The 55,138-nt window shown below is 66.4% G+C and carries 50 protein-coding genes, 2 pseudogenes and 1 riboswitch (1 of these 53 only partly in view); of the genes and pseudogenes, 21 read left to right on the plus strand and 31 right to left on the minus strand.

Going from position 1 to position 55,138, the window contains the following annotated elements; genetic code table 11:
- On the plus strand, window positions 1-930 hold the 3' portion of the coding sequence (locus tag AC6CH3_RS11215) for an MFS transporter (RefSeq protein ID WP_498132560.1). Its footprint begins 342 nt before the window's first position; only the last 930 of its 1,272 coding nucleotides appear in the window; its start codon lies beyond the left edge, outside the window; it ends in the stop codon at window positions 928-930.
- Between the two features lie 20 nt (window positions 931-950).
- Here the strand turns inward: AC6CH3_RS11215 and AC6CH3_RS11220 are convergent, their stop codons facing one another.
- Together AC6CH3_RS11220 and AC6CH3_RS11225 are read right to left on the minus strand one after the other, a co-directional pair.
- Window positions 951-2,240: an MFS transporter gene (locus AC6CH3_RS11220; RefSeq protein WP_498132508.1), complete on the minus strand. Its 1,290-nt coding sequence runs from the start codon at window positions 2,238-2,240 to the stop codon at window positions 951-953.
- Window positions 2,241-2,263: 23 nt separating this feature from the next.
- Window positions 2,264-3,556, minus strand: a complete 1,293-nt coding sequence (locus AC6CH3_RS11225; protein ID WP_498132509.1) for a M20 metallopeptidase family protein — start codon at window positions 3,554-3,556, stop codon at window positions 2,264-2,266.
- A gap of 113 nt (window positions 3,557-3,669) precedes the next feature.
- On the opposite strand from AC6CH3_RS11225, the gene AC6CH3_RS11230 reads away from it, so the two are divergent.
- From AC6CH3_RS11230 to AC6CH3_RS11240, 3 genes are all read left to right on the plus strand, one after another.
- Window positions 3,670-4,725 (plus strand): Lrp/AsnC family transcriptional regulator, encoded by a 1,056-nt coding sequence (locus AC6CH3_RS11230; RefSeq protein WP_498132510.1) that lies wholly within the window; start codon window positions 3,670-3,672, stop codon window positions 4,723-4,725.
- Between the two features lie 99 nt (window positions 4,726-4,824).
- Window positions 4,825-6,186: an MFS transporter gene (locus tag AC6CH3_RS11235; RefSeq protein WP_498132511.1), complete on the plus strand. Its 1,362-nt coding sequence runs from the start codon at window positions 4,825-4,827 to the stop codon at window positions 6,184-6,186.
- A gap of 179 nt (window positions 6,187-6,365) precedes the next feature.
- Window positions 6,366-6,968 carry a ferritin gene (locus AC6CH3_RS11240; protein ID WP_498132512.1) on the plus strand — a complete coding sequence of 201 codons (603 nt, stop codon included), beginning with the start codon at window positions 6,366-6,368 and terminating at the stop codon, window positions 6,966-6,968.
- Between the two features lie 65 nt (window positions 6,969-7,033).
- On the opposite strand, the gene AC6CH3_RS11245 is transcribed toward AC6CH3_RS11240, so the two are convergent.
- The 6 genes from AC6CH3_RS11245 to AC6CH3_RS11270 all read right to left on the minus strand — a co-directional run bounded on the left by AC6CH3_RS11245 (window position 7,034) and on the right by AC6CH3_RS11270 (window position 12,306).
- The gene (locus AC6CH3_RS11245) at window positions 7,034-7,612 is read right to left on the minus strand and encodes a flavin reductase family protein (RefSeq protein WP_498132513.1); all 579 of its coding nucleotides are present in this window, start codon (window positions 7,610-7,612) and stop codon (window positions 7,034-7,036) included.
- Between the two features lie 329 nt (window positions 7,613-7,941).
- The gene (locus AC6CH3_RS11250) at window positions 7,942-8,664 is read right to left on the minus strand and encodes an SAM-dependent methyltransferase (protein WP_498132514.1); all 723 of its coding nucleotides are present in this window, start codon (window positions 8,662-8,664) and stop codon (window positions 7,942-7,944) included.
- Window positions 8,665-8,667: 3 nt separating this feature from the next.
- Window positions 8,668-9,063 carry a DUF1801 domain-containing protein gene (locus AC6CH3_RS11255; protein WP_498132515.1) on the minus strand — a complete coding sequence of 132 codons (396 nt, stop codon included), beginning with the start codon at window positions 9,061-9,063 and terminating at the stop codon, window positions 8,668-8,670.
- 50 nt (window positions 9,064-9,113) lie between these two features.
- Window positions 9,114-9,449, minus strand: a complete 336-nt coding sequence (locus AC6CH3_RS11260) for a Rieske (2Fe-2S) protein (RefSeq protein WP_498132516.1) — start codon at window positions 9,447-9,449, stop codon at window positions 9,114-9,116.
- Window positions 9,446-11,959 carry a nitrite reductase large subunit NirB gene (nirB, locus tag AC6CH3_RS11265; protein WP_498132517.1) on the minus strand — a complete coding sequence of 838 codons (2,514 nt, stop codon included), beginning with the start codon at window positions 11,957-11,959 and terminating at the stop codon, window positions 9,446-9,448. Before nirB ends, AC6CH3_RS11260 begins: the two co-directional genes overlap by 4 nt.
- Entirely contained in the window at window positions 11,959-12,306 is a 348-nt protein-coding gene (locus AC6CH3_RS11270) for a molybdopterin oxidoreductase (RefSeq protein WP_498132518.1), read from the minus strand. Before AC6CH3_RS11270 ends, nirB begins: the two co-directional genes overlap by 1 nt.
- Window positions 12,307-12,806: 500 nt before the next feature.
- Between AC6CH3_RS11270 and AC6CH3_RS11275 the strand changes: the two genes are divergently transcribed.
- Window positions 12,807-14,693: a DEAD/DEAH box helicase gene (locus tag AC6CH3_RS11275; protein ID WP_498132519.1), complete on the plus strand. Its 1,887-nt coding sequence runs from the start codon at window positions 12,807-12,809 to the stop codon at window positions 14,691-14,693.
- A 106-nt stretch (window positions 14,694-14,799) separates the two neighbouring features.
- On the opposite strand, the gene AC6CH3_RS11280 is transcribed toward AC6CH3_RS11275, so the two are convergent.
- The 6 genes from AC6CH3_RS11280 to AC6CH3_RS11305 all read right to left on the minus strand — a co-directional run bounded on the left by AC6CH3_RS11280 (window position 14,800) and on the right by AC6CH3_RS11305 (window position 18,886).
- A complete protein-coding gene (locus tag AC6CH3_RS11280) occupies window positions 14,800-15,450 on the minus strand; it encodes an MBL fold metallo-hydrolase (protein ID WP_498132520.1) in 651 nt (216 codons plus the stop codon).
- A gap of 144 nt (window positions 15,451-15,594) precedes the next feature.
- Entirely contained in the window at window positions 15,595-16,614 is a 1,020-nt protein-coding gene (locus AC6CH3_RS11285; protein WP_498132521.1) for an aldo/keto reductase, read from the minus strand.
- A 137-nt stretch (window positions 16,615-16,751) separates the two neighbouring features.
- The gene (locus tag AC6CH3_RS11290) at window positions 16,752-17,141 is read right to left on the minus strand and encodes a DMT family transporter (protein WP_498132522.1); all 390 of its coding nucleotides are present in this window, start codon (window positions 17,139-17,141) and stop codon (window positions 16,752-16,754) included.
- Window positions 17,141-17,464 (minus strand): DMT family transporter, encoded by a 324-nt coding sequence (locus tag AC6CH3_RS11295; protein ID WP_498132523.1) that lies wholly within the window; start codon window positions 17,462-17,464, stop codon window positions 17,141-17,143. The genes AC6CH3_RS11290 and AC6CH3_RS11295 overlap by 1 nt, the downstream gene beginning before the upstream one ends.
- A gap of 10 nt (window positions 17,465-17,474) precedes the next feature.
- A riboswitch (guanidine-III (ykkC-III) riboswitch) is annotated at window positions 17,475-17,540 on the minus strand.
- Between the two features lie 85 nt (window positions 17,541-17,625).
- Window positions 17,626-18,156 (minus strand): ferritin, encoded by a 531-nt coding sequence (locus AC6CH3_RS11300; RefSeq protein WP_498132524.1) that lies wholly within the window; start codon window positions 18,154-18,156, stop codon window positions 17,626-17,628.
- A 76-nt stretch (window positions 18,157-18,232) separates the two neighbouring features.
- On the minus strand, window positions 18,233-18,886 hold the full coding sequence (locus AC6CH3_RS11305) for a HutD/Ves family protein (RefSeq protein ID WP_498132525.1): 654 nt from the start codon (window positions 18,884-18,886) through the stop codon (window positions 18,233-18,235).
- 202 nt (window positions 18,887-19,088) lie between these two features.
- On the opposite strand from AC6CH3_RS11305, the gene AC6CH3_RS11310 reads away from it, so the two are divergent.
- Together AC6CH3_RS11310 and AC6CH3_RS11315 are read left to right on the plus strand one after the other, a co-directional pair.
- Entirely contained in the window at window positions 19,089-19,685 is a 597-nt protein-coding gene (locus AC6CH3_RS11310; protein ID WP_498132526.1) for a phosphoribosylanthranilate isomerase, read from the plus strand.
- 63 nt (window positions 19,686-19,748) lie between these two features.
- Window positions 19,749-20,150 carry a YccF domain-containing protein gene (locus AC6CH3_RS11315; RefSeq protein WP_498132527.1) on the plus strand — a complete coding sequence of 134 codons (402 nt, stop codon included), beginning with the start codon at window positions 19,749-19,751 and terminating at the stop codon, window positions 20,148-20,150.
- A gap of 3 nt (window positions 20,151-20,153) precedes the next feature.
- Here AC6CH3_RS11315 and AC6CH3_RS11320 read toward each other — a convergent pair.
- The 4 genes and pseudogenes from AC6CH3_RS11320 to AC6CH3_RS11335 all read right to left on the minus strand — a co-directional run bounded on the left by AC6CH3_RS11320 (window position 20,154) and on the right by AC6CH3_RS11335 (window position 24,025).
- A pseudogene (locus AC6CH3_RS11320) lies at window positions 20,154-21,034 on the minus strand (DUF4031 domain-containing protein).
- A 47-nt stretch (window positions 21,035-21,081) separates the two neighbouring features.
- Window positions 21,082-22,158, minus strand: a complete 1,077-nt coding sequence (locus AC6CH3_RS11325) for a hypothetical protein (RefSeq protein WP_498132528.1) — start codon at window positions 22,156-22,158, stop codon at window positions 21,082-21,084.
- Between the two features lie 72 nt (window positions 22,159-22,230).
- Window positions 22,231-23,229 carry a glycosyltransferase gene (locus AC6CH3_RS11330; RefSeq protein WP_498132529.1) on the minus strand — a complete coding sequence of 333 codons (999 nt, stop codon included), beginning with the start codon at window positions 23,227-23,229 and terminating at the stop codon, window positions 22,231-22,233.
- A 1-nt stretch (window position 23,230) separates the two neighbouring features.
- Window positions 23,231-24,025 (minus strand): glycosyltransferase family 2 protein, encoded by a 795-nt coding sequence (locus AC6CH3_RS11335; RefSeq protein ID WP_498132530.1) that lies wholly within the window; start codon window positions 24,023-24,025, stop codon window positions 23,231-23,233.
- A 306-nt stretch (window positions 24,026-24,331) separates the two neighbouring features.
- Here AC6CH3_RS11335 and AC6CH3_RS11340 point away from each other — a divergent pair, with 306 nt between their 5' ends.
- From AC6CH3_RS11340 to AC6CH3_RS11365, 6 genes are all read left to right on the plus strand, one after another.
- Window positions 24,332-25,216, plus strand: a complete 885-nt coding sequence (locus AC6CH3_RS11340; protein WP_498132531.1) for a family 16 glycosylhydrolase — start codon at window positions 24,332-24,334, stop codon at window positions 25,214-25,216.
- Between the two features lie 79 nt (window positions 25,217-25,295).
- Complete coding sequence (locus AC6CH3_RS11345; RefSeq protein ID WP_498132561.1) at window positions 25,296-25,706, plus strand: TOBE domain-containing protein; 411 nt, start codon at window positions 25,296-25,298, stop codon at window positions 25,704-25,706.
- Window positions 25,703-26,527, plus strand: a complete 825-nt coding sequence (gene modA, locus AC6CH3_RS11350; protein ID WP_498132532.1) for a molybdate ABC transporter substrate-binding protein — start codon at window positions 25,703-25,705, stop codon at window positions 26,525-26,527. Before AC6CH3_RS11345 ends, modA begins: the two co-directional genes overlap by 4 nt.
- A gap of 26 nt (window positions 26,528-26,553) precedes the next feature.
- Window positions 26,554-27,432 carry an ABC transporter permease gene (locus AC6CH3_RS11355; protein WP_498132533.1) on the plus strand — a complete coding sequence of 293 codons (879 nt, stop codon included), beginning with the start codon at window positions 26,554-26,556 and terminating at the stop codon, window positions 27,430-27,432.
- Window positions 27,429-28,547, plus strand: coding sequence for a sulfate/molybdate ABC transporter ATP-binding protein (locus AC6CH3_RS11360; RefSeq protein ID WP_498132534.1), 1,119 nt, complete (start codon window positions 27,429-27,431; stop codon window positions 28,545-28,547). The genes AC6CH3_RS11355 and AC6CH3_RS11360 overlap by 4 nt, the downstream gene beginning before the upstream one ends.
- A gap of 61 nt (window positions 28,548-28,608) precedes the next feature.
- Window positions 28,609-29,391: a S1 family peptidase gene (locus AC6CH3_RS11365; RefSeq protein WP_498132535.1), complete on the plus strand. Its 783-nt coding sequence runs from the start codon at window positions 28,609-28,611 to the stop codon at window positions 29,389-29,391.
- 21 nt (window positions 29,392-29,412) lie between these two features.
- Here AC6CH3_RS11365 and AC6CH3_RS11370 read toward each other — a convergent pair whose 3' ends face one another.
- On the minus strand, window positions 29,413-29,748 hold the full coding sequence (locus AC6CH3_RS11370; protein WP_498132536.1) for a hypothetical protein: 336 nt from the start codon (window positions 29,746-29,748) through the stop codon (window positions 29,413-29,415).
- Window positions 29,749-29,974: 226 nt separating this feature from the next.
- On the opposite strand from AC6CH3_RS11370, the gene clpB reads away from it, so the two are divergent.
- Window positions 29,975-32,632 carry an ATP-dependent chaperone ClpB gene (clpB, locus tag AC6CH3_RS11375; protein WP_498132537.1) on the plus strand — a complete coding sequence of 886 codons (2,658 nt, stop codon included), beginning with the start codon at window positions 29,975-29,977 and terminating at the stop codon, window positions 32,630-32,632.
- 25 nt (window positions 32,633-32,657) lie between these two features.
- Here the strand turns inward: clpB and AC6CH3_RS11380 are convergent, their stop codons facing one another.
- Window positions 32,658-33,173: a septum formation family protein gene (locus AC6CH3_RS11380; RefSeq protein WP_498132538.1), complete on the minus strand. Its 516-nt coding sequence runs from the start codon at window positions 33,171-33,173 to the stop codon at window positions 32,658-32,660.
- Between the two features lie 562 nt (window positions 33,174-33,735).
- Between AC6CH3_RS11380 and AC6CH3_RS11385 the strand changes: the two genes are divergently transcribed.
- Both AC6CH3_RS11385 and AC6CH3_RS11390 read left to right on the plus strand, forming a co-directional pair.
- Window positions 33,736-33,969 carry a DUF3073 domain-containing protein gene (locus AC6CH3_RS11385; RefSeq protein WP_205652002.1) on the plus strand — a complete coding sequence of 78 codons (234 nt, stop codon included), beginning with the start codon at window positions 33,736-33,738 and terminating at the stop codon, window positions 33,967-33,969.
- Window positions 33,970-34,264: 295 nt separating this feature from the next.
- Window positions 34,265-35,092, plus strand: a complete 828-nt coding sequence (locus AC6CH3_RS11390) for a VOC family protein (protein WP_498132539.1) — start codon at window positions 34,265-34,267, stop codon at window positions 35,090-35,092.
- A 5-nt stretch (window positions 35,093-35,097) separates the two neighbouring features.
- Here AC6CH3_RS11390 and purM read toward each other — a convergent pair whose 3' ends face one another.
- Genes purM through uraD form a run of 6 tightly spaced genes read right to left on the minus strand, consistent with a single transcriptional unit; the run spans window position 35,098 to window position 40,192 of the window.
- Complete coding sequence (gene purM / locus AC6CH3_RS11395; RefSeq protein ID WP_498132540.1) at window positions 35,098-36,291, minus strand: phosphoribosylformylglycinamidine cyclo-ligase; 1,194 nt, start codon at window positions 36,289-36,291, stop codon at window positions 35,098-35,100.
- On the minus strand, window positions 36,288-37,988 hold the full coding sequence (gene purF, locus AC6CH3_RS11400; RefSeq protein WP_498132541.1) for an amidophosphoribosyltransferase: 1,701 nt from the start codon (window positions 37,986-37,988) through the stop codon (window positions 36,288-36,290). Before purF ends, purM begins: the two co-directional genes overlap by 4 nt.
- A gap of 47 nt (window positions 37,989-38,035) precedes the next feature.
- Entirely contained in the window at window positions 38,036-38,464 is a 429-nt protein-coding gene (locus tag AC6CH3_RS11405) for a hypothetical protein (protein WP_498132542.1), read from the minus strand.
- Between the two features lie 27 nt (window positions 38,465-38,491).
- Window positions 38,492-39,349, minus strand: coding sequence for a fumarylacetoacetate hydrolase family protein (locus AC6CH3_RS11410; protein ID WP_498132543.1), 858 nt, complete (start codon window positions 39,347-39,349; stop codon window positions 38,492-38,494).
- A 10-nt stretch (window positions 39,350-39,359) separates the two neighbouring features.
- Window positions 39,360-39,698 (minus strand): hydroxyisourate hydrolase, encoded by a 339-nt coding sequence (gene uraH, locus AC6CH3_RS11415; RefSeq protein ID WP_498132544.1) that lies wholly within the window; start codon window positions 39,696-39,698, stop codon window positions 39,360-39,362.
- On the minus strand, window positions 39,695-40,192 hold the full coding sequence (uraD, locus tag AC6CH3_RS11420) for a 2-oxo-4-hydroxy-4-carboxy-5-ureidoimidazoline decarboxylase (protein WP_498132545.1): 498 nt from the start codon (window positions 40,190-40,192) through the stop codon (window positions 39,695-39,697). Before uraD ends, uraH begins: the two co-directional genes overlap by 4 nt.
- A gap of 571 nt (window positions 40,193-40,763) precedes the next feature.
- On the opposite strand from uraD, the gene AC6CH3_RS11425 reads away from it, so the two are divergent.
- The 4 genes from AC6CH3_RS11425 (at window position 40,764) to AC6CH3_RS11440 (ending at window position 47,373) form a co-directional block, all read left to right on the plus strand.
- Window positions 40,764-42,041 carry a glycosyltransferase family 2 protein gene (locus tag AC6CH3_RS11425; protein WP_498132546.1) on the plus strand — a complete coding sequence of 426 codons (1,278 nt, stop codon included), beginning with the start codon at window positions 40,764-40,766 and terminating at the stop codon, window positions 42,039-42,041.
- A 98-nt stretch (window positions 42,042-42,139) separates the two neighbouring features.
- The gene (locus tag AC6CH3_RS11430; protein WP_498132547.1) at window positions 42,140-44,398 is read left to right on the plus strand and encodes a hypothetical protein; all 2,259 of its coding nucleotides are present in this window, start codon (window positions 42,140-42,142) and stop codon (window positions 44,396-44,398) included.
- A 37-nt stretch (window positions 44,399-44,435) separates the two neighbouring features.
- Window positions 44,436-46,370, plus strand: coding sequence for a hypothetical protein (locus tag AC6CH3_RS11435; RefSeq protein ID WP_498132548.1), 1,935 nt, complete (start codon window positions 44,436-44,438; stop codon window positions 46,368-46,370).
- Window positions 46,357-47,373, plus strand: a complete 1,017-nt coding sequence (locus AC6CH3_RS11440) for an aminoglycoside phosphotransferase family protein (protein WP_498132549.1) — start codon at window positions 46,357-46,359, stop codon at window positions 47,371-47,373. Before AC6CH3_RS11435 ends, AC6CH3_RS11440 begins: the two co-directional genes overlap by 14 nt.
- A gap of 15 nt (window positions 47,374-47,388) precedes the next feature.
- On the opposite strand, the gene AC6CH3_RS11445 is transcribed toward AC6CH3_RS11440, so the two are convergent.
- From AC6CH3_RS11445 to AC6CH3_RS11455, 3 genes and pseudogenes are all read right to left on the minus strand, one after another.
- Window positions 47,389-48,849 carry a lipopolysaccharide biosynthesis protein gene (locus AC6CH3_RS11445; protein ID WP_498132550.1) on the minus strand — a complete coding sequence of 487 codons (1,461 nt, stop codon included), beginning with the start codon at window positions 48,847-48,849 and terminating at the stop codon, window positions 47,389-47,391.
- The gene (locus AC6CH3_RS11450; RefSeq protein ID WP_498132551.1) at window positions 48,846-49,661 is read right to left on the minus strand and encodes a glycosyltransferase family 4 protein; all 816 of its coding nucleotides are present in this window, start codon (window positions 49,659-49,661) and stop codon (window positions 48,846-48,848) included. The genes AC6CH3_RS11445 and AC6CH3_RS11450 overlap by 4 nt, the downstream gene beginning before the upstream one ends.
- Before the next feature lie 606 nt (window positions 49,662-50,267).
- Window positions 50,268-51,703 (minus strand): annotated as a pseudogene (locus tag AC6CH3_RS11455) (HNH endonuclease).
- Between the two features lie 77 nt (window positions 51,704-51,780).
- On the opposite strand from AC6CH3_RS11455, the gene AC6CH3_RS11460 reads away from it, so the two are divergent.
- Entirely contained in the window at window positions 51,781-52,458 is a 678-nt protein-coding gene (locus AC6CH3_RS11460; protein ID WP_498132552.1) for an alpha/beta fold hydrolase, read from the plus strand.
- 59 nt (window positions 52,459-52,517) lie between these two features.
- On the opposite strand, the gene AC6CH3_RS11465 is transcribed toward AC6CH3_RS11460, so the two are convergent.
- Together AC6CH3_RS11465 and AC6CH3_RS11470 are read right to left on the minus strand one after the other, a co-directional pair.
- Entirely contained in the window at window positions 52,518-53,321 is an 804-nt protein-coding gene (locus AC6CH3_RS11465; RefSeq protein ID WP_498132553.1) for an IclR family transcriptional regulator, read from the minus strand.
- 91 nt (window positions 53,322-53,412) lie between these two features.
- A complete protein-coding gene (locus tag AC6CH3_RS11470) occupies window positions 53,413-54,669 on the minus strand; it encodes an aminopeptidase P family protein (protein ID WP_498132554.1) in 1,257 nt (418 codons plus the stop codon).
- Window positions 54,670-55,138: the final 469 nt, after the last annotated feature.

Genomic DNA, 55,138 nt, shown 5'->3' on the forward strand with positions numbered 1-55,138 from the left:
GTGCTGACGGCCGGGCTGCTGGCCAGGCCCGCCGATGTTCCGGGCGCGGGGCACCTGCCCGCCCTGCTCGCAGGCACGGCGGCGTGCGGAGCGGCGATTGCGCTGTGCAACGTGCTGCTGCCCGGGCTGGTGAAGCGCGACTTCCCGCACCGGCTCGGCCTGATGGGCGGGCTCTACACCACGGCCATCTGTGCGTCAGCTGCGCTGGGGGCTGGTTTCACCTATCCGGTTTTCAGCGCTACCGGTCAATGGACCGCGGCGCTGTGGTTCTGGGCGGTGCCGGCCGCCGTCGTCCTTCTTCTTTTCCTTCCGGTCGCGATCCGTCAACGCCACGGCCAGCACAACGCCGTGCACGACGGCGTGAATGTGTGGCGCTCCGCGATCGCCTGGCAGGTCACCATCTTCATGGTGCTGCAGTCCATGATGTCGTTCAGTGTCTTCGCCTGGCTGGCGCCGATCCTGCGGGATCGCGGCATCGACGGCGGAACGGCGGGGCTGGTGGTGTCCGCCTCGATCGTCCTGCAGATGCTCGGCTCGCTGTTCGCCCCGGCGCTGGCAGCGAGGCTGCGCGATCAGCGGGCCATCAACACGGTCGTGGCGCTCATGACCGGGGGCGGCTTCGCCCTGAGCATCTTCGGCCCGCTGGAGCTGATCTGGGTGTGGACCGGACTCCTGGGCCTGGGCCAGGGCAGCCTCACCGCGGTGGCCCTGACCATGATCATGCTCCGCACCCGGGACGGGCATGCCGCAGCCCACCTCTCCGGCATGATGCAGGGGGTGGGCTACGGACTCGGCTCCACAGGGACGCTCCTGGTGGGCCAGCTGCACCAGAGCACCGGCTCGTTTGCGGCGGCCGGAGTGCTGTTCCTCGCGGTGGGTCTGCTTGCGGCCGTCTTCGGCTACCGGGCAGGCCGCAACCGTTTCATCTGACCCGCCGGTTGGGCCTGTATCTAGTGCGCCAGGTCCTTGCCCTTGGTCTCCGGGAGTGTGAAGACGAACGCCGCGCTGACGAATAGCAGCACCACCGCATACACATTGAACAGGTCGGGCATACGCAGCGACGTGCCGAGCCACTGCTGCAGGTAAGGGGCTGTTCCGCCGAACAGTGCCACGCAGATGGAGTAGGGCACGCCCACGCCCACGGTCCGGATGCTGGTGGGGAACAGCTCGGCGTAAACGGCCGGCACAATGGCGGCGCTCGCGGCGATGAAGATGAGCATCACGGACATGCCGACGGCGAGCTGCCACGCCGAATCCTTCAGCAGCCAGGTCATCGGGAAGTGCATCACGGCCGAGCCGATGGCGCCGGACCACAGCACCTTCTTGCGGCCGATCCGGTCGGAAAGCTTGCCCCAGAATGGCAGGGCGGCGATGAACACGATGTTGCCGATGACGCCTGCCCACAACGCCTCGCCGCGGTCGATCTTCAGGGCCGTAGTCGCGTAGCTAGGCGCCACAACGCCCCAGATGTAGTAGATCACCGTGAGTCCGACCGTCAGGCCGATGACCTGCAGGGCCTGCTTGCGGTGCCGGACGATCTGCGGCCAGATCGGGGCGCGCTTCTCGGCGACAGTCTCGCCCTCGAAGACGTCCGTCTCGTGCAGCCTGGCGCGCATGATCAGCGCGTACAGGCCCATCGCGGCGCCGATGAGGAAGGGGAGCCGCCAGCCCCAGGCGTTCATCACTTCGGTGCTCAGCACCATGTTCAGGACCGCCCCCAGCAGCGTCCCGAACAGGATGCCGACGGTGCCCGAGGTATAGATCAGGGTGGCCCAGAAGCCGCGGTGTTCCTTGGGTGCCATCTCGGAAAGATAGGTCTGCGACGACGGCAGCTCACCTCCGTGCGCCAGGCCCTGGACCAGCCGGGCCACCAGCAGCATCAGTGACGCCCACGCGCCCACGGCTGCGAACGTCGGCGCGATGCCGATCATCAGGCTGCCCAGGGATGCGAGCCCGACGGCGAGCGTCATGGAGGCCTTGCGGCCCACCCTGTCGCCGATCCAGCCGAAGAGGAACCCGCCGAACGGCCGGGCCACGAAGCCGACGGCGAAGATCGCCAGGGTGGACAGCACCGCCGAGGCCGGGTCCGACTTGCTGAACAGCTGGCTCGCGATGAACGGCGTGAAGGTGGCGTAAATGGCCCAGTCGTACCATTCGACGGCGTTGCCGATGCCGGTGCCGACCACAGTCTTTCGCGTGGACGCCCGGTCTGCTCGCTGCTGGTTGATGGTGGTGGTCATGGTTTCTCCTGGTGGGGCTGGGCTTAGGAAGCTGAGGAGGCGGAAAGGGCTGCCGGTGCCGCCGCAGGGGCGGCAGCCAGCGTGGCCAGCCGCGAGATGGCGAGTTCCGCATAGAGGGCGGCCCCGTCAGCGAGGACGCCGTCGTCGAACGTTGCGTACGGTGAGTGGTTGAACGGGGACGTGGCCGGGTCTGTGTCCCGGGGCACCGCGCTCAGTCCGATGAAGGTGCCGGGCACCTCGGCGAGGACGCGGGAGAAGTCCTCGGAACCACTGAGCGGGGTGGCCCAGCGCGAAAGCCTGGAGTCGCCGAAGAGTCCCGTGATGACCCTTTCAGCGGTGTGCGTTTCATCCTCGTCCGTGATGGTGAGGGGGTATTCCTGCTGGTAGTCCACGTCCACGCCGAGGCCGTGCGCTGCTGCGATTCCCTTGAGCAGCCGGGGCACGGCGTCCATCATCTTTTGCCGGGACTCTTCCGAGAACGTGCGGATGGTTGCCTCGATGCGGGCCGTTTCCGGGATGACGTTGCGCTTGGTGCCGGCGTGGAGCACCCCCACGGACAGGACCACGGGGTCGAACATGTTGAACTGGCGGGTGACCATGACCTGCAGGGCCGTCACCATCTCGGCCGCGGCCGTCACCGGGTCCTTGGCCGAGTGCGGGGCGGAGCCGTGGCCGCCGGCGCCGAGCACCGTGACCACCAGCCCGTCGGAAGCGCTGAGCATGACGCCCGGTTTGGTGCAGAACGTGCCGTGGGGTTCGAGGGAGGAGAACACGTGCATGCCGTAGGCGGCGTCCACCCGGCGGCCCGGCGCGTCCAGCACACCCTCGCGGATCATGTAGCTGGCGCCGTCGAAGCCTTCCTCGCCCGGCTGGAACATCAGCACGACGTCGCCGGGCAGCTGGTGCTGCCGTTCGGCCAGCAGCGTGGCGGCCCCGGCGAGCATGGACGTGTGGAGGTCATGGCCGCAGGCGTGCATGGCGCCGTCGATTCTGGAGGTGTAGTCAACGCCGGTCTTCTCCTGGACGGGCAGCCCGTCCATGTCCGCGCGGAGGAGAACTGCCGGGCGCCGGGCCGCAGCACCGTCGCCCACCATAGCCCCATCGCCGCCTCCAACGTGGGCTCCGCCGCGCAGGACCGCCGTGACCGACGTCGTGTCCCGGCCCAGGGTGATCTCGAAGGGCAAGCCGTCGAGGGCCTTGAGGATCTTTTCCTGCGTCCGCGGCAGCTCGAGGCCGATTTCCGGCTCCCGGTGCAAGTTGTGGCGGAGCCTGGCGAGGTCTTCCTGCATGTCCCTGGCGTCTGCGGCAATCGGCACGTGTACTCCCTTTGACTTCGGCTTACTCGGTCTCGGTCTATTCTGAGGTGACCTGCTTCACAGCCCGTCAAAGTGCTGTAAAAATGCATGAGAAGCGAATAATTGCAGGAATCATGCAACACGAAGGAGCTGCCGTGGAGCTCAGCGAGGAAGACCTGGCCCTTATCAACGCCCTGCAGATCGCGCCGCGCCTCAGCTGGTCGGACGCTTCGGGCATTCTCGGCGTCCACGCCACGACGCTTGCCGCCCGCTGGGACAGGCTGCGGGCGGCCGGCGCCTCGTGGACCACGGCGCACCTGATCGGAGACCCGAAGCAGATGTGCCTCGCCTTTGTGGCTGTGGACTGCGAAATGGACCGGCGGCAACAGGTCACGGCCAGTCTTGCTGCGCTGCCGGAGGTGGTCACCGTGGAGGAGGCGGCCAGCAACCGCGATCTGATGCTGACCGTCGTCACCCGGTCCCTGGAGGATTTCAGCACGAAAGTGGTGTCCCGGCTGAAGGAAACAGAGGGCTTGGTGAAGTACCAGACTGCCCTGTGCACACGGCTTCACACCGGCGCTGACACCTGGCGGCTGAACGTCCTGAGCCGTACGCAGCAGGCTGCCCTCCAGGCGTTCACCCGACCCGCATCTTCGCAGCCGGACCAGACTGGCGCTGCGCGGGAGCCGCTGCCGGCAAGCCATCTGGACCTGCTGCCCTATCTGGCCAGGGACGGACGGGCCACGGCGGCGGACATTGCCCGGGCCCTGGGCCGCAATCCTGCCACCGTCCAGCGTCAGCTGAACCGGGTGCTGGCCAGCGGCATCCTGTCCCTGCGGTGTGAGGTCGCGCAGCGTTACTCGTCGTTTCCGGTGACCTGCCAGTGGTTCGTCAACGTGCCTGCGGGCCAGCATGAAGCCGCCGCCGCGAGCATTCGGTCCATCCGGAATGTGCGGCTCAGCGCCTCGACGACGGGCCCCACCAACTTCGTGATCATCATGTGGCTGCAGTCCCTGGCCGACGTCATGGACGCCGAGCTTGCCCTGCAGCAAAAGGTGCCCGGCATCGAACTGGTGGAGAGCGTCGTCATGCTGTCCACGGTTAAACGGGTGGGCTGGATGCTGAACGAGGACTCCACGGCGAGCGGGGCCGTCGTCGTGGATGCCCACGGCCTGGAGCTCGCAGACTAGCCGGCTTGCTCCACCCGGCTTGCTCCACGCGGCTTCCTCCACAATGGCGCCGTCCTGTGGCAAGCTACCCCGTACCAACCGACTACCGATCAGGCTGCCGTGCACGAATCCGCCCCGCCGCTCTCCGCCGCCCCTGCCGCGGGGATACTCCGGCGCCCGTATCTTCTGGTGACCGTGGGATCGTGCGCCCTTGTGTTCCTTGCCGCCTTCGAATCACTGGCGGTCACCACCATCATGCCGCTCGTGAGCCGCGAGCTCGACGGCGCCAGCCTCTACGCCCTCGCGTTCGCCGGGCCGCTTGCCACGGGGGTGATCGGCATGGTGGGCGCAGGCAACTGGTCCGACCGGCGGGGCCCCCTCGCCCCGCTCTATGTGTCGGTGGCGGTGTTCGTACTCGGCCTGCTGATTGCCGGCACCGCCGGCAGCATGGCGGTTCTCGTGGCGGGCCGGCTGGTCCAGGGGTTCGGCGGCGGGGCCATCACGGTGGCCCTCTACGTGGTGGTGGCCCGGGCCTATCCACCCGGGCTGCACGCCAAAATCTTCGCTGCCTTCTCCGCAGCATGGGTCATCCCCTCCCTGGTGGGGCCCTTCGCTGCGGGCCTCGTGGCGCAGCTGGCCGGGTGGCAGTGGGTGTTCCTGGGCGTGGTGGGCCTGGTCATCCCGGCCCTGGCCATGCTCGTCCCTGCCCTGCGGGGCGTGCGCTCGGGGCCGGAAGACCAGCCGGTGCCCTGGGCATTCGGGAGGCTTGCCTGGGCTGCGCTCGCGGCGTTGGCCGTGCTGGGCCTAAACCTGTCCTCCGCCGTTCCGGTGGTCGGGGCGCTCGTGGCGGGCGCCGCCGTCGTCGTCGCGCTGCTGGCCGTCAGGCCGCTGGTGCCGCGCGGCACGCTGGTTGCCCGGCGGGGCCTGCCGAGCGTGATCCTCACCCGCGGTTTGGCGTCGGCCGGGTTTTTTGGCGCCGAGGTTTACCTGCCGTACCTGCTGGTGGAGCGCTACGCCTTCGCGCCGACGTTTGCCGGCCTCACCCTGACCGGCGGCGCGCTCGCGTGGGCAGCGGCCTCGGGCATTCAGGGCCGGCTGGGAAACCGGCTCGGCAGCCCCGTCTCGGTGCGGATCGGTTCCGTGCTGGTGCTGTCCGCCATCGTCCTCGCCCTGGTGACCACAGCGTTTGGCTGGCCGGCCGCCGTCGCGATTTCCGGGTGGATTCTGGCCGGCGGCGGCATGGGCCTGATGTATCCGCGGCTGAGCGTCATGACACTCGCCCTGTCTGCGCCGGACACGGAAGGCTTCAACAGCTCGGCGATGTCCATCGCGGACTCCCTCGGCGGTGCCCTGGCGCTCGCCGCCACAGGCATCGTGTTCACCGCATTCACGACGACGGCGGTTTCTTTCACCGGAGTTTTCGCCCTGATGGCGCTGATCGCCGCCGCCGCGGTGGCCACAGCGCCCCGCGTCGCCAACTGATTCCGGACCGCTGACCCACGAAGGAACCGCTGCTGGAACCGGGTAATGGAGACGTATTGACCCCGGGCTGGCGGCGGAGGATTCTCATTGCAGGGGCCCCGCCTGCAGCCCCGGCCCGGGTGCTGGACAGCGTTTCCAACACCGACCCAGCCTTTCAACATCGACCCGAGGAGACTCCGATGCGTAACGCTAAATTCAATGATCTGCTGGCCCACCAGGTCGGCAACGAGTTCGCCGCTTCCCAGCAGTACATCGCCATTGCCGTCTGGTTTCACGGGCAGGACCTGCCCCAGCTGGCCAAACATTTCTACCGTCAATCACTGGAAGAACGAAACCACGCCATGATGATGGTTCACTACATCCTGGACCGCGGGCTGAAGATCCCCATCCCCGGCGTGGAACCGGTCCGCAATGACTTCAACAAAGTAGAGGAGCCACTGGCCCTTGCCCTCGCCCAGGAACAGGAAGTCACCGAGAACATCAAAGAACTGTTTGCAGCCGCACGGGCGGAAAACGACGCCCTCGGAGAACAGTTCATGCTCTGGTTCCTCAAGGAACAGGTCGAGGAAGTGGCCTCGATGACGACGCTGCTGAACATCGCCCGGCGCGCGGACAACCTCTTCGACATCGAAAACTTCCTCGCCCGCGAACGCGTCGGCGATCACGGGCGCCCCGGCGGCCATCATGGCGGTCATCACGGCGGTCATCACGGACACCACGGCGGGCACGGTGGAGGAGGCCACGACTCCGGAACACCGGAAGCCGCCGGGGGGACGCTCTGACAGCCGTCCCCGCGGCAGCAGCTGGCCGGCTCGTGAGTCGCCGGCCGGCCGGGGGCAGCGGAGTCTTAAGTGACCATGGAATCAGCGCTGAGTGAGTGCCAGGAACGGTGGTGGTACACGAGCGGCCGGGACGGCCCGGCAACCCCGTCCCCAGCGGATCGGACGTTGACCTGCAGCACGCGCATCGCGACCACCACGGAGTCACCGGCATGCATTTCGTTGACAATGCTTCCCCGCAGCCAGGCATCGGCCGTGGGCAGAACGGGCTCTCCGGTGACCAGGCGGGACCAGGCGGATGTGTCCTCAAAGCGGTCGATGCCGCCGGTGGCAAAAGTTTTCGCCAGGCCAATCTGGTCTGCGCCGAGCAGATGCACGACGAGGGTCCTGGCCTTGCGGATTGCGTGCGCGGACGATGACTGCGCGGAGAGTGAAAATGCCAGGAGCGGCGGATTGACCGAGACGGAAAAGACCGAACTGGCCGTCAGCCCCACCGGCCCGCTGGCGCCCTGGGCGGTGATGATGGCAACGCCGGCAGGATGGTTGCCGAAAGCGGTCTTGAAGTCATCGATGCTGGGCATGTCGGAAGAGAGGCTCGTGGCCCCATGACGCGGCCGGGAGGCTGCGAGGGCGTACTGGATTGCCATAAAAAGGTCCTTGGGGTTTGGCGGACGAAAGCGGTGCGTCTCCACTGCTCGACCGCGGTGAAGGCCCACCCCTGGCACAACACCGCTTGAGACTGGGTGTTTTCATCGCACCGCTTCCCAACTACGATCAGGAGGAAGGCGCTTAGGTAAGGCTTACCTTGCCTCCTTGGGAAGACTGTATCAAGATCTTTGAAATGCGTGACAAACGCATACGTAATAGAAGGTTGGGGACCGGAACGGATCACTGAAGAAGGCAGGGATCAGATGCGGGGATTCAATGCATAGGATCTGGGCGGACCATCGGCCCGGCCGGCCGCCGGATGTGGCGCTTACTGCAGCGGCAGACGGGTGGCGCGCACGACGGCGTCGGCGAGGATGGCCATCTGCCCGTCCGGGCCCGTCACTTCCCGTTCCCGGCTTTCGGCCACCGCCACGTCCCATTCCGGCGGCGCGATGCCGAGTTCCGCCACGAGTTGCCCGGGTGTGAAGTACCGCCCCGTCCCGTGGCCGCCTTTCGCCTGGCCGCCCGGCGCGTCGCCGCCGTGGCTGCTGTTGCGGTGGCTCGCCCAGGGCGGCAGCCCGTCCGGGTGGTGACCCACGACGAGCAGGGTCCCGCCTGGCCGCACGGCGTCCGCCGCGAGCCGGTGCGAGCGCTGCCAGGGCATTTCCGTGGAGTGCAGGAACTGCGCGGAGACCAGGTCAAACTGCATGTCCGGAGCCCACGTTTCCAGGTCCCGCTGCAGCCAGGTGACGCGGTGGCCCGCCTCGGATTCCGCTGCGCGTCCGGCCGCACGTTCAAGCGCGACGGCGGATACATCCACCGCGGTCACCGTCCAGCCCCGCTCGGCGAGCCAGAGTGCATCGGCCCCTTCTCCGCAGCCGAGGTCCAGGGCCGCTCCAGGCGCGAGCCCGGCCGCTTCCACGACCAGCTGCGGATTCGGCCGGCCGCTCCAGACGCGGGCGCGGCTGCGGTACATCTCGTCCCAAAGGCGGGCGGCGCCGTCGTCCGTTGGTTCTGCCTGCCCGCCGGGGGAGTGCTGCTGATCGCTCATCGGTTACTGGCCCTTCTGGATCCGGCGCCAGCCGCCGGCACGGTTGTTGGCGATGATCGACCTGAACATCTCGAGCAGGGCCGGCGCGTTGATCGCTTCCCCCTCGTAGAAGGCCACCGTCCGGCCGGTCTTGTTCCCCTGCCCGCCGGTGATGAGGTGTTCCGGGTCCGGCGTCAGCCCGCCGTCGTACAGGAACACGTTCACGTGGTCCTTGGCCGCCAGCAGGGCGCAGACATTCCCCTGCAGCTCGAAGTACGGCTGGCGCGTGCGCTTGATGGTTTCGGTGATCTCCGGATCGGCGGCATGGACCAGCTCCCTGACCTGCCGGCACACTGCCTGCTGCCACTCCGGCAGGGCATCGATGTAGGCGTCCACGCGCGGATCGGCGGTGTAGTGCATGCGTATCACCCTGCCATAGAACCCCGCGCCCAACTAGGTGCCAGGGGGCGTCAGGGGAGCTGCAGGACGATGTTGCCCGCGCCGTCCTCTCCTACCGAATAGCTCCGCAGTGGCCCGGCGCCGGTGGTGGAGCAGCCAGTATCCAGTTCGAAGGAGTGTTGGTGCAGCGGGCATATCACCACGGACCGGTCAATGGTGCCGTCGGCGATCGGACCGCCTTTGTGCGGGCATACGGCTGACACCGCCCGGAGGGAGCCGTCCCGGAGCCGGAACACCGCCACCTGCTCACCGGCCACCCCGAAGGCGCGTCCCTCACCAACGGGTACCTGCTTCAGCGGGCCGAGGACGTGCACGGCGCCTGGCACAGGACCAGCCCCGGCGTTCATCGGACCGGCACCTGGGGGAGGACGGTGAGGGGAAGCGAGGTGCGGAACTGGCCCGGGGTGAGGGGGCGGTCCCGCTCGGCCCAGGGGTCCACGTAGGCGTCGACGGACTGCTGCATGGCGGCGTCCAGTTCCGGGCCGATTCCTTCTGAATCCTCCACGATCACCGAGCGGAGGTGCTCGATCCCGACCCGCGGCACAAAGGCGTAGGTCCGTTCCAGCCAGTTGGCCCGCTCGCGGTAGTACTGCATGAAGCGGCCCGTCAGCAGCTTGACCCTCTCGGGATCGTCCACGGTGGCGAGCAGGTCACCCTTGCGGATGTGTGCTCCGGCGGCGCCGCCCACATAGATCTCCCAGCGCCCGCCCTCCACGGCTACCACGCCCACGTCCTTCACCAGCGATTCGGCACAGTTCCTTGGGCAGCCGGACACGGCCAGCTTCAGCTTCGCCGGCGACTCGATGCCCTGGAACCGCGACTCGATCTCGACGCCCAGCTTCGTGGAGTCACCGGTTCCGAAGCGGCAGAACTCCTGCCCCACGCAGGTTTTCACCGTGCGGAAGCTCTTGCCGTAGGCGTAGCCGGACGGCATGTCGAGATCGGCCCAGACCTTGGGCAGGTCCTCCTTGGGGACGCCCAGCAGGTCGATCCGCTGCCCGCCCGTCAGCTTCACCATCGGAACCTTGTATTTGTCCGCGACGTCGGCGATCCGGCGGAGCTGCTCCGGCGATGTGACTCCGCCTTTCATTTGCGGCACCACGGAGAACGTGCCGTCGCGCTGGATATTGGCGTGGACGCGGTCATTCACGAACCGTGCGTCCCGCTCATCGATGTACTCGCCGGCCCACATCATCTTCAGCAGCGACGCCAGGCCCATCTTGGACTTGGCGTCCTCGGCGCCTCCTGGAGCAAGGGCCGCGAAGACCGCCGACACGGACCGCAGCCCCTGTTCGCGGATGGCCTTCATCAGGTCCGCTTTCTCCAGCGGAACGCCCGGCACGTAGTACGTGGCGGCCGGATCCTCCCCGACCGCGCCGTCCGCGGCCCACTCCACCACCTGCCGGACCAGCAGCTTGCAGGAGCCGCAGCCCTTGCCCGCCCGGGTCGCGTCCATGACTCCGGCCAGCGTGCTGCAGCCGCCCTTCACCGTATCCACCAGCGCCTGCTTGCTGACCCCGTTGCAGTTGCAGACCTGCGCGTCGCCGGCGAGTTCAGCGACGCCCGCCTCCTCAGCCGGCCCGCCGACGTCGAACAGCAATGAGACGCGCTCCTCCGGAAGCGGGAGGCCGCGATCGAACGCCTGCGTTAGAAATGCCACCTTGCGGCTGTCCCCGAGCAGTGTGGCGCCCACGATCTTGCCGTCCCGGATCACGATCGACTTGAAGACGCCGCGGCTGGGTTCGGAAAACACCACGTGTTCGTCCGTCTCCCGTTCCGGAGCCTGCAGCCCCATGGACGCGACATCGACGCCGGCCACCTTGAGCTTCGTGGCGGTCCGGGTCCCCAGGTACGCCGCTTTGGGATTGGCCCCCGTCACGTGGTCCGCCAGCACGGCGGCCTGCTCCCACAGCGGTGCCACCAGGCCGTACACCTCGCCGCGGTGCTGGACGCATTCCCCCACCGCATAGATGTCTTCCTCGTCCGGGACGCGCATGTGGTCGTCAACAACAATGGCGCGCTCCACGGACAGGCCGCTGGTGACCGCCACTTCCACGTTGGGGCGGATGCCGGCCGCCACCACCACCATGTCGCAGGCGATGTCCGGCCTGTCCCGCAGCCGGACGCTGCGAACCTTGTCCCCGCCCAGGATTGCCGTGGTGCGGCTGCCCGTGTGGACCCTGATGCCGAGGGCCTCCACGCTGCGGCGCAGGACCGCACCGCCGTCGGGTCCCATCTGCGCGTTCATGAGGTGGCCGCCGGAGTGCACCACGTCGACGTCGATGCCGTGGCTTTGCAGCCCGCGCGCGGCTTCCAGCCCCAGCAGTCCGCCGCCGATCACCACCGCGCGGCGGTGGTGGTCCTGCTGCGCGTAGGCGACCATGTTGCGCGTGTCGTCGATGGTGCGGAAGGCGAATATCCCGGGCAGCAGGCGGCCGCCGGGCGTGTACATGCCGTCCATCGGCGGCAGGTGGGAGCGGCTGCCGGTGGCGATCACCAGGACGTCGTACGGGGTGGCCCTGCCGTCGTCGGAAAATACCAGCCTGGCGAACCGGTCGATCCGCTCCACCCGGACGCCAGCGTGCAGCGTGATGTCATTTTCCTGGTACCAGGCCAGGGAGTTGAGAAAGATGTTGCCGGTCTCCTCCTCGCCGGACAGAACGTGGCTGAGCATGATCCGGTTGTAGTTGCCGTACGGTTCGTCGCCGAACATGGTGATCCTGTACTGCACACCGCCGCCGCGGCCCAGGATTTCCTCCACGGCCCGCGCCCCGGCCATGCCGTTGCCGATCACCACGAGCCGACGGCGGGAGTCAACGGTTTTCGTCCGGGCGGCCCGGCTCGCCAGCGTGGTCATCAGTGCTCCACCATGCCGAGGTCCACCACCACGGAACCGCTGACGCCGGTATCCGCCAGCAGCCTGAGCTCGATCAGCGAGCCGCCCTCGATGTCCTCCACTACCCGCAGCGGAACGTGGACGTCGCTCCTGGCCCCGATGGGGAAGTAGCGCATGGGGATGCCGTCCCGCATCAGGACCACAGTGATCAGTTCCCCGGAGGAGTTGCCTCCCCGGAAGTAGAGCGTCTGGTTGATCACGCCGTCCGGTACGTAGCGGGAAAGCTGGCTGTGGATGGGAACGGGTTTTTCCAGCCCGGCTCCGTTGAACGGGAAGATGCCTTGGAGGAAGAGATTCTTCAGAACCATGGTCAGACCCTTTCGGCAAGTGGTGCACTTATCCCCGCATAGGGCCATCCTGCGCCCGCCGTGTTACAGCCCCCTGCGGGCTGTGTAATTTCCGCTTAACACCTTTCTCACCACTCGCGGTTCTCACCTCACGGCCTAACGTACGGGCAGTTGCGATCCGTCCCCCGCCACCGGTTGCGGAGCCGCCTTGTCGGGGCTGCGTGCTGCCGGATGCTAAGCTGGTGGAACTTGATGTGCAGTGATGCCCACTTTGGTCTTGATCGACCGGTTCCGGTTCATCAACCGGTTCCCCGAAGGATTTATCCGGCAGGGAGTGGGTTTTTTCATGTGAGAGGCACATCCTGCGTCGATGAACGCGTTCTATTTGGTCCCGACTGCCGCAATGCATCACTGGCAGCAGCCCGGTTGATCACCTGACTTTTCTTCGGCGAACCCCCTGTGCCAACCGGCGTCGGGGGCCGATATCCGCATGGATACCGCCTGAAAGACCTTTGAAACACATGACTACTTTCGCTGCCCTCGGCACGCCCAAAGCACTTGCCGACACTCTGACAGCACAGGGGATCGAGACCCCGTTCCCCATCCAGGTCAAGACCCTGCCGGACACCCTGGCCGGACGCGACGTCCTGGGCCGCGGCCGCACCGGCTCCGGCAAGACCATCGCCTTCGCCATCCCGCTGGTGGCCCGCCTCGCCGAGCGCGAAGCCAAGCACTTCCGCAAGCCCGGCCGCCCGATGGGCCTGGTCCTTGCACCCACCCGTGAGCTGGCCACCCAGATCAACGCCACGATCGAGCCGCTGGCCAAGGCTGCCGGCCTGAACACCACCGTGATCTACGGCGGCATTTCCCAGGCGCGCCAGGAGAAGGCCCTGCGCGCGGGCGTCGACATTGTCATCGCCTGCCCGGGACGTCTGGAGGACCTGATCCGCCAGCGCATCCTGACCCTCGAGGCTGTGGAGATCACCGTCCTGGACGAGGCCGACCACATGGCCGACCTCGGCTTCCTGCCGGTCGTGAAGAAGCTCATGGACATGACCCCCAGCCAGGGCCAGCGCCTGCTCTTCTCCGCCACCTTGGACAACGGCGTGGACAAGATCGTCCAGCGCTACCTGTCCAACCCGCTCACCCACTCGGTGGACGATCCGCAGGCCGCGGTCACCACCATGGAGCACCACGTGCTGGTGGTCAACGACCAGACGGTCAAGAAGCAGCTGATCGTCGAGCTCGCCTCGGGTGCCGGCCGCCGCGTGCTCTTCATGCGCACCAAGCACCACGCCCGCAAGCTGGCCAAGACCCTGACCGACGCCGGGATCCCCGCCGTCGACCTGCACGGCAACCTGTCGCAGAACGCCCGCGACCGCAACCTGGCCGAGTTCTCCTCCGGTGAGGTCCGCGTCCTGGTGGCCACCGACGTCGCCGCCCGCGGCGTCCACGTGGACGACGTCGAGCTTGTCATCCACGTTGACCCGCCCACCGAGCACAAGGCGTACCTGCACCGCTCTGGCCGTACGGCCCGCGCCGGTTCCGACGGAACTGTGGTCACGCTGACCCTGCCCGAGCAGCAGTCTGACGTCAAGAAGCTGATGAAGGCCGCCGGCGTCGAGGTTAACTTCGAGCGCGTCACCGCCAACTCACCCCTGGTTGCTGAACTGGTGGGCGAAATGGCCGACAAGATTGACCCCCGCACCCGCGCGGCACTGCTCGCTGCCAAGGCGCAGCAGGGCGGTGGCTCCTCCACGGGGGCCAACGCCGAGCGCAAGCGGGCCCGCCGCCAGGCCGCACCCACGGCCGGTGGCCGCGGCGGACGTGGCGGACGCGGTCGCGTTTCCGCAGAGCCGGCCCGATCCGATGCTCCCCGTGCCGAGCGCCGCGCAGCAGCTTTCGAAGGCCGCACCGAAGCCCGCGCGGCGTTCGACCGTGTAGCGGAGCAGAACGAGGACCGCGCTATTGCAGCTGCTGCTGCACGCCGCAACGCCCGCGGCCGCGGCACTGCCTCGACGCACCGCAACGACGTCCCCGCAGCAGGTGGCCGTTCCTCGGCCGGCCGCGGTTCGGACGGACGTTCTGAATCCCGCATCACCCGCAGCGATGCTCCCCGCGGCGGCACGGGCCGCCCGCCCGCATCCGGCGGCCAGCGCGGCGGACGTCCGGCCACGGGCCAGCGCGCCGCGGCAGCCGGTGCACGCACTGGTGCTACGGGCGGTGAGCGCGCTGCAACCGGCGGCAAGTCGGGCGGAAGCGCCCCGGTCTGGTCCTCCAACACCGGTGGCACCTCGGGCGGCTCCTACGCCGGCGGCGGAAATGGCCGTTCCGGCGGCGGCCGGCCGGCCCGCAGCGGCCCCCGCCGCGCCTCGGCTCCGGCGTCGAACGAGCGCCGCGGCCGCTAGGGTTACTGTTTTGCGCTAGCCAAAAAGCCGGACGCTACGGGAATTCCGCAGCGTCCGGCTTTTTCCGCAGCGACAGTCACTTTGCGCAGCGACAGTGGCAGCGGCCTCACCAGCCGCGGGCGCGCCACTCCGCCAGGTGCGGACGCTCCGCGCCAAGGGTGGTGGGCTTGCCATGGCCGGGGTGCACCACGGTGTCGTCCGGGTAGACATCGAACAGCCGTTCGCTGACGTCCGCGATGAGCTGGTTGAACCTTGCGGGATCCTTCTGGGTGTTGCCCACGCCGCCCGGAAATAGCGAATCCCCCGAAAAGATGTGGGCCGGGCCCTCCGGATCCTGGTAGACGAGTGCCACCGAACCGGGGGTGTGTCCGCGCAGATGCACGGCCGTCACGTCGAAGCCGTCGAAGGTGCCGACGTCGCCGTTGTCCAGCAGCACGTCCACTGCCACCGGCAACGCCGCGGCATCATCCGTGCCCGCCGCCGTCTTTGCCCCGGTGGCTTCCACAAGCTCCTGAAGTGCGCGGACGTGGTCCCAATGCTGGTGCGTGGTGGCGATCAAGGCCAGCTTGGGCGCGGCCGCGGTGTCGGCGGCAGCGTCCGCGAGCAGGCCCTGGATTGCTGGCAGGTCATCCGCGGCATCGATCAGCAGCTGTGCGCCTGACTCCTTCGCGGTCAGCAGGTACACGTTGTTGTCCATCTCGCTGACGGAAATACGGCGGATGGTGATGTCCCGGAGTGAATGAATGAGCGTGTCCATGCGCCTCAGTCTACGAAGGTTGAGCGCTGACGCTCCTGCAGAAGCCGCCGCGCCGTCCGCGGATTCCAGAATCGGAATGCGGAGGGCGCGGCGTTTCTGTATTCAGTGCGCGGTTCAGTGAGCAGCACACGCGCCGGGAGTTGCTTACTCGCGGCCCAGAGACACCCACTGCGGATCAGCGGACCGGGAACCGACGACGGCGTCCGCGGCGGCGTCGAGCGCTTCCAGTTGCGCCGGGGTCAGCTCCACAGCCAGTGCGCCCAGGTTTTCGTCGATGCGGTGCGCTTTGCGCGTGCCGGGAATCGGGACCACGGGCAGGCCAAGCCGCCGGCCGGTGGCCAGCAGCCAAGCCAGCGCCACCTGCGCCGGCGTAGCGTCCAGCACGGTGGCCACGAGCTGCACGGCCGCCACCACCGCCCGGTTGGCATCCGCTGCATCCTCGGCGAACCGCGGGATCTTGCGCCGGAAGTCGTCGTCGCCGAGCTGCGCCGCGTCGACGGTTCCGGTGAGGAATCCCCGGCCCAGGGGAGAGTACGGCACGAAGCCCACGCCCAGCTCCGCCGCGGCCGGAACCACGTTGCGTTCCACATCCCGGCTCCAGATGGACCACTCGCTCTGTACCGCCGCAATGGGGTGGACACTGCTGGCCTCGCGGAGTTCACTGGCGGTCACTTCGGACAGTCCGAGATGCCGGACCTTGCCCTCGCGGACCAGTTCGGCCATGGCCCCCACGGTTTCTGAGATCGGAACCCGGACGTCCCGGCGGTGCATGTAGTACAGGTCGATGACGTCCGTCCCCAGCCGCTGCAGGCTGCGGTCGACGGCTGCCTTCACGTACGGCGCGTCCCCGCGGACTTCTCCGTGACCGGCATGCGGGTTGCCGACGATGGCGAATTTCGTAGCCAGCTGGACGTCGTCGCGCCGGCCCTTGAGCAGGCGGCCGATCAGCTCCTCATTGCTGCCACCGCCGTATATGTCAGCGGTGTCGATGAAGCTCATCCCGGCGTCCACCGCGTGATGGAGGGTCCGGAGGGCCTGGCCAGGGTCCACCCCGCCGTACACGGGGGTGAGGGCCATGCCGCCGAAGCCGAGGGGGCTGACGTGGAGGCCGTCGCCCAGATGCACTGATGCTGCCTGAACCGATGTTGCCGCGTTGTCCGTCATCTTAATCTCCGTCTCGTCGTCAGCAGTATCTTGGTCAACAGTCTGTTGGTAAACAGCTTTCCCAGCCAAGAACCCTGGCGGCGATCCGCATATTCCGCCCCGCATATTCCGCCCGCATATTCCGCCCGGCTACCCAGCTACCCGGGCGGTGTCTGCCGCGCCCCGCCCGCAGTCCCGGCGGGGAGCAGCTTCAGGCCCGCCGCGCAGCCCACGATCCCGGCAATGAACAGCAGCTTGAGCACGCTGAAGGGCTCGACACCGGTTGCCATGGCCCAGCCGACCGTCAGCGCCGCGCCGATCCCCACCCAAACGGCGTAGGCCGTGCCGAGCGGGATGCGCTTCACCGCCAGGCCGAGGCCCCACATGCTCAGCACCGCGGCCACGACAAACACCAGGGACGGCACCTGGCGGGTCAGGCCGTCGGACAGTCCCAAGGCGGTGGCCCATACTGCCTCAAGGACTGCGGAGGCCAGCAGCATGAACCAGGCCGCGCGGTGCTTTTTCGAGGACATCTGGTTCGCAGTCATCACGCCACCACCTTCAGGCCGACCACGCAGGCGGCGATCCCGCCGAGCAGCAGCAGCCGCACCGCCGTCGGCCGTTCCACCTTGGTGACTATCGCGTAGCCGGAGGTCAGAACGACGCCGACGCCGACCCACACGGCGTAGGCCGTGCCGGTGGGGATGGACTGCATCGCAAGGGCCAGGCCGCCCGTGCTGGCCACGACGGAGGCCAGGAAGAGCGCGGCGGGTGCGATCCGCCGCCGGCCGGTGGACTGGGAGGCACGGTGCAGCGCGGCCGCCCACACCGCCTCGAGGGCACCGGAGAGAAGGAGAATGAACCACGACATGACTGCTCCTTGTGGCCAGTCTTGTCGCGTGCCGGGTACTGAACCCTCGTCCGGAGGTCCGGGAAAAGGACCTTGGTTTTCACCCTAGCAACGCCCGACGGCGGGTGCCACCGTTGGTGGTTAACCTCACCGCGGCACGTGTCCCGCCACGGCAGCAGCTTCTAGAGTGTGCCTCCGGCGGCCACCGGTGCAGCTGCGTCATGCCCGCTGTCGCCGATGCTTTCCCGGGCGACGAAGTTCTCGATGTCGAAGAGGTTCTCCGCCCGCTCGGCGATATTGAGGAGAGTGCTCATCGAGGCGACTTCCTCGACCTGTTCCTTGAGGAACCAGAGCATGAACTGCTCGCCCAGTGCGTCATCCTCCGCACGGGCAGCCCTGAACAGGCTTTCGATGCTCCTGGTGACTTCCTTTTCCTGCTGCAGCGCCAGGGCCAGCGGCTCGGTCACGGAGGCGAAGTCGTTCCGGACGTTGGGCACACCGGGAATGGAGACGGGAAGGTTCCGGTCCAGCATGTACTGCACCATCATCATGGCGTGGTTGCGTTCCTCCACGGACTGCCGGTAGAAGTATTTGGCCAGCTGGGGGAGGTCCTGGTTGGCGAACCAGACGGCCACCGCAATGTACTGCTGCGAGGCTGAGAACTCGTTGCCGACCTGGAGCGAGAGGAGATCATTGAACTTTGATTTCGTCATGGCTCCGAGTCTAGGTCCGCCGGTCCCGCCTAACCAGTGTGGCAATGCTGGGCTAAGGAAGCGCAGCCTTCCCTGTTCAGGGTCCGGCCGGGACCGTGTCGATGGACACCACAGCCAGGAACCCGCGGCCCAAAATTTCCGGTGACCGGGAGCGGGAACCGACCACGGCGTCGTAGCGGCCGAGCGGTTCAGGAGCGCCCGGGCCGGCTTTCCCACCGGTGCCCGCTTCGTCAGCGGAGGCCTCCGGGTCGTCAGCGGTTGCCTCAAGGTCGGCGCCGGGGGTCGCCGTCGCGTCGCCCTGGAGCAGGATGCCCAGCTGCCCCTCGAACAGCGGGTGGGCCCGCTTCTTGGAAAGCTCGACGATCGAGGCGAACCCTTTGTACGCGCCGTCGCGGGTGATGACATTGAGGGCGCGGATGTCGCCTGTGGGCAGGGCGGCGGAGCAGTCCGCATCCCCGGAACAGCGGAACGCCCGGTACTTCTCCAGAGGGTGTTCGCCACCGTCGACGCTCAGGAGCAGGAGCTCGCCCTCGATCACCGTCAGTACCCGTTCCATGCCGGGGAAGGGAGAAAAATCGCCGGACTTCGTGATGTCCGCGATGCTGACCCGCCAGTCCCAGGCGCCGTCCTGCGCCGAGGCGGCCAGGGGATGGCTCACCAGCTCCCTGGTCACGCCGCCTCCATTGCGCCACGGCTGCGGTCTGAGGTCTGCGAAGCGAATGATCTCCATCCGCCCAGCCTAGCTGTATTCACCTGAGAGGTCGGCGACGCGGAGCGCCGCCGCAAGCACCTGCCGCAAGCCCCCGCCCCAATCAGCTGCTGGGCGCGGGAGGCTTGGTTACCCGGCCTCGTTGCCCCCGCCATTCCGCCCGCGTAAAGTCAGCGCAGGATGACTTCGTTCGTCGGAGACACATCAACCCTAGGAGCCGTGAATGTTCGTCAAAGTGTGCGGGCTGAGTACGCCTGAATCGATCCGCGAGGCGGTGGATGCCGGAGCCGACGCCGTGGGCTTCATACTGACGGCCAGCCCCCGGGTGGTCTCCCCGGCGCAGGTCACCCAGTTGCTCAGGAGCGTTCCCGACGGCGTCGCCGCCGTCGGCGTTTTCCGCCACGAGCCGGCCGCGGACGCTGTGGCGATAGCCCGCGCGGCGGGCCTGGAGTGGATTCAGCTGCACGGCGCCCGCACCCCGGACGACGTCAAAACCGCGCACGACGCCGGCATGAAAGTCATCCGGGCCGTCACCAAGGGCGCCGCACCGGACGACTTCGCGAACTGGGGCGAAGAGTTGCTGCTCGTTGACGCCGCCGTCCCCGGGTCGGGGGAGAGCTGGGACTACGGCTCCATGCGCGCCAAGGGCCTCGAAGGACGCAACTGGATCCTCGCCGGAGGGCTGGACGCCGGAAACGTTGCAGAGGCGGCGCTTGCTGCCGGCGCCTGGGGTGTCGACGTCTCCTCCGGAGTGGAGCAGTCCCGGGGCGTCAAGGATCTGGCGAAGATCCGTGCCTTCGTGGCGGCCGCGAAAGCCTGATTCAGGGTTAATTCAGGGCATGCCCCGAGGCGCCCGCCGGCCTCCAGACCGCAGAATGGACAGATGAAGACACTCCTCAACATCATTTGGCTCGTTTTCGGCGGCCTCTGGCTGGCTATCGGTTATTTCGTCGCCGGCGTGGTCTGCTGCCTGCTGATCGTCACCATCCCCTGGGGCATTGCCTCGTTCCGGATCGCCTCCTACACGCTCTGGCCGTTCGGCCGGATGGTGGTGGACAAGCCGGGCGGAAACGGAGTGTTCGCACTGTTGGGAAATGTGATCTGGCTCCTCGTGGCCGGCATTTGGATCGCCGTCGGGCACGTGGTCACCGCCATCGCCATGGCCGTGACCATCGTCGGCATCCCGCTGGCCATCGCCAACCTGAAGCTCATTCCGGTCTCGCTCATGCCGTTGGGCAAGCAGATCGTTCCTACCAGTGCGCCCTTCGTGACCAGCTACCGCTGATGTTCATTGCCCAGCCGCCTCCAGCTCGCCCGTGAGGTTCCGCCGGGCAGCGTCCAGCCACAGTTTCCGGCCACGTTCCGTATTGAACAGTGGATCGAGTTCCAGCAGGTGGCGGACGACGGCGGCCCTTCCGGCCGCGAAATCGGCGTCCCCGATGTGCGTGTAATCCTTCCGGACGGCGGCCACATACCGTGAGTACGGCTCAGGTTCGCCGCCGAGTACGGACAGGTCAGCATCGAGAGGAGGGCGCCGTCGTCGTCCCCCGGTGCCGGCCGGTGGTCGGAGGTCAGCCTGACCAGGCGGGCCACCTCGTCGATTTCGTGCGCGGGAAGGCCGGCCTCGGAAAGCCGGGCTTCGGCGAGCCGTGCCGACTCTTCCTCATCCTCGCCGGCGAGGCCGCGGTAGACGGCGTCGTGGAACCAGGCCGCGAGCAGCACAGTGCGCGGCGGCTCGGCGGGTTCCGTGAGCAGATCCAGTGCCTCGAGAACCGCCAGCAGATGGGTGCAGCCGTGGTACTCGCGGTGGCTTTCGCTCCAGCGGTCCAATAGGTCCAGGAAGAGGGCGTCGTGGCCGGGCATCACCGTGTTCCACCGGTTCAGCAGCGGCAGTTTCAGCGACTTGGTGCGCTCGCGGGCCGGAATCCGCAGTCCGCTCGCAATGAGTTTGCGGACCAGGATCCGGGCTTCCACGGGAATGGCACCCGCGGCCACCAGCGAGTCGTAGCGGCGTTCCGGGACATCGTAGTGGTCGCCGTCGAAGGCCCGGTCCGGTATCCCCGCCGCCGCAGCGAAGGCGTGCAGCTCCGCCAGGGACGTGTCAGAGATCAGGTGGGAAAAGTGCGTTTCGTGTGCAGGCCAAAGAGGCGGATCAAGGTAGATGGCCATGGAGCAAAGTCTAGTCTTCGGTGCGCACACCCACGTTTAGCAGCACGTCACTCTTCCAGCTTGGAATTGACGAGCCCGGCGACGTACTCCGATGTCTGCCCCCCGGGCCAGAATGCGGGCACGCGCAGCAGGAAGCACGGGACTTCGGACAAGGCCCGGCGGGCCACGGCGGCTTTTTGTCCGAAGTGGTCCTCGAGCGGGACGAGCCCAGTGGCGCCCAGCGCTTCGATCAGCCGCCGCGACGCCGCGGGCAGCCCGGTGTGGAAGTTGCCCACAACCCGCGACGTCATCCACTCTGCGCTTCGCGGTTCCAGCCGCGCATCGCGGCCGTCAAAGCGCTCAAGGAAGATGGCCAGCCGGGTCAGTGCGGCCGACGAAATCCGGCCTGGGCCGAATATCTGCTCCGGGGCTACCGTCCGGGGCGACCAGCTGCGGGCAAAAGCCCTGCCCGCGGGGTACCGCTCCAGCATCGGCTGCGCTGATGCCGCCAGCTTTGCTGCGGATCTGGCCAGCCATTCCGGTGCGGGCGGCTGGGGAAGCAGATTCAGCCCGCCGGCGTGCCTGGTTCCTTCCGGCGGGCCGTGCGGCATCGGCTTCGCGTATCCCAGGAGCATTCCGTCAGCATCCAGGAAGGACCAGTCATCGGCCATGAAGCGCACGCCGGGCTGTGCAGCGAGTCTGGTGACAGTGCCGGGCTCCAACGCGCCCGAAGCCGGCAGCAGGACTCCCGAACCGCGGTACTCCACCGCTGCAGCGTGGATCATCGCCACATTGGCCCTGATGCACAGACTGTCCAGCAGGGGTATGAGCGCAGACAGCAGCTCGCCGCGTCCCTGGATCACGTAACCGTGCCGGTTTGCCACGATCTGGACCTCGTGCTGGACCTCGTGCGCGGGCAGATAGAGCGAATCTTCCGTGAACCGGTGCCCGTCCGCATGGGACTGCTCCGGAACGGGGGTTACGGTCCCGCTGAAGCGGAGTTTCAGCGGAGACCGCGACCCACCACGGAACGGCGCCAGCACGTTGTGTAACTCGGACCCGCCCGGCGTGCCGGAGTCCACTTCAATGCCCACGAGACCGTGGACGTCAAAACTCGCTCCGGTCGACGCGTCTGAGTCCTTCATTACGTCCTTTTTCGGCTCGCCGGCCGGGGCGTCTCGACGCCCCGGCACTGCTAACGGAGGTCACGGCAGCTATCAGCTGACTTCCCGCCAACTGCCGTCCGCGGCGTCCTGCCCGGGTTCCGCGCCAAGCGGCTCACCGGGAAACCTGCGGCCCTGGACGTATCCGAAGGTGGTGACGGCGAGCACCGCAACAACCGTCGCAGCACGGCGCAGTCCGTCTTTGTCCTTGCCGACGAGCCAGTCCTTGACTCCCAGGAACACGGCGCGGGGAAGCACCCTTCGGACGTAGCGGCGTTCCGGCCCGAGAGCCCTCTTGTGTCCCACGACCTTGCTCACCTGGGCCTTGGAAATCCCTTCGGACCAGGCGCGGCTCAACATGTATTTCAAGGACCCGCGGGCGGCCGGGACGAAATGCCGCACCACGGCATCGGGCTCGTAGACGATCCGGGAGCCGGGGGAGCCGATGACGGCCCGGATGCAGATTTCGGTCTCTTCGCATCCGAGGGGCAACGTATCCTGGCGGCCGAGGGCCGTGTTGAATCCGCCCACGCCGGTCAGCACCTCTGAGCGGAACGACATGTTCGCCCCGATGACGTTGCGCACCTCCGCGGCGACTTTGGGCAGCCCCCTGTGGCTGCACCCGACAATCCAGTCAAGCTCCGGGGCAAAGTAGCCTGGACGCCCGGCCTCCCAGTCGGGATCAACCCGGCCGCCCACGGCCAACACATCAGGATCGTCATACATGGCGGTCATGCGCTCGAGCCAGTCGGGTGCGGCCTGGGCGTCGTCGTCGAGGAAGGCGACGATGCCGGTGGTCGCCGCGCTGACACCCGTGTTCCGGGCCCCGGACAGGCCCTTTGCCCTGGTGTTTTCGACGATCACCACATCAGACACCGTAAAGATGAGCCGCTTGTAGAGGTCGCTGTTGTAGTCGACGACGACGATCGTCTGCCGAGGGGGGACCGTTTGGGTGCGAACGGATTCCACCGCCGCCATCAGCATGTCCCACCGGTCCTCGGTGTAGGAGCAGATCACGACTGAAACGTCAGGGACGTCGAAATACCGGGACATCTCAGTCACCTGCCGTGGCGCCGAGGACCGTACGGGGGTCCGTGGGGACATGTGGGAAGGCGATACTCGGATACTTGTACTTCACCCGTCTGAGCGCCTCGGGCCGGGCCCCGGCCGTCGGTGCTTCCCACCCGACATACTCCCGGGCCAGGGTTCGCAGCACCCGCCAGCCGTCACGGAACGTGTTGAGATTCGAGTTGCCGGAGATCCTCGAAAGCTCACGGCTGGGAACCTCGGCAATGCGGAGCCCTGCACGCGAAGCCCGTACGATCAGCTCCGTCTCGATTTCAAAACCGTCAGACTCCAGCTCAAGGACCTGGAGGCATTCGCGGCGCATGGCGATGTAGCCGTAGCACAGGTCCGAATAATCGCTGCGGAGCACCATGTTGGCCAGGCCGGTCAGCGCCCGATTGCCGGCGCTGCGCAGCAACGTAATATCATCCGAGCCGCCGCCCGTGACGTAGCGCGACCCCTTGACGAAGTCGAAATCATGCTGCAGCGGCGACACGAACCAGCCAATCTCGTGCGGGTCCATGCTTCCGTCGGCATCCAGCATGACGATAATGTCGCCTGTGGCCGCGGCCAGTCCTGCGCGGACGGCGACCCCCTTGCCCTTGTTGGGCTCGGCGACCACCACCACGTCGAGGCGAAGGGCCCGAGCGACGTCGACGGTGCTGTCCAGTGAGCGTCCGTCGACGATCACCACCTCGTCCACATACGAGGGCATTCTGCGAAGCACCCAGGGAAGGTTTAGTGCCTCATTCAGCGTGGGAATCACAACACTGACAGAAGGCATGCTTGCGGGGAGCGCAGTTGTAGAGCTCTGTGTTGAAAGGAGTATCGGGACGGTCACTAGCCTCACCACTCAATGGAGTCGTTTGCTTTTGCCTCAGTAGCAGGATTTCCTGGCTGCTAAGCCCAGGACGTAGACCCGGCACTCGCTGCTACTGGAGGCAACTTGCTTGCACTCCCCCTCGTCTAAGTTTCATTTGCTGACTTGTGAAAAGCTTGGAATTAGTTGAAGACATCCTGCGTTTTCGCCGTTTTGTGCACCCCTTTTAGGGCTATTGAGTGTACGGGGCTCCAATGCGAGACTTTCCCCATGTGGATGGCCCGCCGGCGGGGTGTTTCACCGGGCAGTTCATACCGTCCCGGGCTATTCCGGCTGCTTGTTTCCTCGAGCGTCCTGGTGCTGACCGGCTGCAGTGTCGCGGCCATAGAGCGGCCGAAGACGTCCTCGCCGTCGCCGTCCCAAAAGGCCTCCGGCGATCTCCCCGGCTGGAAGCAGGTGTTTTGGGAGGATTTCGACCGGGGGGATGTTCCGATTGGAGAATTCCCGGGGGACGCCTACCGCCCGAAGTGGAGTGCGGGGTACAAGGACGGCACACCGGATACGGCCGGCCAGAAGGGAAAAGATTCGGGGTATTACCCGGGCAAGGTCCTCAGCGTGAAGGACGGTGTGCTGGACTGGTACCTCCACAGTGAAGACGGCGTATCCATGGGGGCGGCACCCAGGCCCAGGTTCCCCAACAAGGCGGAGAACCCGCGGCGGGACAACAGCATGCTGTACGGGAGGTACTCGGTCCGTTTCAAGGCCGATTCCCTCAAGGGCTACAAGCTGGCGTGGCTTCTGTGGCCGAACAGCGACGAATGGCCCAGGGACGGGGAGATCGACTTCCCGGAAGGGGATCTCTCCAATTCACTCCATGGCGCCGTGCACTTCAGGAGTGACGATCCTGCCGACTTCAAAATGTTCGACTCGGACGAGACGTTTACGACGTGGCATGTTGGCACCATGGAGTGGAGCCCCGGGAAGGTGGAGTTTTTCCTTGACGGGCGCTCCATCGGAGTCGCAACCAAGAACATCCCCAAGACCCCCATGCACCTGATCCTGCAGACGGAGTCCTGCCTGCCCAAATGCCCGGATCCCAGCACGGAAGGCCATGTCAAGCTGGACTGGATTGGTGTGTGGACCCGGGCAGAGTAGCTGTTTCTACCTCCTCTTGCTACGCAGATACGGACTTTTAGAGGAAAAATTCCCGCAAAATCGGACTATGCTCGTGGTTATGGCCATGATCCGCGTTTCCGAGGCCGCCCGCTTCCTGGGGGTCAGTGACGACACCATCCGCCGCTGGACTGAGTCCGGCAGCCTGACGCCGCACCGGGATGCGTCCGGGCGGCTGGCCGTGGATGGGCTGGAACTGGCCCAGCTGGCCGGCAAGCAGGCGCATCTTCCGGATGACCCGTCCAGAACAGGCAGTTCGGCTCGCAACCGCTTTGTAGGACTGGTCACCGGCATCACTGCTGACAAGGTCATGGCCCAGGTGGAACTGCAGTGCGGGCCCTTTCGCGTGGTGTCCCTCATGAGCAGCGAAGCTGTCCGCGAACTGGGACTCGAACTGGGATCGGTGGCCACCGCCGTGGTCAAAGCCACTACCGTGATTGTGGAAACGCCCCGGGGGAAGAACGCCTTATGAGGTTCCACAGCGCCCGCGTCGCCGCCCTGCTGGCCGCCTCCACCCTGCTGGTGACGGCTGCGTCCGGCTGTGCCCCGGGCCCGTCAGGGCACTCGGCGGCCAGTGGGACCCCCCAGCGTTCCGGTACCCTGACCGTGTTCGCGGCCGCTTCCCTCAAGGAAACCTTCACCCGGCTCGCCGCTGAATTTGAAAACCGCCATCCCGGCACAAAGGTCAGCCTGAGCTTCGCCGGGTCCTCGGACCTGGCCACGCAGATCTCCCAGGGCGCCCCGGCGGACGTGTTCGCCTCGGCTGACACCCGGAACATGGCACGCCTTTCGGACACCTCGCTCATTCACGGCCAGGCGACGAACTTTGCCACCAACATCCTCGAGATCGCCGTTCCGGCAGGCAATCCGGCGGCGATCTCGTCCTTTGCGGACCTCGCCAGGCGCGGCGTGAGGGTGGTGGTCTGTGCCAGCCAGGTGCCGTGCGGCGCGGCGGCTGAAAATGCCGAAAGGGAAACGGGCACGGCGCTCGCGCCTGTGAGCGAGGAATCATCGGTTGCCGATGTCCTCGGCAAGGTCACATCGGGCGAGGCGGACGCTGGCCTGGTCTACACCACGGATGTGAAGAGCGCCGGCGGCAAGGTCGAAGGCATCCCGTTCCCCGAGGCCGGCAAGGCCGTGACCACCTACCCGATTGCGGTGCTCGAAGGCAGCCGGAACACGGGGTTGGCGGCGGAGTTCATCGCCCTGGTTGCCGGCACTGAGGGGCGGAAAACACTGCAGGGCGCGGGTTTCGGTGTCCCCGCCGCCCCGGATCGAAGAGCGGGCCAATGAAGAGCGGCCCAATGAGAACCGGGCCAATGAGAACCGGTCAGCGGCAGACACACGGCGCCTACACCGGCATTCCGTCCTGGATTTACCTCATCGCTGCCGTAGGCGGACTGCTCGTACTGCTCCCGCTCGCCGCCATGGCTGGCAGGGTCAACTGGGCCCAGTTCATTCCGCTGGTGACATCCGAATCATCGCTTACCGCCCTCGGTCTGAGCCTGCGGACATCCGCCGCCAGCACGGTTCTGTGCATCGTGCTCGGCATTCCGCTGGCTTTGGTGCTGGCCAGGGGCAGCTTTCCGGGGCAGAGGCTGCTCCGGTCCTTCGTGCTGCTGCCGCTGGTTCTCCCGCCGGTCGTGGGTGGCATCGCCCTCCTTTACACGTTCGGCAGGCAGGGGCTGCTGGGCCGGAGCCTGGAGGTCCTGGGAATCCAGATCGCCTTCTCCACTGCTGCAGTGATCCTTGCCCAGACGTTCGTGGCGCTGCCGTTCCTCGTGGTGAGCCTGGAGGGCACACTACGGACGGCCGGCGGGCGCTACGAGGCCGTGGCAGCAACACTCGGGGCACGTCCCGGCACAGTTCTGCGCCGGGTGACGCTGCCCCTGGTCCTGCCGGGTCTCGCCTCCGGAGCCGTGCTGTCGTTCGCACGAAGCCTCGGTGAGTTCGGCGCCACACTCACTTTCGCGGGCAGCCTGCAGGGTGTCACCCGCACGTTGCCGCTGGAGATTTACCTCCAACGCGAAACCGACGCCGACGCCGCCGTCGCGCTTTCCCTCGTTTTAGTGGCCGTGGCGGTAACCGTGGTGGCGGTGTCCTACCACGGCCCGCGGCGGCCGCCCGCCGGACCCTTCGGGTCCGGAAATGAAGGGCGTACGACGGCGGTGCCGGGCCGGGGCGGGGGCAGGCGGTGAGCTTCCGGCTGAAAGCCGCGGTGGCGGCGCGCGGCTTTGACGTGGACCTGACAGTAGGCCCCGGGGAGACGGTGGCAATCATGGGCCCCAATGGTGCAGGAAAATCCACCCTGCTGGCCGTCATCGCCGGGCTGCTGCACCCGGACTCGGGCAGGGCTGACCTGGATGGCAGGATTCTGTTCAACCTTGGCTCCGGCCGGCCGACATGGACGGCGCCGCATCACCGCGGCACCGCCCTGCTGGCCCAGGAGCCACTCCTTTTCCCGCATCTGACGGCCCTGGAGAACGTGGCGTTCGGCCCCCGAAGCCGGGGTGAATCCCGGCATGCCGCGCGGGAGACGGCGCGTCACTGGCTCGAGGCCGTGGACGCTGGCGGCCTGGCTGGGCGGAAGCCAGCCGAACTTTCCGGCGGGCAGGCCCAGCGCGTGGCGGTAGCCCGGGCACTGGCCGCCGATCCCGGGCTGCTGCTGCTCGATGAACCCATGGCCGCCCTGGATGTCCACGCCGCCCCGCTGCTGCGCAGGCTTCTCAAGCGCGTACTCGCCGGGAGGCGGGCCATCATCATTACCCACGACGCCCTGGACGCGCTGATGCTCGCAGGCCGAGTGATCGTCCTCGAGGGCGGCAGGATCATCGAGTCCGGTCCCACGCGCGAGGTTCTGCAGCGGCCGCGGAGCAGGTTCGTGGCGGGCCTGGCCGGCCTCAACCTGATGCCCGGTACGCTGACGGAACATGGCCTCAGGACCGCCGCCGGGCAGGACATCGCCGGGCAGCAGGATTCCCTCCCCGACACAGGAACGGCTCAAGCCGCGGGGGCAGCCGTGGAAGAATGGTCTGGTTTGGATGCCGGAGCCGCTGCTCCGGGCCAGGCAGGCGTGGCGGTGTTCCCGCCGTCGGCCGTTTCGGTTTTCCTGACCGAAGCGCACGGCAGCCCCCGGAATTCCTTTCCGGTCACGATCACGGACCTGGAGCCGCACGGCGACCAGATCCGCGTCCGGGCGGGGGATCTCTCCGCGGACGTCACACCCGCTGCCTCAGCAGATCTGGGGCTCACGCCCGGAATGGCCGTGTTCTTCGTGATCAAGGCCGGGGCGGTGTCCATCTACCCGGCATGAGCGGGCATGCCTAAGGAATGACCATGGCCGACCGTCCGGCCTCTTGCGAAGGAGAGAGTTCTTGAAGACCGCCAAAGCCCTGGCCGCAGTTGCCGCTGCCGCCGCACTGCTGGCACCCCTGCCCGCCGCCGCAGCCCCCACGGGTGAAAGGCACGCCGGCGCCGAGGAGGGCAGCGGAGGCGGGACCATGAACCGGAAGGTCGCCGGAGGGAGCCCGACATCCATTTTCGCGGCTCCTGCGGCGGCCCAGATCTCGTTCGATGCCACCGGCACCGACGTTCGCTGCGCGGGAAGCCAGATCTCCGCCAGCTGGGTCATCACGGCCAAGCACTGCGACTCACCGAGCCTCAGGTCGGTCCGCCTCGGCAGCACATATCTGGAGGCTCACGGGGCTGTCCGGACAGTGGCTGCGCGCTACGCCTCACCCATGGGTGACCTTCTGCTCCTCAAGCTGTCCACACCCTATGCGGGGGCCCACGTGGGCCTTTCCTCTTCCGTGCCCGCCCCCGGTACAGCGGCCAAGGTCTATGGCTGGGGCTACCAGGCCGAGGGATCCGGCAGCATGTCATACTTCCTGAAGACTGCCGATGTCACCGTCACCGGACCCGGATCGGACACCTACGGCGGAGCATCCGTCCGCACCAAGTCACAGTCGGGGCACCCCATCGGCGGGGACTCCGGTGGTCCGCTGATGGTGGACGGCAGGCTGGCGGGTGTTCTCTCCGAATCCAGCGTTCTGCCCGGCGGGAATCCCTCGGACTACTCGCAGTACTACAGCGACCACGCGTCCATTGCCCGGAACCTCGGCTGGATCACAGGGACCATCGGCGTCACAGGTTTCTGACGCGGCTACATCCCGCCAGAGCTACATCCCCGGCAGATCCAGGGCTTCGTAGACCTGGATGTTGGCCCCGGGCATCATGAGGTGCGGGTGCCCTTCGAGCAGGGCGAGGGCGCCGTCCGCATCCTCAGCCTGGAGGATTCCGTACCCGGCAACGTTCGTGCTGGTGTCGGACGTGCCGGCGGCGCTGACCTCCTTGCCCGCGCCCAGCGGATTGCCCATGTCCACGATCCCGTCGCCTGCGCGCTGTGCCCATTCCATCCACGCCTTCATGCCCTCCTGGGCGGCCTCCGGCGTGCTTTCTGCCATCTGCGCTTGTGCCGACTGGGGGGCGTTGTAAAGAACAACAAACTTCTTCATGATGGCTCCTCGGTTCACGTATGCGATTAACGGTCGTCGCAGGTCACAGGTCGATCCTAGGGGGATTCGGGCGGCAGGGATACAGTTCAAGAGCGATGGTTTTCCCGAAGTTCACCTGCCCTGAGAGGCCGTTTCGCTGTGGGCAAACGGAGGCTCCAGGGGTGCCCTCAGCAAAGTTGAGCGTAGTAGACTCAACTTAGAAATCACATCCCGGAAGGAGCTCTCTTTGGACGTCAAATTCACCACCAAGAGCCAGGAGGCTCTTTCGGCGGCAGCAATGAATGCCTCGACGGCGGGGAATCCGCAAGTGGAACCGGCGCACCTGCTGAAGGCGCTGATGGATCAGCGCGAGGGCGTCGCCGTCGCACTTCTCCGCGCCACCGGCGCGGACCCGGACACCGTCAGCGTTCAGGCGAGCACCGCCATCAAGGCGCTGCCCGCCACTTCGGGAAGCTCGGTCCAGCAGGCCCAGTTGTCCCGGCCTGCCCTGCAGGCAATTCAAAATGCGCAGAACGAGGCCGACAAGCTGGGGGACACCTTCGTCTCCACCGAACACCTGCTGCTGGGCCTCTCGGCAGGCAGTGACGGCGTGGGAAGGCTGCTGCGGGACGCCGGCGCCTCCCACGAGGCGCTGGCGGCGGCGCTGCCGGGCGTCCGGGGCGATCGAAAAGTCGATTCGCCCGATCCCGAGAACACCTTCCAGGCCCTGGAAAAGTTCGGCACTGACCTCACTGCCGTCGCACGCTCGGGCAAGCTCGATCCGGTCATTGGCCGCGACAGCGAGATCCGCCGCATCATCCAGGTGCTCAGCCGGAGGACCAAGAACAATCCTGTGCTGATCGGTGAGCCGGGCGTCGGCAAGACGGCCGTCGTCGAGGGCCTGGCCCAGCGGATCGTCGCCGGCGACGTGCCGGAGAGCCTGCGCGGCAAGACCCTGATCGCCCTTGATCTCGCATCCATGGTGGCCGGCGCGAAGTACCGCGGCGAGTTTGAGGAGCGCCTCAAGGCTGTCCTTGAGGAGATCAAGAACTCCGAAGGCCGGATCGTCACGTTCATTGATGAGTTGCACACGGTGGTGGGTGCAGGGGCCACCGGGGAAAGCGCCATGGACGCCGGCAACATGCTCAAGCCCATGCTGGCCCGGGGGGAGCTGCGGCTGATCGGTGCCACCACCCTGGACGAATACCGCGAGAACATCGAAAAGGACCCGGCCCTCGAGCGGCGCTTCCAGCAGGTATACGTGGGAGAGCCCAGCGTGGACGACACCATCGGCATCCTCCGCGGCCTCAAGGAGCGGTACGAGGCCCACCACAAGGTGGCTATCGCGGACTCCGCGCTGGTGGCGGCCGCGACGCTGTCCAACCGCTACATCTCCGGCCGGCAGCTGCCGGACAAGGCGATCGACCTCGTGGATGAGGCTGCATCCCGGTTGCGCATGGAGATCGACTCCGCCCCGGAGGAGATCGACCAGCTGCGCCGCGCCGTTGACAGGCTCACCATGGAGGAGCTTGCCCTGCAGGGCGAAACGGACGCCGCCTCGGTGGAGCGCCTCGCTGCCCTGCGGGCTGACATGGCGGACAAGAAAGAGCAGCTGGCAGCCCTTAACGCCCGCTGGGAGGCCGAGAAAGCCGGCCTCAACCGCGTCGGGGACCTGAAGGCCAAACTGGACGAGCTGCGGTCCACGGCGGACAAGGCGCAGCGTGAGGGTGACCTGGAAACCGCCTCCCGGATCCTGTACGGCGAAATCCCGGCCCTGGAGCGTGAACTGAACGCCGCCGCGGAGGCCGAGGCCGCCGTCGCTGACAAGTCCGCCCTGATGGTGGCGGAGGAAGTCACAGCCAACGACATTGCCGAGGTCATCTCGGCGTGGACCGGCATCCCTGCCGGACGCATGCTGCAGGGCGAAAGCCAGAAGCTGCTGCACATGGAAGAGGAACTTGGCCGGCGCCTGATCGGCCAGTCCAAGGCGGTACAGGTTGTGTCCGACGCCGTGCGGCGTGCCCGTGCCGGCATCAGCGACCCGAACCGGCCCACCGGCTCCTTCCTGTTCCTCGGTCCCACCGGTGTGGGTAAGACAGAGCTGGCCAAGGCCCTGGCGGAGTTCCTTTTCGACGACGAACGCGCCATGGTGCGGATTGACATGTCCGAATACGGCGAGAAGCACTCCGTGGCCCGGCTTGTCGGCGCACCTCCTGGCTACGTGGGCTATGAGGAGGGCGGCCAGCTGACCGAGGCCGTCCGCCGCCGCCCCTACTCGGTGGTGCTGCTGGACGAGGTGGAAAAGGCCCACCCGGAGGTCTTCGACATCCTCCTTCAGGTGCTCGACGACGGCCGGCTCACTGACGGCCAGGGCCGCACCGTGGACTTCCGCAACGTGATCCTGGTGCTGACGTCCAACCTCGGAAGCCAGTTCCTGGTGGACCCCACCCTGGATGCGCAGGCGAAGCGCACAGCCGTGATGGCCACCGTGAACGCGTCCTTCAAGCCGGAGTTTTTGAACCGCCTGGATGAAGTAGTGCTGTTCGACGCCCTGACCGTGGAGGAACTGGCCCGGATCGTGGAGCTGCAGGTGGCAGAGCTTTCCAGCCGCCTGCACGAGCGGCGGCTCTCGCTCGAAGTGACCGACGGCGCCCGCGCCTGGCTGGCCATGTCCGGCTTCGATTCGGCTTACGGAGCGCGCCCGCTGCGCCGCCTCGTCCAGCGTGAGATCGGCGACCGGCTGGCCAAGGCGATCCTCGCCGGGGAGATCTCCGACGGCGACACGGTGCTCGTGGATACAGCGGCCGACGTCAACGAGCTCACCATGGAGGCGCTGGAGGCCGTGGGAATGCCCGACGGCGGTGCTCTCGCCGGAAGCGGGCTCTCGGTGCGCCGGAAGGGCTAAGGGGTTACCGCTGCTTGGGGTCGTCTCAGGGGAGCAGGCTGGTCTTGATGATGTTCCCCGAAGCGGAAGTGATGTAGCAATCCACCCGGCGGTCGCCCTGCCGCCAGCTGTCGGGGCTGGGATAGGCGAGTTGGTACGTCAGCACATAGGCGTTGGTCTTGCTGCTCAGCTTCGCAGCCTGGCATGCCTCCCGCCCCTTTGCCTTCATTTCCTTGGCGCCCGGGAAAGAGTCCCCGGCCGGGTAACGGTGGATGGCCACAAGTTGGGCGGAATGCCCCGACGTGCAGGCCACTACAGTAGCGTCGGCCGCTGAGGCGTCAAAGTCCTTGAAGCAGTCCCCAACCCTGAAGTCCAGGGGGCTGACACCTTTCACGGGAAGGCTGGGGCGCGGCGTTGCCGGGGGCGGGGGAGAGGACGCTGGTGCTGCAGCCGGGCCGGGCTCGCCGACGGCTTGGAGCGTGGCGCCGGCCAGCAGCGAACCGAGGATCCACACGAGCATGCCGGCCACCGCCAGCAACGCGACCAGGAAGCCCGCTTTCATAAGGTTTTGCTGCAGACCGGGCCCAAGCTCCTCGAAGGCATTCGTCCCGGGTACTGAGGGACCGTCCTGCGGCTCGGAAACCGGCGGATCAGACAGAGGAGGGTCAGAAACCGGAGGGTCAGGCTGGGCAGTCCGCGGCGGGACGACGGGGGGCGGCGGGATGGGCCGAGGCCCGGCGCCGGGGACTGGATTGCCTTCATTCACTCGCTCGGCACCCCTTCCATGCGGTTGCGCGGCCTCGGACCAGCTTCCTCCACCGACTGCTGGAGGGGTCTCCGGCGCTGGCCGGCTTGCTGTGCTGCCGGTTTTCCGGCGCTGCCCAGCGCAGGTTTCCCTGACCGGCCTATTTCTCTCGTTCAGGAGACTCTATCGAAATTTTTCTCTCCGACCCCATGATTGCCGCGGTTGTGGCCCCGCCGCCGGCCCGGCCGATGCGCCGGTGGCGAGCAGTTGCCGCCGAAAGCATGTAATCTAGGGATACGACAAATTGACCAATCATTCCGGGGCCTCACCGATCGCCAAGGTGACCACCTCCGGTCCAAGTACAAAAGGGGGTCACGCCATGGGGCGCGGCCGTCAAAAGGCAAAAGCTACCAAGCAGGCTCGGGACATCAAGTACTACTCCCCGAACACTGACTATTCGGCCCTTCAGCGTGAGCTCACGGGTCCGGGAAGTCGTGCCACGAGCCATTTCGCGAATGAACCGGTCGAACCGGACTATTCAGCCTACGTGGATAAGTACGCGGACGATTTGGAAGACGACGACGACGAGGTAGACACCCGTCGGATCGGTTAGTCGTACAGCCGGAACCTGCCGTAAGGCTTTCGGCTGCACGCGGCGTCGTACACTCCAGTTCGGCGTCACCTACCGTCGTTATATTCCGGCACCCTTCGTTTCAGAGAGAGTTCTCTTTCACGAGAGCTCTCCCTAAAGCGAGCGCCGCCACCAGTTAACAGGCCCGTCGGGCATGCCAGCCATTGGCGTGCCCGGCGGGTTTTTTGCTGCCCGGACGCTGGGACTCGAACACCGGGACGTCAACACCGGGACTCCACTAGGCTGTTAGGGGTTTCGTCCGGCGAAGGGATTAGGCATGGTTCAGCGAAGCGGGTACGCCCATGGGGAAGTGTGCTGGGCGGACGTCCAGACGCCGGACGTTGGGGCCGCCAAGTCGTTTTATGCCGCGGTGTTCGGGTGGCGCTTTGAGGACCTGCCCACGCCGGACGGGCGCAGCTACTCGAAGGCCTTCGTTGACGACGACCTCGTCGCGGTTGTGGCGCCGCAGAATCCCGCCCAGCAGGCATCAGGCACCCCGGCGCAGTGGAACGTGTACTTCTCCGCGGACGACGCCCAGGCAGTGGCCGAGGAGGCACCGCACGCGGGAGGTACGGTGCAGTTTGGGCCCGAAGACGTAGGGGACACCGGCGTCATGGTGTTCCTGGAGCCGCCCGGCGGCGGTGCCACCGGTGTGTGGCAGTCCGGAACGCATCGAGGCAGCGGGCGGCACAATGAACCGGGTGCCTTCGCCTGGGCGGAACTCCTGACGCCCGAGCCCCGGGCAGCCGTCGGATTTTTCCAGCAGATTTTCGGTCACGAGGTGACCGAGTATCCCCAGGACGACGGCGGAACGTACACCACGCTGATCGTCCGCGGCTCGGAGGTTGCCGGCATAGCCCCCGTCCCCGAGAACGGGGAGGAGGCGGGTAACAGGGATGCTGAGCCGGCTGCAGACGACGCCGAGGCCCGTGCCCGGCGTGGCTGGCAGGTCTACTTTGGGGTATCCAGCGTCAAGGAAGCCGTGCTCGCTGCAGTGACGGCGGGGGCCGAAGTGCTCGTGGAGCCCGAATTCGTGGAGGACGCCGGAAGCATCGCCACGCTGAAGGACCCGCAGGGCGGGGTCTTCAGCGTCCTGGAGGTTTAGAGGATTTACGCGTAGGTGTTGACCATGCGGACGGCACCGCCGTCCACTCCCTTGGCGCCCTGGACGTAGTCCGGGCCGGTCTTGAGGATGGAATCGGAGTCGGCGCTGACGGTGCCCATGATCCAGGACGGCAGTCCGCGCTCGTTGAGGCGGGCCACGGCGGCGTCGGCGGCGTCTGCAGAGACGATCGCCACCATGCCCACACCCAGGTTGAGCGTGCGCTCGAGATCAGCCAGCGGTACGCGGCCGAGCTCGGACACCAGCTTGAAGATGGCCGGCAACTCCCAGGTGGCACGGTCCACGGTGGCTACCAGGCCCTGGGGCAGAACCCGGGCCAGGTTGGCTGCGAGGCCCCCGCCGGTGACGTGGCTGAAGCCGTGCACGGCCTTGCCGCCTGTGGCAGAGCCTGCGGCCACCGGGAAAGTCCGGGCCAGGTCCAGGCAGTCAGCAGCGTACACGCGCGTGGGTTCCAGCAGCTCCTCGCCCAGGGTGCGGCCGAGCTCGGACACCTGCCGGTCCAGGGCCCAGCCGGCGTGGTTGATGACGCGGCGGACCAGCGAGTAGCCGTTGGAGTGGAGGCCGGAGGACGCCATGCCGATCACCACATCGCCCGCACGGACGCGGTCCGGGCCCAGCAGGGCATCGGCCTCGACAACGCCGGTGGCGGCACCGGCGACGTCGTATTCGTGCTCGCCCAGCAGGCCCGGGTGCTCGGCCGTTTCGCCGCCCACCAGGGCGGTGCCGGCCACGGAGCAGGCAGCCGCGATGCCGCGGACGATGTCCGCGATGCGCTCGGGGACCACCTTGCCGCAGGCGATGTAGTCCGTCATGTACAGCGGCTCGGCGCCCACCACGACGATGTCGTCAACCACCATGCCCACGAGGTCGAAACCGATGGTGTCGTGGATGTCCATGGCCTGGGCGATGGCCACCTTGGTGCCGACGCCGTCCGTGGACGTGGCCAGCAGCGGACGCTTGTAGGTCAGGAGTTTCGAAACATCGTACAGGCCTGCGAAACCGCCGACGCCGCCGATTACCGATGCGTTGTGCGTCGCCTTGACGGCATCCTTCATGAGTTCGACGGCGCGGTCTCCCGCTTCGACGTCGACGCCTGCGGAGGCATACGTGATGCCGGCGCTGTTCTGTGCCAAGCCGTTCTGGGCAGCGTTCATGTCAGCAGTGGGGGAGGCGGAAGTCATACGGACTCTTTCTTGTCAGCGCCGACGGGGGCAGCGTCGTGGTGGACTTCAGGCACGAGGTCGGCCTCGGTCAGCAGGTTCTCAAATTCGGAATCCGGCCCCGGGTCGCATCCAGTTGCGCCGGGCTTCTCGGCCGGGTCTTCCGTGACGGTGATGCTGTCCGGGTTACCGGGGACCGCTGCGGCCGCGGCGGGAGCAGTGGTGCCGGCCGCATCCCCAGGGAGGCCGCCGAGGTCCGTGCGCTCGAGCAGGTTCTTGCCCAGCTTGTCCGAGCCCGGGAGCTCGATGGGGTACTTGCCGGTGAAGCACGCGGTGCACAGGCGCTCCCGGGGCTGCTGCGTGGCGCCGATCATGCCGTCCTCGGAGATGTAGGCCAGGGAATCGGCGCCGATGGCCTGCGAGATTTCCTCGATGGTGGCGCCGTTGGCGATCAGTTCCGCGCGGGAAGCGAAGTCGATGCCGTAGAAGCAGGGCCACTGGACGGGCGGGGAGGAGATCTTCACGTGCACGGCGGCGGCGCCGGCTTCGCGGAGCATCCGGACGATGGCGCGCTGCGTGTTGCCGCGGACGATCGAGTCGTCGACCACCACCACGCGCTTGCCGCGGATGACGGATTCCAGGGCGTTGAGCTTGAGCCGGATGCCCAGCTGCCGGAGGGTCTGGGATGGCTGGATGAAGGTGCGGCCCACATAGGAGTTCTTGACGAAGCCATGGGCGAACGGGATGCCGGATTCCTCAGCGTAGCCCACGGCGGCGGGGGTGCCGGACTCGGGCACCGGGATGACGATGTCCGCGGTCTGGGTGTTCTCGCGGGCGAGCTGCCGGCCCATCTCCACACGGGACTCGTAGACCGAGCGTCCGGCGATCGCAGCGTCGGGGCGCGCCAGGTAAACGTACTCGAACACGCAGCCGGCCGGCGTCGGCTCGGCGAAGCGCTGGGACCGTACGCCCTGCTCGTCGATGGCGATGAATTCGCCCGGTTCGATCTCGCGGATGAAGCTGGCGCCCACGGTGGCCAGGGCCGACTGCTCGGAGGCGACCACCCAGCCGCGCTCCAGCCTGCCCAGGCACAAGGGACGGATGCCGAACGTGTCCCGGGCGGCATACAGGGTGCCCTCGTCCATGAAGACGAAACAGAACCCGCCGCGGATCTTGGGGAGCAGCTCCATGGCGGTCTGTTCGAGGGTCTTGCCCTCTTCGCCTTCGAGCAGTGCCGTTACCAGGGCGGTGTCCGAGGTATTGCCCTGCTTCATTTCGCCGCTGAGCTGGCCGCCGTTGCGCTCAGTGATCATGGCGTTGAGCTCGGCAGTGTTGGTCAGGTTGCCATTGTGGGCCAGGGCGACCGTGCCCGTGGCCGTGGCGCCAAGCGTGGGCTGGGCGTTGGCCCAGTGGCTGGCGCCGGTGGTGGAGTACCGGCAGTGGCCGACGGCGAGGTGCCCCGTCAGGGTGTTCAGGGTGGTCTCGTCAAAGACCTGGGATACCAGGCCCATGTCCTTGTAGACGTTGATCCGCTTGCCGTCACTGGTGGCTATGCCAGCCGACTCCTGACCGCGGTGCTGCAATGCATACAGCCCGTAGTAGGTGAGTTTTGCTACTTCTTCGCCTGGTGCCCAGACCCCGAAGACGCCGCATGCGTCCTGAGGGCCCTTTTCGCCAGGGAGAAGATCATGAGAAAGTTTTCCATCGCCGCGTGCCACTGGTCGATTATCTCACGTCATCAGGTAAGGAACTTCCGGCGGCCCGTTTATGACCGGAGGCCCGGCTCGTTGCCGTTGTCCTGCCGGTGCCCGGGAGCAGGGTCCCCGCCGGCGCCCGGCCCGGGCTGTTCCGCGTCAGGGAGCGGCTGCTCTTCGGTCTCGGGGACGGCCTCGACGACGGCGTGCCGCGCCCGCCGGACGCTCAGCCGGTCCAGGACCAGTGCCGCAATTGCGCCGAGGATCACACCGCCGGCCCCGCACAGGACCATGAAGAAGCCGAAGACAGTGCCGGGGTCGTAAGTGTTGTTGCCTGGCAGCGCATAGGCGATGACCGCCGCCACTGCGATGCCCACGAGCCCGCCCAGAATCAGGAACGGGACGTACTTGGGTGCGCGGCGTACGGTGATCTCGCGTCGTTCAGGGTTCTCGCGCCGTTCAGCGTTCTCGCGCCGTTCAGGGGTGGGTTCAGAGGACATGCCATCTAGCCTACTGTCAGGGCAGTGTCAGACCAGAACCGGAGCGTCCACGAGCCGCTGCCGCTGTTCGCCGAGCACCTCCCCGCCGGACATGCGCATGACGTCCCCGCTCTTGAGGTACGGGTAGCGGCCCGAGAGCGCCACACCGGCCGGCGTGCCGGTGGTGATCAGGTCGCCCGGTTCGAGCACCATGTACTGGGACAGCCGGCGGACAAGTTCTGCTGCGCCGAAAATCATGTCCTGCGTTGAACTTTTCTGCCGTGGTTCGTCGTTGACCCAGGATGCGAGGTCGATGCTGCCGGCGTCCGCCGAGGAGGCCGGAATCAGCCACGGACCCAGCGGGTTGAACGTGGGGCAGGATTTGCCCAGCGACCATTGCGGCCCGGAATGCTCCAGCTGGTATTCCCGCTCGGAGACGTCGTTGGACAGCACGTACCCCGCAATGCAGGCTGCGGCAGCGGCGTCCGACCCGAGGTAGCCGGCGCGCCGGCCGATCACCACCCCGAGCTCCACCTCCCAGTCTACGCGCTGGGCGCCCGGCGGGATCACGACATCATCGTTGGGCCCCACCACGGTGTTGGGGTGCTTGAAGAAGATGATGGGCCGCTCCGGGGCGGGGAGGCCCGACTCGTCGGCATGCGCGGCGTAGTTCAGTCCTACGCCGATCACCGCGCCCGGACGGGCGATGGGTGCCCCGATCCGCTTCCCCTCGACGGAGACGAGGGGAAGGCCAGTCAGGTCGAGGTCGTCCAGCTGGTGGGCCCAGGTTTCCAGGAAGGCACCGTCGATGTCGGCGGTGACGGGCCTTAGGTCATGCGCCTTGCCCTCGTCGTCGATGATGACCGGGATCTCGTTCCCGGCCGTGCCAATGCGCATCAGCCGCATGCTTGTCCTTTCAGCTTCCGCGGTAGGTGGAGTAGGCGAACGGGCTCAGCAGCAGCGGCACGTGGTAGTGCTCGGGGCCGGTCACCTCGAAGACGAGGTCCACCTCGGGAAAAAATGTGGCCGTGCCGCGTCCGGCGTAGTAATCGCCCGTGGCGAAGTTAAGCCGGTAATTGCCCGGAGCCAGTTCCTCGGGGCCGAGGTCCTTCGCGCGGCCGTCCGCATCGGTGGTGCCGCTCGCCAGCTGTGTCCAGCGGCCGCCGTCGTTCGCGTAAAGAACGACGGCGACCCCCGCCGCCGGGCGTCCGGCGCCGGTGTCCAGAATGTGGGTGGTGACGTGGGAAACACTCATTCGCTGATCACTCCTTCGAGACGCAGCAGCGCGATCTCGCGCAGTTGCTGTGCCACAATGACGTCTTCTTGGGCGGGGGTGTTGGCCAGGCGCTCGTGCAGCGCCGCCAGGATTTCCGGTGCCGTGCGGCCGGCGGCGCGGATCAGGAAAACGCGGCCGAACTTCTCCTCATACGCCCGGTTTCCGACGGCCAGTGCCTCCGTGACCGCCGCGTCCGCGGGGTCGACGCCGGCCTGTTCCGAACGGGACATCGACGCCTCCGTGGTTGCCGCCGTCGGGCGTTCACCGATCCGTGGGTGGTGCCCCAAGGCGGCCTCAACCTCGTCCGGTGTGAACGGCGAGGCGGCGTCGCGGGCGAAGCCGAGCAGCGCGTCGCTGGAGGCGAAGGGGCGGGCATCGGCGATCTGGTCCACCCAGCGTTGGACGTCGACGCAGGGCCGGAGCACGGCGCTGGCGGCCGCGCGGTCCGCCTCATTGAATTCGGCAAGCTTCATGCTTGATGTTCCCTCTGCAGGTGCTGGCATCCATGGTGACGGCTATGCGGCATGCCGGGCCTTCTCCCGGCGAGACCGGAACTCCATTCACTTGATTCACTGGTCCGGCCTTCCGCATCATGGAACTGTTATTTCAGCATACGTAATAGTGAAGCGGAAAAGCGCCGGGGATGTCAAGAACATCCGCTCCTATTAGTACTTACCCGCGCATTGCTCCCAACCAAGTAGTGAGAGCCGATTCGCGCTTCGAAAAACAGGTATCGCCTACTGGTGACACTAAGTGGGCCCAATCATAGGCTTTTAGCCCACAAGGCCTAACCGTGACGCACGGAATATCGTCGCCGCGATACACGCCTTATAGTGCCGCAAGTTGCCGTCGGTTTCCTCCGATCAGTGGATTCCGCCAGCGTCATCAGAAGTCGCTACCTTTCATGAAGCGGTGAGGCCCCGTGTCCAGACCCAGAGCAGTTCCAGCTCCGTATGCAGGGCCCGCGGGCCAGGCAAGACCTTCGCGGAGCAGCGTATGCTCGGCGTGGCGGGCATGGACGTGAGCGACCCAAAGGCGGCCCCCGTGCATCGCGAAGAGGGGCACGAGCACCTTGTCCTGGAACTGCCGCGCGCGATGGAGAGCCCCGTCCTCCCCGACTGGTCCGGAGCCCGATGGATTGGCGCCGTGGACCTGACATCACTTAATGGGCACAAGAGCCTCAAGCTGCAGGATTCCCAGGGATACGAGCGAGCCCGGCTGCTGGTGCGCGAGGGCTCATCCCTGCGGGGATTCGTCGATGTTGAAGCGCCCGATGGCGTCCTGGACCGGGCAGTCCTGGATTCCGCAACGGCTGCGCTGCCCGAGGCTGAGCCGGTTTCCGCCGCGGTGGCGGCCCCCTTTATTACCGTGGTCATTTGCACGAGGGACCGGGCCGGCGTGCTGCGCGGCGCCCTTGAGGCATTACTGCGCCTCGACTACCCGGACTACGACATCCTGGTGGTCGACAATGCGGCGCGAACCACCGAGACCAGAGACATGGTGCGGGAGGAGTTCCAGCATCCCCGCATAAGCCTGATCGAGGAGCCCGTCCCGGGACTGTCCCAGGCGCGCAACACCGGACTCAAGCACGCCCGGGGCGACATCGTCGCTTTTACGGACGACGACGTCGTCGTGGACCCCGCCTGGCTGCGGGAAATCGCGGCCGGCTTCGAACGGGCTCCGGGCACAGCATGCGTCACCGGGCTTGTGCCGGCAGGTGAGGTGCGTTCGCGCGCTCAAGGCTACTTCGACTACCGGGTGAGCTGGTCCAAGAGCATCACACCGAAGGTGTACTCCCTTGCCGACCCTCCTGCTGACCTTCCGAACTTTCCCTTCTGCGTGGGCGCTTACGGCACAGGAGCCAACTTCGCACTAAACCGCCGCGCGGCGCTCAACCTGGGCGGATTCGACACCGCCCTGGGCGCCGGGACCAGGACAGGGGGAGGCGAAGACATTGACATGTTCACCCGGGTGATTCTCGCGGGCCATTCCTTAGTGGTCCATCCCTCAGCAGTAGTCTGGCACCGTCACCGCGACGGCCTGGAGGAACTGCAGGCCCAGGCGCGGAGCTACGGCAGCGGATTGGGCGCCTGGCTCACGAAGATCCTTCTGAATCCCCGTACTGCCCGGCTCGCTTTGGCACGGACGCCGCATGCGGTCCGCCAACTGCTGGCCAACGCCCGGCATCACTCCGTGGAACCGACGGCCGGCGGAACGGGAGCCTTCGATCCTTGGGATCCGCAGCTTGCCAAGGTCCTGCGGCTGGAGCTGCTTTCGGTCGCCCGGGGACCCCTGAATTACCTGCTGCAGCGCCGTTCATGACGTGAGTCAGGCGGCCGTCTTTCGCGGCGCCGAACCGTCCAAGGTTCCCGTGCGCGTCACCCCAAATTTCTTCGTTCGGTCCGAAAGGGTTCAGCCATATGAGTCAGTCATTGCAGGATGAAGTCAAAACGTCGAGGCTGCGGACATACCGGGAGTTGGCTGCGAGTTCATTCCGAACGTGGGATGGAGTCATTGCCGCCCTGGGCCTGACCGTAGCGCTCCTGATTCTGCTGGACGCTGGCGGTCCCGTGCTGGCACCGCTCAAGCTCCTCATATGCCTGGCCTTGCCGGGGTGGGCACTCGTGAGCCGCCTTGCCGCAGCCGACCCGGCTGCACGGCTGGTATGGACCGTTGGGGCGAGCGCCACGCTGTTCACGGTGTTCGCTTTCCTCATGGCGTGGTCCGGCATCTGGCATCCGCGGCCTGTTGCCGCGGCGGGCCTGGTGGCCGCATCAGCAGCCATTGTTCTGTTCCCGGTCAGCCACGGGTTCGGTTCGCGGCCGTTTGATTGGCGGCTGCGTCCGCTACGGGAACTGATTTCGCTGGCCCGGCTGCATCCGCTGGACCGACTGCGTAAGCGGAGCCTCCGGGAACTCCTGCCGTGGCTTGTCCTCGGTGCCGCTTTGGTCCTGTGGGGCATCTCGCTCGCGCTGACCGGCACCGGCGAGCTGGACAGCTGGGGCCTGCTGTCCAAATACCCAGTGACCTGGTATCTTGCCGTTGCCGCTGTCTTGGGCCTTTGTCTCTGGGGGATCGGAACGCGTCGGGAAATCCCTGCACGGTTTCTGATCGCCTCTGTCTCCGGCCTGGTCGTCATGCTCTATGCGTCGGCGAGCATGCTGACAGCCGTGCCGCGCCTGCCGTGGAGCTACAAACACATCGCCGTGACAGACTTCATTGGCTCCACGGGCCAGATGGATATGTCCGTGGATATCTACAACCGGTGGCCGGGCTTTTTTGCGAGCAGTGCGTTTTTTGGAGAGGCGATCGGACTCCGGGAGGCCTTGGACTATGCCGCATGGGCGGAGATCGGATTCGCGCTCCTGAACGTCGTCACCGTCCTGGCCATCGTCCGCACCCTCACCAGGAATCCCCGGGTTTACTGGACGGCGACGCTGGTATTCGTATTGGCCAACTGGGTCAACCAGAACTACTACTCCCCCCAGTCATTCGGATACACGCTGTACCTGATCATGTGCCTCGTCGTGCTCACGTTCCTGCGCAGTAGGCCGATCATGGTGGTGCGGGTACTGGAAGAACGCCTCACGAGGCCCCAGCTGCCGGTGATTGATTGGTACGAGAGGCCTATTGGCCGCAGGCTGAGGATCACCGCAATCGTTGCGGTCCTGCTTCTGCAGGCCGCGATCGTCGTGAGCCACCAGCTGAGCCCCTACCTGGCCCTCCTGGGACTCGTCCCCCTTTTCGTGCTGGGTTACTTTCGGCCACGGTGGCTGGCACCCGCCCTTGTGTTCATGACCCTCCTCTACTTGATCCCGAACATTGGCTACATAGAGCAAAAGTATGGCCTGTTCACCGGATTCGATGTCTTTGAGAACGCTGGATACAGACCGCAAAGCGACGCACTGACGGATCCATCGGGCTGGTTGCTGACCACACGGTGGATGGCGCGCGCGGCTGTGGTCCTGTCCGTCCTGACCGGGGTCCTGGCGGTGGCCGGCTTCGTCCGGCGCCTTATCCAAGGTGAAGTCCGGACCACCCTGATGGTCGCGTGGATGGCGGTGGCCCCCGCATTCGGGCTGCTCGGGCAGTCCTACGGCGGAGAAGCGCGGCTCCGCATCTATCTCTTCGCACTGCCGTGGTTGGCAATCGGCGTGGCCTGGCTGTTCTGGTCAGGGCCCCTCCGCACACGGAAGGCGCTCGTGGGAGCCACTGCCTCCCTGAGTGCAATGGCCCTGCTGTTCAGCGTCGTGTACTTCCAGCCGGAGGAGGACCACCGAGTTCCGCAGGGCGACGTGGCTGCCGGTATCTGGGTGGATTCCCACGCCCGTTCCGGTGATGTGATCTTCGAACCCGGCTACTTTTTCCCGACGCTGATTGGATCAAATTATCCGAATTACTATCGGACCATCCGGGTAACGCCGCTGTCAGGCCTTATCAAGAATATGACGGGGCCGGTCAATGCGGAAAACATTGAGAAATACGCAGATAGCATCAAGCCCACAACCAATATCTACGTCGTTTTTGCCGATGATAAAGCCGAAGACGAGGAAGCAGCCAGGCTGTCACAGTCCGCAACTGTCTACGACTTCGAACGTGATCTGACTTTCGACAATAGAGCGTCGCTTGTGTTCGAGAGTGAAACCGCCCGGATCTACCAAATTGCCGGAACTCCATAGGTGCGGCAGCAACAAGTCGTTGGATCGGGAGGAACGGATGACTGTGGACGAGGGACACCACAGCGTGTATGAACCGGGGAGCGTCCCCACGGTTCTGCATCCGGACGTGGCCAAAGTCTTCCGGGCATTGGACGGATCGGGGATGCCATGGGTTCTGCTGAGGGGCGAGCACGACCTTGCCCGGCCCTCGGGCGACGTGGACATTCTGGTCGCCAGCGAACAGCTGCCAGGCCTTGACCATTTGATGACAGGCATAGGCTTCCGCCGCGTGCTGGCTACCGGGCACGGCAGCCACCGGTTCTATTTCGCCTATGCCGGCCCGGATGACCTGTGGCTGAAGCTGGACTTTGTGTCTGACATCTCCTTCGGCCCGTATCAGCAGTGGCGTACCGGGCTGGCAGCCTGCTGCCTCCGCAGGCGGGTGCGGAACGGCCCGTTCTGGCTGCCGGATCCTGCAGACCAGGCGTGGTTGCAGCTGCTACACCTGGTGCTGGACAAAGGGGAGGTCCGCCCGGAACGCGCCGACACTGCGCGCCGGGCGGCCTCGGCCGCGTCGGCTGACGATGTGATAGCCAAATTCCTGGACCGCCGCGCCGGTCCCGGCGCCGCCGGGCAAGTTCTCAACCTGGTGCGCTCCGGCAGATTCGACGAAGTGCCGGGACTTGCAGCCAGCATGCGGTCCACGTGGACCACCTCGACTCGATGGCGCCCCAGCTTCGTTGCCGTGGCGAACAGGGCCCAGCGGCTTCTTACCCCGAGACTGCAGGGCCGCGGACCGGTGGTGGGGGTCATGGCACCTGACGGTGCCGGCAAGACCACCCTGCTCCGGAACCTCGGTGCAGCAGTGCCGCTTCCCAACAGTTACGTGTACATGGGGATGTGGGGCGCGGGTCCCTGGGACGCCTGGCTCTGCCGGATCCCCGGCGGCCGGCTGGGCAAGAAGGTGTTCCGCCTCGTCCGCGGCGGGCTGGCCGCCCGCTATCACTCCCTTCGGGGGCGGGTGGTGCTGATGGACCGGGTTGCCTACGATGCTGTGCTGCCGGGTTCAGCTGACAACAGCGTGCTCGGCAGGATAACCAATGCCATGGCCTTTTATCTGGTGCCGGATCCGGATGTCCTTCTTGTCCTGGATGCTCCGGGCGAGGTGATGTTCGCCAGGAAGGGCGAACATTCAGTCGAGATCCTGGAGGGCCGGCGGCAGGCCTACCTGCAGCTGGCTGACAGCCTGCCCCAGGCCAGGGTTCTTGACGCCGTGCAGCCGCAGGACGAAGTGCAGAGGCTGGCCACGGACATCGTCTGGCACAACGCATCACGCAGTGCCGCGAGGTCTCCGGAAACAGTTCATGCAGGCCCGGCTGAGCTGAGCCTGCACTTGTGGAGGCTGCTCGACTGGCGGTTCCTGTTGCCCGTCATGCAGCCCCGGAGCCTGGGCTACGGCGGGGACATGGGGCGGGACATGGTGGCGGCCCTGCACCTGTTGGACCCCCACGCCGCCCCCATCGGAACTGAGCGCGTTGAAGGTAACCGCATTGAAGCTGAGCGCCAGCATGCGGCGGCGGGGACTTTCGACGTCGTTCTGCTTTCATCACCTGACCTCCGGCTTTTTGAGGAGGCAGCGGCAGCGGTGGAGCCCGGCGGATGGGTGTGTGCCCAGGTCAGCCGTTCGCTGTTCCGCGGCTCCGGCCCGCGCACGCTGGCAGGCTGGAAGCGCGTCTTTGAGAAGAAGGGCTTCACTGATGTCGCCGTATATTGGCACGCGCCGAATCTGGAGCGCACAGCACGTATTGTGCCGGTGGCGTCCACGACCGCCATCCGGGACACGCTGTCGCTCCAGGAGGCCATCAGGTTCCGCAGGACCAAGGTGGCGATAGCCCGCCTTGCCCTCGCGCTGCAGCTGTTTGATTCGGCAATTCCGGAAGGCACCGTGATGGGCCGCCGCAGTGGGGGGAGGAACGGCGATGACGTTCATTGACCGGGTTCTGGCGGACAACTACGGCGAGCTGGGGCTGGAGAGGTACGGCGTTGGCCGGCAATGGGCCACCGTGCTGCTCACGCCGAGGTTCGTCACGTCCCGCCACGTGGTGGCCCTGATCTTCGCGTCCGGGGCACGTGAACCCAGCCTCGTGGTGAAGGTGCCGCGGCAGCCGGGGGATAACTCCAGCGTTCGGCATGAGGCACAGGTGATGGATCAGCTCCGGTCATACGGTGCGGGCACGGAGATCGGCGTCCCCGAGGTGGTGGCCGTGCTCGACGTCGGACCTCACGCCGTGCTGATCGAAACCGCCGTGACCGGGGCCCCGTTGAATCCACAACGTGTGGGCGCCAACGTACGCGCCGCTGTGAGCGCCGGTACTGCCTTTGTGGCCGCACTGCCGTGCACGCTGGCGGCGCCGGCGAATGGGGACTGGTACCAGCGGACGATCAGCAGTCCCCTGGACGACCTCGTGTCCCTCCTGCCGGCGGAGCGCGACGTTTCGGCGCTCGTAGAACGCACGCACGCGATGCTGGAACCGCTGCGTTCCGTGGAACTTCCCGCCGTCGTCGAACATGGCGACATGAGCCACCCAAACCTCTTCCTGCAGCCGAACGGCCAGCTGCAGGTTGTCGACTGGGAGCGGTCGCGTACCGACGGCGTGCCCGGACACGACCTCGTGTTCTACCTTCAGTACCTCAGTGAATCCAGTGAACGGGCATTCTCCCGTCTGGCCCAGCTCGCCGCCTTCGACAAGGCGTTCGGTTCAACCGGGTGGGCCCTGGCGCCCCTCCGCGGCCACCTGCAGCTGAGAGGGGTGAACCCGGAGCTGCTTCCGCTGCTGGTCATCGCGGTGTGGGCCAGGTCCGCGGCCACCCTGGCCTATCGGCTGGAAAGCGAACGGGGTCCAGACCAGGGACGGAGCCAGATGCGGGCAGCGGTTTTCGGAGACCGTGACTTCTGGCTGTGGCGGCACGTGGTGGACACCTGGTCGGGGCGCTAGCCGGCGGACAGTTTCTCACTGGGAAGGGCGGCGGACCAGCAGCTTCAGCAGTTCATTGTGCAGGGACGAGAAGCCCCAGCGCAGGATTACGTAGACCAGTCCAATGGCAGCGGCCGCAATGCCGAACATCGTGAGGAGACCGTCGGCAAGCGGCAGGGCCAGCCCGGCCAGGCCCACGGCAGCCACCGCCCCGCCGCAGACCACACCGGGAACAATGGCCCGGAGGAGCTGACGCGGCCGCAGGTCCATGACCCTGGCCGCCACCATCTGCATCCCCAGGGCGAACAGCAGCGCCGCGGCGAGCTGTGCACAGGCGATCCCCACGATGCCCCACTGGACGGCAAAAAGCAGGACCGGGGCCAGGACCGCCAGCCGTACGAGGGAAATGCCGATGGAGAGGCCGGGGCGGCCGAGTGCTTTATACACGTCGTTGGCCCCGGCGCCCAGGGAGCGCGCGGCCGCGTACAGGGACAGAAAGACCAGCGGCAGGACGGACTGCCCCCACTGGGGCCCGAAGACAGCGGGCACAAGAATCGGTGCCGTGACCGCCAGGCCCACGCCGGCGGTCATCCCGTACAGCGTCTGAATTTGGACGCTCTTCAGGTATCCGCTCCGGAGCCGGTCCGGTTCGCCGCGCACCTTGGCGTACAGCGGGAACAGGACAGTGGACAGCACGAAGAATACGTTGATGATCACCAACTCGGGCGCGCGGAAGGCAAGGGTGTAGAACCCCAATGCGTTCGCACCCAGAAAGAGGCCGATGATGAGATAGTCGATGTCAAAGATCAGGCGGGCCAGCAATGAACTTCCTGCGACCGGGGCGCCGAATTGCAGGTTCGCCCGGAGGGCGTCCTTGCTGACTCGCCACACCTGCCACGGTGCCCGGCCAGGAAGCAAAAACCAGCAGGCGGCAGCGTAGGCTACCGACCCGGCGGCCGTTCCGATGGCCAGCGACCAGGCTCCGTAGCCGGCAAAGGCCAGTGACAGTGTGACGACGCCCATCACGGCTGCACGCAGAACGGGAGCCGCCGTCTGGCGCTTGAAATGCAGGTCCCGGCGCAGCAGTGCCTCGGGGACAGCGGCCAGGGCGGTGGCCAGCAATGAGATCGAGAGGACCTGCACGAGGGGTGCCACCTCGGGAAGGTTGAAGACACCGGCTATGGCGGGTGCGGCCAGGACGGCACCGGACGCCAGGAGGCAGCCCAGCAGCACGGAGATCAGGAGGGCTGACCTGGCGACTTCCCCGGTGTGTGGCAGGTAGACCAGCGCCTGGGCGACACCCGCATCGGCTATGGTCTCCGCATAGGCCATCAGGACGATCGCCAGCGCGACCAGTCCGTATTCTTCGGGAGACAGCAGCCGCGCCAGCACGATGATGGTGACGAGGACGAACACCTTGCCGGCGATGAAAGCGAGTCCCTGCCACATCGCCCCATGGGCGCCGGCCTGGGCGAGTTCCCCGGGCGCGTACTTCATACCGGCGAGCTTCGAGGTTGCGGACTACGGCCGTCCTGGCTGATGGCCAGGCGAAGCTCGTCGAGATACTCCCGCGTGACAACGCCCCATGTCCGGACAGCCGCCTCACTTTCTGTCCCGCCCTGCTCGGTTCGTGGCTGCTCCGTTCGGGGCTCAGTCAGGTAGCCCACCACCCGTTCCGCAATCCTGCCGATGTCCTCCTCGACGGTCAGCAGAGGGTGGGCCTCCTGCTCACGGGCAGCCACCGGCGTGGCAACTACGGGAGTTCCCGCGGCCAGGGCTTCGCGCACCGAGTTCCGAATGCCCACCCCGTGCTCGTCAGGGAACACAGCAACATCGGCGCCGTGGAAAACATCCAGGACCGTGGGAACGTTCGCCAGGATCTCCACCCGGTCCCCGGCCAGGGCGAGGACTGCCGGTGCGGGACGGCGGCCGGCGATGACGAATCTGGCATCCGGAACCTGTTGCCACACCAGCGGCGCCACCTTGTTGATGAGCACGCCCACGCTGTCGATGTTCGGACCATAGTTAAGGCTGCCGACAAAGCAGACCACGGGTCCGTCGCGCCTGATGCCGGAGCGGACGGCCAGCTCGGCGCCATTTGGAATGCTTCTCACATTTCGCCCGAGGCGGTCCGACCATTCGACGGCGTCCTGGAGGCCAACGGTGAGGAGCCTCGCCTGTACGGGAAGACGACGTTCGGCCCTGAGTGCCTGGTACTCCCGCGCCTGGTACGCGGGCCGCATTCTCCCTGCAATGGCGGTATCCATGCCGGCGCGAATGGACCAGGGGTCGACGGTCTGCAGGACCATGGGTCCACGCACATGGTGGGCGAGGGGGAGCGCATGCGGACCGTGTATCAGCGTTGCGTCGCTTTGCGCGGAAAGCCGCGACGCCGTTTCTTTTGCTTTCGCAGTGGACCGTTCCTGCTTTCCCAGGCCATTCAGGCCAAAGAATGAGCGCAAGAATGCCAACTTGCGATTACGGGGAGAAAGGATATGGACGGCTTCGCAACGCTCCCGCACTTCGTCCGGAAGCCCTACGGGCCCCGAAAAGGTAACCAGTGTGACGTGGACGTCATCGGGAATATTACGGAGAAACTCGAAAGGGATCATAGAGCTGCCATCACCAAACACCGGGTCGCGGTTGGGCATACTTTCTGTCACGTACAGAAGCCTCATTGCAAGAGTGTACGTGACCATAATGAAATCCCGCCTGCATGCGGAAAAGTGTCTTTTTCGGGCAAAATTATCGGCATGATCCGCCTGCCCAAGTTCCCGGCTTCAGTCGCCCCCGCCCTTGCCGCCGTGACCCCGGATGGCCGCCGATGTGCCGGCGGGTTCGACGGCGACCGAGACTCCGCCGCTGCCCGGGTCTTAGGAGGCGCGCGGCAGCCGTTCCGGTTGGCTGAGTAGCCGTTATGCCGGGCTGGTTCCGGCGATTGTTCCGGCGCCGGCGCCGATGCTGGTTCCGGGGAGCGGGGGTGCCGTGGAGTGGTAGCTGTGGCGGGTGGGCGTTTGGAGTTTGAGGGTGTGCCGGAGGCCGGGCCGTGAGATGGCCTTCCAGCCGGGTTCTTCTTTGGTGTGGTTGCAGGCTTCGCAGAGTCCGGCACCGTTGGCCAGGCTGGTGGTCCCGCCGGTGTGCCAGGGGATGATGTGGTCGTGGTGGCGGATCGGGGCGTCGCAGTACGGAGTCCGGCAGGTGTCGTCCCGGGCCTGGATGAAGCGGCGCAGCCCTGCCGGGAAGAGCCGCGCCCGGGAGTCCATCGCGACCAGCTCCCTAGTCCCGGGCGCGGTGTAGAGCCGGCGGAGCCAGATATTCAGCTCCTGACCGCCGGTAGTCTCGCCCGGCTTGGGCTTCTGGCCCGAGGTGCTCCCGCGGTCGTTCAGCTCCTGACCTGCCGCCTCCCCTCCTGCCTGGATGAGGGTGCGGGCCTAGCCGGGACTATGCCGTAACCGGCGAGCCGGGCCGGTTCGCTGTCGGCCTGGAAAAGGGTGCGGTCGCTCATGACGAGCTGGATCTCGACGCCGCTGATCCCGCCCGGGGCGCCGATGGTCCATTCGACCAGGGCGTCGGCCATGATCTGGCCTCGGGAGCGGGTGTCCCCGTCCGAGCGCAGGGTGTCGGCTTGGCGGGTGAGCGCGGCGTACACGGCGACGCCCTGCGCCACGGGCAGCAGGGCTGTCAGGTAGGTCATGTTGTCCGGTGCCGGGCGCAGGCTGACGCACCGCTCGGTCGCGGCGTGGCTCGCCCGCTGAGTGACCGAGCGCGGATCCCGCCGGTACGCAGCAGCCTTGGCCGCGGCCACGATGGCCCGGTCCCCGGCGCCGTCGAAGGTTCCGGTGTCGGCCGCGAGCTCCTCATCGACCGCGCACCGGTCCACCGGGGACAGGCAGGCCGTTTCTTTCACGAGCAGCGTGGCGCGCCACTCGTTCAGCCGGCCCGTCTCCAGGGCTGCCAGGGTGTGCGGCATCTCGGTCACCAGGGCCTTCGCCAGGCCCAGTAGGCGGGAGCCGCGGGCCGGGGACTCGTGCCGGGCGAGAGCTATCTGAGCGGCCACGTCCTGGCCCCGCTCCGCTGTCGGAACCCCGGCGTCGGCCTGGGAGCGGCGATGGGTGGCGTCGAAGGCCACGGCGATCTGCGCCTGGAGGCCGGCGACCGCAGACTTCAGCTCCTCCAGCCCGCTGAGCTGGTCAATCAGCCCGGCACAGTCAGCGGCCAGACGCAGTGACCCGACCCCGGCAACCAGGTCTTCCACGGTCAGGCAGGAGCCGGCGACAGCTTCGGCACCGGAACCTGGGATCGTGGCAGCTGAGGCACCCGCACCGGGGGACTCTGCAGCTCCGGCAACCATCCATGCCGCGGCCGCCTTCTGCGTGCTGTTGGTTAAGGTGGACGTGTTCGTACATGTCTTGGAACTGGGGTGGGATCTTGGCGGTTTTCGTACTGATTCACGGCGGCGGTTCCACCGCATGGGACTGGCATCTGGTCAAACCACTGCTTGAGGCATCGGGGCATGATGTCATCGCGGTCGACTTGCCCATCGAAGACGACAAAGCAGTCCTTGAGGACTACACGCATGCAGTAACTGCAGCGGTGGGCGACGCTCGGCACACCATCGTCGTCGGCCACTCGCTCGGGGGCTTTACGGCACCCTTAGTTTGCGACGCGCTCCTATCGGACGGACTCGTATATCTCGCAGGAATGATCCCACTGCCGGGAGAGACATTCGGCGACTGGTGGAGCAACACGGGTCATAATCTCCAGACCATAGATCCGGATCCGCAGGCGGCGTTCTTCAACGAAGTCCCTGAAGATTTGGTACACCAGGCACGCGACAAGGAGCGCGATCAGCAAGGTGCATGGATGACACGGCCTTGGCCTGGCCAGCGGCATCCGGCCGTTCCCACCAGAGCAATACTGTGCCGTGACGACCGGTTCTTTCCAGCCTCATTCATGAAACGCCAAGTACACCAGCGACTTGGAGTCGAACCGCTGGAAATTCCAGGGGGTCATTACGCCACCTTGAGCCATCCAGACGCTGTAGCCGCGGCGCTGAACGACTTCGCCCAAGAGATCGTTCAGAGGCAGGACAAGATTTCTGAATGAACAAGGGAGCGCAACGCCACAGTTCGTGACTCCCGAGGCTTGATGCGCCGGAGCCGAACCTAGTGCGGAGTGACTCCGCCGAGCCGGGAGGTGACGCGGCGGGCCGCGGCCAGGCAGGACTCGCCGAGGCTCTGCAGCGTTTCCGGAGAGACGCGGAAGCGGGGAGCAGGAATAAGAACCGCGGCAACAACACCGCCGCGGTGGTCGTAAACAGGGGCCGCCACTCCTACCTCGTCGAGCGATGTGTCGCCGTAGTTAATGGTCCACCCGCGCTGGCCGGCGTCCTTGAGGCGGAGCAGGTAGTCCTCCAGGCCTGTCTCATCAAGACCGGGGTAGGTGATCGCTCCGCTGCGCAGCAAGGTCCGTACGCGGTCCGGGGACTCCGCGGCGAGGAACACCTGCACCGAGGCACTGAGGGCGTCGTGGTAGCGGGCGCCGAGTGGTGTTGAGTGCTTGATCTGGTGATGGCTCGCGATCTGCTCCACGCACATCGACTCGGAGCCATTCCAGACCATCAATGCACTCGTCTCGCCCGTCTGCTCGGCGAGTTCACGCAGCACGGGGTAGGCCACGCGGCGTTCTTCCAGCTCCGCGAGCAGCGGCCCGGCCACAGCGATGAGGCCCAGCCCGAGGCGGAACCGCCGCGTCTCAGGGTCCCGCTCCACCAGGCGCTCCTGTTCGAACGTCGCCAGTATCCGGGAGACGGTGCTCTTGTGCAGACCCACCCGGTTGGCGATCTCCGTGACGCCCAGCAGCGGTTCGTCCGCCGTGAATGTCCGGAGGACGGCAATGGCATTGACGATGACGGAGGCGCCTTTGGAGTCGCCGTTGCCGGTGACGTCAGGTGATTCTGCTGGGCTCATGGTGCTTACCATCATTCCCTAAGAGGACACAGAAGTGGCGCCACCCCCGAATGTGGCGCCACTCCCGGCCGGTCCGGCGGGACGGACGAGGTCAGGCCCCGATGATGTTGTATTCGGGTCCGAACGGGAACTTCGTGATGTTCTCCACGCCGTCCTCGCCGACCACCAGGATGTCGTGCTCGCGGTAGCCGCCCGCTCCGGGCTGGCCGTCGAGAACGGTGATCATCGGCTCCATGGAAACCACCATTCCGGGTTCGAGCACAGTGTCGATGTCCTCGCGGAGCTCCAGCCCGGCTTCACGGCCGTAGTAGTGGCTGAGGACGCCGAAGGAGTGCCCGTAACCGAAAGTGCGGTTGGCCAGCAGTCCGTGGCCCACGTAGATCTCGTTGAGCTCGGCGGCGATGTCCTTGCAGACAGCCCCTGGCTTGATCAGTTCGAGGCCGCGCTTGTGGACTTCCACGTTGATGTTCCACAGTTCCAGGGAGCGGGCATCGGGTTCGCCGTAGAACAGGGTGCGTTCCAGTGCCGTGTAGTAGCCGGACGTCATCGGGAAACAGTTCAGCGACAGGATGTCGTGCTCCTGGATCTTCCGGGTGGTGGCCCAGTTGTGCGCACCGTCCGTATTGATGCCGGACTGGAACCAGACCCAGGTGTCCCGGATCTCCGAGTCGGGGAACGTGCGGGCGATCTCGTGAACCATGGCTTCGGTTCCGATCAGCGCCACCTCGTACTCGGTGATGCCGGCGGTGATGGCGTTGCGGATGGCTTCGCCGCCCAGGTCGCCGATGCGCGCCCCGTGCTTGATGACCTCGATCTCCTCCCCGGACTTGATCATGCGTTGGCGCATTGCCGCCTGGGCCACGTCCACGAGGGTTGCCGACCCGAAGGCAGCCTGGATCTTGTTGCGGTTGTCCAGTGGCAGGGAGTCGTCCTCGACGCCGAGCCTGCGGACGGTGATGCCACGGGTGCGCAGCACTTCCTGGATGGCGTGGATGTAGTTGTCCCGGCGCCAATCCGTGTACACCAGGTTGTCGCCGTAGCTGCGGCGCCAGGGCATGCCGGCGTCGATGTTTGCCGTCACCGTTACGGTGTCGTCCTTCGTGACCACCATGGCGTAGGACCGGCCGAAGTAGGTGAACAGGAAGTCGGAGTAGTACTTGATCGAGTGGTAGCTCGTCAGGACGACGGCGTCCAGTTCCTTCTCTGCCATGATGCGGCGGAGGCCGCCCAGCCGGCGTTCGAACTCCGCGTCAGAGAACGTCAGCCTGACTTTTTCGCCGTTGTTGAGGACCTTGAGGCGGTCAAGCCGGGCGACGTCGTTGACGGCTTCGGATTCGGTGATGCTCATGGGTTTGTCCTTTCGTTAGCTTCCGGGAGGGAGCTGTCGCGTATCCAAGATCAAGCGAGTTGCATTGACTGCAACACTGTTGCACCAGAGTATGCGTGAGTAGTGCCATAGTCAATCCTCTGACTAACGGCGATGGCTCGGCAGTTCCTGATATTCCGGCTTCTGGCACCCCTTCCGGCTACCATTCATTGGAACCGCACCTTGTTGCTTCGAGGTGCATTCCGTTGCAGTAGAAGAGACGCGCGTCGGCTTTTTGTCTGTGGCGCTGCCGGCATCTGTTGACACCCCGTGTGATGGCTGCCATATTTTCAGTAGCGCTATGTGCGTCTTGTTGTGTATTACGCAATTCGCAGACACCGAAGCGTCGCAGTGTGGCCGAGGGTCTCGAATGGCAGGATCAAGATTTAGAGCCCCGACGAGTCAGCTGGATTGGCACTGGTGCCGTCACCCGCGGGTCCGCAGATTCCAG

The sequence above is a fragment of the Arthrobacter sp. GQ119 genome, from assembly GCF_059759125.1.

What these genes read in the sequence shown, in the direction of transcription:
- AC6CH3_RS11280 (WP_498132520.1), bottom strand. Translation starts at nt 15,450, where the DNA reads ATGGACACGCTCATTCATTCACTCCGGGACATCACCATCCGCCGTATT.
- AC6CH3_RS11220 (WP_498132508.1), bottom strand. Translation starts at nt 2,240, where the DNA reads ATGACCACCACCATCAACCAGCAGCGAGCAGACCGGGCGTCCACGCGA.
- AC6CH3_RS11315 (WP_498132527.1), top strand. Translation starts at nt 19,749, where the DNA reads ATGAAGACACTCCTCAACATCATTTGGCTCGTTTTCGGCGGCCTCTGG.
- AC6CH3_RS11310 (WP_498132526.1), top strand. Translation starts at nt 19,089, where the DNA reads ATGTTCGTCAAAGTGTGCGGGCTGAGTACGCCTGAATCGATCCGCGAG.
- AC6CH3_RS11300 (WP_498132524.1), bottom strand. Translation starts at nt 18,156, where the DNA reads ATGACGAAATCAAAGTTCAATGATCTCCTCTCGCTCCAGGTCGGCAAC.
- AC6CH3_RS11430 (WP_498132547.1), top strand. Translation starts at nt 42,140, where the DNA reads ATGAGTCAGTCATTGCAGGATGAAGTCAAAACGTCGAGGCTGCGGACA.
- AC6CH3_RS11270 (WP_498132518.1), bottom strand. Translation starts at nt 12,306, where the DNA reads ATGGTTCTGAAGAATCTCTTCCTCCAAGGCATCTTCCCGTTCAACGGA.
- uraD (WP_498132545.1), bottom strand. Translation starts at nt 40,192, where the DNA reads ATGAAGCTTGCCGAATTCAATGAGGCGGACCGCGCGGCCGCCAGCGCC.
- AC6CH3_RS11250 (WP_498132514.1), bottom strand. Translation starts at nt 8,664, where the DNA reads ATGAGCGATCAGCAGCACTCCCCCGGCGGGCAGGCAGAACCAACGGAC.
- purM (WP_498132540.1), bottom strand. Translation starts at nt 36,291, where the DNA reads ATGACTTCCGCCTCCCCCACTGCTGACATGAACGCTGCCCAGAACGGC.
- AC6CH3_RS11230 (WP_498132510.1), top strand. Translation starts at nt 3,670, where the DNA reads ATGCAACACGAAGGAGCTGCCGTGGAGCTCAGCGAGGAAGACCTGGCC.
- AC6CH3_RS11345 (WP_498132561.1), top strand. Translation starts at nt 25,296, where the DNA reads ATGGCCATGATCCGCGTTTCCGAGGCCGCCCGCTTCCTGGGGGTCAGT.
- AC6CH3_RS11305 (WP_498132525.1), bottom strand. Translation starts at nt 18,886, where the DNA reads ATGGAGATCATTCGCTTCGCAGACCTCAGACCGCAGCCGTGGCGCAAT.
- AC6CH3_RS11405 (WP_498132542.1), bottom strand. Translation starts at nt 38,464, where the DNA reads ATGTCCTCTGAACCCACCCCTGAACGGCGCGAGAACGCTGAACGGCGC.
- AC6CH3_RS11470 (WP_498132554.1), bottom strand. Translation starts at nt 54,669, where the DNA reads ATGAGCATCACCGAATCCGAAGCCGTCAACGACGTCGCCCGGCTTGAC.
- AC6CH3_RS11260 (WP_498132516.1), bottom strand. Translation starts at nt 9,449, where the DNA reads ATGAACGCCGGGGCTGGTCCTGTGCCAGGCGCCGTGCACGTCCTCGGC.
- AC6CH3_RS11440 (WP_498132549.1), top strand. Translation starts at nt 46,357, where the DNA reads ATGACGTTCATTGACCGGGTTCTGGCGGACAACTACGGCGAGCTGGGG.
- AC6CH3_RS11380 (WP_498132538.1), bottom strand. Translation starts at nt 33,173, where the DNA reads ATGAAAGCGGGCTTCCTGGTCGCGTTGCTGGCGGTGGCCGGCATGCTC.
- AC6CH3_RS11285 (WP_498132521.1), bottom strand. Translation starts at nt 16,614, where the DNA reads ATGACGGACAACGCGGCAACATCGGTTCAGGCAGCATCAGTGCATCTG.
- AC6CH3_RS11445 (WP_498132550.1), bottom strand. Translation starts at nt 48,849, where the DNA reads ATGAAGTACGCGCCCGGGGAACTCGCCCAGGCCGGCGCCCATGGGGCG.
- AC6CH3_RS11325 (WP_498132528.1), bottom strand. Translation starts at nt 22,158, where the DNA reads ATGAAGGACTCAGACGCGTCGACCGGAGCGAGTTTTGACGTCCACGGT.
- AC6CH3_RS11340 (WP_498132531.1), top strand. Translation starts at nt 24,332, where the DNA reads ATGTGGATGGCCCGCCGGCGGGGTGTTTCACCGGGCAGTTCATACCGT.
- AC6CH3_RS11370 (WP_498132536.1), bottom strand. Translation starts at nt 29,748, where the DNA reads ATGAAGAAGTTTGTTGTTCTTTACAACGCCCCCCAGTCGGCACAAGCG.
- AC6CH3_RS11450 (WP_498132551.1), bottom strand. Translation starts at nt 49,661, where the DNA reads ATGGTCCTGCAGACCGTCGACCCCTGGTCCATTCGCGCCGGCATGGAT.
- AC6CH3_RS11245 (WP_498132513.1), bottom strand. Translation starts at nt 7,612, where the DNA reads ATGGCAATCCAGTACGCCCTCGCAGCCTCCCGGCCGCGTCATGGGGCC.
- AC6CH3_RS11330 (WP_498132529.1), bottom strand. Translation starts at nt 23,229, where the DNA reads ATGTCCCGGTATTTCGACGTCCCTGACGTTTCAGTCGTGATCTGCTCC.
- AC6CH3_RS11385 (WP_205652002.1), top strand. Translation starts at nt 33,736, where the DNA reads ATGGGGCGCGGCCGTCAAAAGGCAAAAGCTACCAAGCAGGCTCGGGAC.
- uraH (WP_498132544.1), bottom strand. Translation starts at nt 39,698, where the DNA reads ATGAGTGTTTCCCACGTCACCACCCACATTCTGGACACCGGCGCCGGA.
- AC6CH3_RS11255 (WP_498132515.1), bottom strand. Translation starts at nt 9,063, where the DNA reads ATGCACTACACCGCCGATCCGCGCGTGGACGCCTACATCGATGCCCTG.
- AC6CH3_RS11240 (WP_498132512.1), top strand. Translation starts at nt 6,366, where the DNA reads ATGCGTAACGCTAAATTCAATGATCTGCTGGCCCACCAGGTCGGCAAC.
- AC6CH3_RS11390 (WP_498132539.1), top strand. Translation starts at nt 34,265, where the DNA reads ATGGTTCAGCGAAGCGGGTACGCCCATGGGGAAGTGTGCTGGGCGGAC.
- AC6CH3_RS11435 (WP_498132548.1), top strand. Translation starts at nt 44,436, where the DNA reads ATGACTGTGGACGAGGGACACCACAGCGTGTATGAACCGGGGAGCGTC.
- AC6CH3_RS11465 (WP_498132553.1), bottom strand. Translation starts at nt 53,321, where the DNA reads ATGAGCCCAGCAGAATCACCTGACGTCACCGGCAACGGCGACTCCAAA.
- AC6CH3_RS11290 (WP_498132522.1), bottom strand. Translation starts at nt 17,141, where the DNA reads ATGACTGCGAACCAGATGTCCTCGAAAAAGCACCGCGCGGCCTGGTTC.
- AC6CH3_RS11275 (WP_498132519.1), top strand. Translation starts at nt 12,807, where the DNA reads ATGACTACTTTCGCTGCCCTCGGCACGCCCAAAGCACTTGCCGACACT.
- AC6CH3_RS11355 (WP_498132533.1), top strand. Translation starts at nt 26,554, where the DNA reads ATGAGAACCGGTCAGCGGCAGACACACGGCGCCTACACCGGCATTCCG.
- nirB (WP_498132517.1), bottom strand. Translation starts at nt 11,959, where the DNA reads ATGACCACGCTGGCGAGCCGGGCCGCCCGGACGAAAACCGTTGACTCC.
- AC6CH3_RS11410 (WP_498132543.1), bottom strand. Translation starts at nt 39,349, where the DNA reads ATGCGGCTGATGCGCATTGGCACGGCCGGGAACGAGATCCCGGTCATC.
- AC6CH3_RS11295 (WP_498132523.1), bottom strand. Translation starts at nt 17,464, where the DNA reads ATGTCGTGGTTCATTCTCCTTCTCTCCGGTGCCCTCGAGGCGGTGTGG.
- AC6CH3_RS11335 (WP_498132530.1), bottom strand. Translation starts at nt 24,025, where the DNA reads ATGCCTTCTGTCAGTGTTGTGATTCCCACGCTGAATGAGGCACTAAAC.
- modA (WP_498132532.1), top strand. Translation starts at nt 25,703, where the DNA reads ATGAGGTTCCACAGCGCCCGCGTCGCCGCCCTGCTGGCCGCCTCCACC.